Source organism: Streptomyces sp. NPDC088725, from assembly GCF_044751305.1.
Taxonomy (GTDB): Bacteria; Actinomycetota; Actinomycetes; order Streptomycetales; family Streptomycetaceae; genus Streptomyces.
In genome coordinates this window covers 1-57,671 of record NZ_JBIVLO010000011.1, presented here as the reverse complement: position 1 = coordinate 57,671, position 57,671 = coordinate 1, and the positions used below count along the sequence as shown (strand labels likewise).

45 protein-coding genes, 1 pseudogene and 1 riboswitch (1 of these 47 running past the window's edge) are annotated in these 57,671 nt (G+C 70.5%); of the genes and pseudogenes, 29 read left to right on the top strand and 17 right to left on the bottom strand.

From position 1 onward, the window contains the following. Both ACIP6N_RS24830 and ACIP6N_RS24825 read left to right on the top strand, forming a co-directional pair. Nucleotides 1-531: the 3' end of a UvrD-helicase domain-containing protein gene (locus ACIP6N_RS24830; RefSeq protein ID WP_401818931.1), read on the top strand. Its footprint begins 1,284 nt before the window's first position; 531 of the gene's 1,815 nt are visible here — the last part of the coding sequence; its start codon lies off the left edge, out of view; its stop codon occupies nt 529-531. 636 nt (nt 532-1,167) lie between these two features. Further along, the gene (locus ACIP6N_RS24825; protein ID WP_401818929.1) at nt 1,168-3,426 is read left to right on the top strand and encodes a serine/threonine-protein kinase; all 2,259 of its coding nucleotides are present in this window, start codon (nt 1,168-1,170) and stop codon (nt 3,424-3,426) included. Nucleotides 3,427-3,570: 144 nt separating this feature from the next. Here ACIP6N_RS24825 and ACIP6N_RS24820 read toward each other — a convergent pair whose 3' ends face one another. From ACIP6N_RS24820 to ACIP6N_RS24810, 3 genes are all read right to left on the bottom strand, one after another. Beyond that, a complete protein-coding gene (locus tag ACIP6N_RS24820) occupies nt 3,571-4,302 on the bottom strand; it encodes a Clp protease N-terminal domain-containing protein (RefSeq protein ID WP_401818928.1) in 732 nt (243 codons plus the stop codon). A 154-nt stretch (nt 4,303-4,456) separates the two neighbouring features. Next, on the bottom strand, nt 4,457-5,140 hold the full coding sequence (gntA, locus tag ACIP6N_RS24815) for a guanitoxin biosynthesis heme-dependent pre-guanitoxin N-hydroxylase GntA (RefSeq protein ID WP_401818926.1): 684 nt from the start codon (nt 5,138-5,140) through the stop codon (nt 4,457-4,459). Nucleotides 5,141-5,389: 249 nt separating this feature from the next. Next, on the bottom strand, nt 5,390-6,271 hold the full coding sequence (locus tag ACIP6N_RS24810; protein WP_401818925.1) for a peptidoglycan-binding protein: 882 nt from the start codon (nt 6,269-6,271) through the stop codon (nt 5,390-5,392). A 1,204-nt stretch (nt 6,272-7,475) separates the two neighbouring features. After that, nucleotides 7,476-7,661: riboswitch (cyclic di-AMP (ydaO/yuaA leader) on the top strand. Nucleotides 7,662-7,665: 4 nt separating this feature from the next. Here ACIP6N_RS24810 and ACIP6N_RS24805 point away from each other — a divergent pair. The 4 genes from ACIP6N_RS24805 to ACIP6N_RS24790 all read left to right on the top strand — a co-directional run bounded on the left by ACIP6N_RS24805 (nt 7,666) and on the right by ACIP6N_RS24790 (nt 11,142). After that, the gene (locus tag ACIP6N_RS24805) at nt 7,666-8,469 is read left to right on the top strand and encodes a transglycosylase SLT domain-containing protein (protein WP_401818922.1); all 804 of its coding nucleotides are present in this window, start codon (nt 7,666-7,668) and stop codon (nt 8,467-8,469) included. A 229-nt stretch (nt 8,470-8,698) separates the two neighbouring features. Beyond that, nucleotides 8,699-9,649, top strand: a complete 951-nt coding sequence (locus ACIP6N_RS24800; RefSeq protein WP_401818920.1) for a hypothetical protein — start codon at nt 8,699-8,701, stop codon at nt 9,647-9,649. A 19-nt stretch (nt 9,650-9,668) separates the two neighbouring features. After that, complete coding sequence (locus ACIP6N_RS24795; protein WP_401818918.1) at nt 9,669-10,328, top strand: hypothetical protein; 660 nt, start codon at nt 9,669-9,671, stop codon at nt 10,326-10,328. Continuing rightward, nucleotides 10,309-11,142 carry an inositol monophosphatase family protein gene (locus tag ACIP6N_RS24790; RefSeq protein ID WP_401818916.1) on the top strand — a complete coding sequence of 278 codons (834 nt, stop codon included), beginning with the start codon at nt 10,309-10,311 and terminating at the stop codon, nt 11,140-11,142. The genes ACIP6N_RS24795 and ACIP6N_RS24790 overlap by 20 nt, the downstream gene beginning before the upstream one ends. Nucleotides 11,143-11,202: 60 nt before the next feature. Here the strand turns inward: ACIP6N_RS24790 and ACIP6N_RS24785 are convergent, their stop codons facing one another. Next, complete coding sequence (locus ACIP6N_RS24785) at nt 11,203-12,396, bottom strand: SLC13 family permease (RefSeq protein ID WP_401818914.1); 1,194 nt, start codon at nt 12,394-12,396, stop codon at nt 11,203-11,205. A gap of 94 nt (nt 12,397-12,490) precedes the next feature. Here ACIP6N_RS24785 and ACIP6N_RS24780 point away from each other — a divergent pair, with 94 nt between their 5' ends. Next, entirely contained in the window at nt 12,491-18,328 is a 5,838-nt protein-coding gene (locus ACIP6N_RS24780) for a TIR domain-containing protein (protein ID WP_401818911.1), read from the top strand. Between the two features lie 81 nt (nt 18,329-18,409). On the opposite strand, the gene ACIP6N_RS24775 is transcribed toward ACIP6N_RS24780, so the two are convergent. Further along, entirely contained in the window at nt 18,410-19,720 is a 1,311-nt protein-coding gene (locus ACIP6N_RS24775) for a geranylgeranyl reductase family protein (RefSeq protein WP_401818908.1), read from the bottom strand. A 357-nt stretch (nt 19,721-20,077) separates the two neighbouring features. Between ACIP6N_RS24775 and malX the strand changes: the two genes are divergently transcribed. The 15 genes from malX to ACIP6N_RS24700 all read left to right on the top strand — a co-directional run bounded on the left by malX (nt 20,078) and on the right by ACIP6N_RS24700 (nt 38,878). Beyond that, nucleotides 20,078-21,733: a maltose/glucose-specific PTS transporter subunit IIBC gene (gene malX / locus ACIP6N_RS24770; protein ID WP_401818907.1), complete on the top strand. Its 1,656-nt coding sequence runs from the start codon at nt 20,078-20,080 to the stop codon at nt 21,731-21,733. Nucleotides 21,734-21,744: 11 nt separating this feature from the next. Further along, nucleotides 21,745-22,983: a MalY/PatB family protein gene (locus ACIP6N_RS24765; RefSeq protein ID WP_401818905.1), complete on the top strand. Its 1,239-nt coding sequence runs from the start codon at nt 21,745-21,747 to the stop codon at nt 22,981-22,983. A gap of 121 nt (nt 22,984-23,104) precedes the next feature. After that, a complete protein-coding gene (locus tag ACIP6N_RS24760) occupies nt 23,105-25,324 on the top strand; it encodes an NADP-dependent isocitrate dehydrogenase (protein WP_401818903.1) in 2,220 nt (739 codons plus the stop codon). A 188-nt stretch (nt 25,325-25,512) separates the two neighbouring features. Continuing rightward, the gene (locus ACIP6N_RS24755; protein ID WP_401818902.1) at nt 25,513-26,733 is read left to right on the top strand and encodes an EfeM/EfeO family lipoprotein; all 1,221 of its coding nucleotides are present in this window, start codon (nt 25,513-25,515) and stop codon (nt 26,731-26,733) included. Next, entirely contained in the window at nt 26,730-27,980 is a 1,251-nt protein-coding gene (gene efeB, locus ACIP6N_RS24750) for an iron uptake transporter deferrochelatase/peroxidase subunit (protein ID WP_401818900.1), read from the top strand. The genes ACIP6N_RS24755 and efeB overlap by 4 nt, the downstream gene beginning before the upstream one ends. A gap of 43 nt (nt 27,981-28,023) precedes the next feature. After that, nucleotides 28,024-29,889: a phospholipase C gene (locus ACIP6N_RS24745; protein WP_401818898.1), complete on the top strand. Its 1,866-nt coding sequence runs from the start codon at nt 28,024-28,026 to the stop codon at nt 29,887-29,889. Between the two features lie 148 nt (nt 29,890-30,037). Further along, on the top strand, nt 30,038-30,460 hold the full coding sequence (locus ACIP6N_RS24740; RefSeq protein ID WP_401818896.1) for an ATP-binding protein: 423 nt from the start codon (nt 30,038-30,040) through the stop codon (nt 30,458-30,460). A gap of 308 nt (nt 30,461-30,768) precedes the next feature. Next, on the top strand, nt 30,769-31,902 hold the full coding sequence (locus tag ACIP6N_RS24735; RefSeq protein WP_401818895.1) for a cytochrome P450: 1,134 nt from the start codon (nt 30,769-30,771) through the stop codon (nt 31,900-31,902). Between the two features lie 36 nt (nt 31,903-31,938). After that, the gene (locus ACIP6N_RS24730; protein ID WP_401818892.1) at nt 31,939-33,066 is read left to right on the top strand and encodes an acyl-CoA dehydrogenase family protein; all 1,128 of its coding nucleotides are present in this window, start codon (nt 31,939-31,941) and stop codon (nt 33,064-33,066) included. 12 nt (nt 33,067-33,078) lie between these two features. Beyond that, on the top strand, nt 33,079-34,404 hold the full coding sequence (locus ACIP6N_RS24725) for a GNAT family N-acetyltransferase (RefSeq protein ID WP_401818890.1): 1,326 nt from the start codon (nt 33,079-33,081) through the stop codon (nt 34,402-34,404). Further along, a complete protein-coding gene (locus tag ACIP6N_RS24720; RefSeq protein ID WP_401818889.1) occupies nt 34,391-34,855 on the top strand; it encodes a type II toxin-antitoxin system RatA family toxin in 465 nt (154 codons plus the stop codon). Before ACIP6N_RS24725 ends, ACIP6N_RS24720 begins: the two co-directional genes overlap by 14 nt. A gap of 72 nt (nt 34,856-34,927) precedes the next feature. Further along, nucleotides 34,928-36,295 (top strand): aspartate aminotransferase family protein, encoded by a 1,368-nt coding sequence (locus ACIP6N_RS24715; protein ID WP_401818888.1) that lies wholly within the window; start codon nt 34,928-34,930, stop codon nt 36,293-36,295. Nucleotides 36,296-36,330: 35 nt separating this feature from the next. Next, nucleotides 36,331-36,585: an acyl carrier protein gene (locus ACIP6N_RS24710; RefSeq protein WP_401818886.1), complete on the top strand. Its 255-nt coding sequence runs from the start codon at nt 36,331-36,333 to the stop codon at nt 36,583-36,585. Beyond that, the gene (locus ACIP6N_RS24705; RefSeq protein ID WP_401818885.1) at nt 36,582-37,856 is read left to right on the top strand and encodes a beta-ketoacyl-[acyl-carrier-protein] synthase family protein; all 1,275 of its coding nucleotides are present in this window, start codon (nt 36,582-36,584) and stop codon (nt 37,854-37,856) included. Before ACIP6N_RS24710 ends, ACIP6N_RS24705 begins: the two co-directional genes overlap by 4 nt. Continuing rightward, nucleotides 37,841-38,878, top strand: a complete 1,038-nt coding sequence (locus ACIP6N_RS24700) for an SDR family oxidoreductase (RefSeq protein ID WP_401818882.1) — start codon at nt 37,841-37,843, stop codon at nt 38,876-38,878. The genes ACIP6N_RS24705 and ACIP6N_RS24700 overlap by 16 nt, the downstream gene beginning before the upstream one ends. 42 nt (nt 38,879-38,920) lie before the next feature. Here the strand turns inward: ACIP6N_RS24700 and ACIP6N_RS24695 are convergent, their stop codons facing one another. Together ACIP6N_RS24695 and ACIP6N_RS24690 are read right to left on the bottom strand one after the other, a co-directional pair. Further along, entirely contained in the window at nt 38,921-40,753 is a 1,833-nt protein-coding gene (locus ACIP6N_RS24695; RefSeq protein WP_401818881.1) for a hypothetical protein, read from the bottom strand. A 159-nt stretch (nt 40,754-40,912) separates the two neighbouring features. Next, nucleotides 40,913-41,626 carry an HAD family hydrolase gene (locus ACIP6N_RS24690; protein ID WP_401818879.1) on the bottom strand — a complete coding sequence of 238 codons (714 nt, stop codon included), beginning with the start codon at nt 41,624-41,626 and terminating at the stop codon, nt 40,913-40,915. A 164-nt stretch (nt 41,627-41,790) separates the two neighbouring features. On the opposite strand from ACIP6N_RS24690, the gene ACIP6N_RS24685 reads away from it, so the two are divergent. Beyond that, nucleotides 41,791-42,915, top strand: coding sequence for a lactonase family protein (locus tag ACIP6N_RS24685; RefSeq protein ID WP_401818878.1), 1,125 nt, complete (start codon nt 41,791-41,793; stop codon nt 42,913-42,915). A 124-nt stretch (nt 42,916-43,039) separates the two neighbouring features. Here the strand turns inward: ACIP6N_RS24685 and ACIP6N_RS24680 are convergent, their stop codons facing one another. Continuing rightward, entirely contained in the window at nt 43,040-43,960 is a 921-nt protein-coding gene (locus ACIP6N_RS24680; RefSeq protein WP_401818877.1) for a sirohydrochlorin chelatase, read from the bottom strand. A 95-nt stretch (nt 43,961-44,055) separates the two neighbouring features. Then, the gene (locus ACIP6N_RS24675; protein ID WP_401818875.1) at nt 44,056-45,090 is read right to left on the bottom strand and encodes an N-acetylglucosamine kinase; all 1,035 of its coding nucleotides are present in this window, start codon (nt 45,088-45,090) and stop codon (nt 44,056-44,058) included. 243 nt (nt 45,091-45,333) lie between these two features. On the opposite strand from ACIP6N_RS24675, the gene ACIP6N_RS24670 reads away from it, so the two are divergent. Beyond that, on the top strand, nt 45,334-46,011 hold the full coding sequence (locus tag ACIP6N_RS24670) for a uracil-DNA glycosylase (RefSeq protein ID WP_401818873.1): 678 nt from the start codon (nt 45,334-45,336) through the stop codon (nt 46,009-46,011). A 63-nt stretch (nt 46,012-46,074) separates the two neighbouring features. Here the strand turns inward: ACIP6N_RS24670 and ACIP6N_RS24665 are convergent, their stop codons facing one another. Then, nucleotides 46,075-46,248 carry a chorismate-binding protein gene (locus ACIP6N_RS24665; protein WP_401818871.1) on the bottom strand — a complete coding sequence of 58 codons (174 nt, stop codon included), beginning with the start codon at nt 46,246-46,248 and terminating at the stop codon, nt 46,075-46,077. Between the two features lie 439 nt (nt 46,249-46,687). On the opposite strand from ACIP6N_RS24665, the gene ACIP6N_RS24660 reads away from it, so the two are divergent. After that, nucleotides 46,688-47,611 (top strand): CDP-diacylglycerol diphosphatase, encoded by a 924-nt coding sequence (locus ACIP6N_RS24660; RefSeq protein ID WP_401818869.1) that lies wholly within the window; start codon nt 46,688-46,690, stop codon nt 47,609-47,611. Between the two features lie 144 nt (nt 47,612-47,755). Here ACIP6N_RS24660 and ACIP6N_RS24655 read toward each other — a convergent pair whose 3' ends face one another. Beyond that, the gene (locus ACIP6N_RS24655) at nt 47,756-48,835 is read right to left on the bottom strand and encodes an NADH:flavin oxidoreductase/NADH oxidase (protein ID WP_401818868.1); all 1,080 of its coding nucleotides are present in this window, start codon (nt 48,833-48,835) and stop codon (nt 47,756-47,758) included. 143 nt (nt 48,836-48,978) lie between these two features. Here ACIP6N_RS24655 and ACIP6N_RS24650 point away from each other — a divergent pair, with 143 nt between their 5' ends. Together ACIP6N_RS24650 and ACIP6N_RS24645 are read left to right on the top strand one after the other, a co-directional pair. Next, on the top strand, nt 48,979-49,356 hold the full coding sequence (locus tag ACIP6N_RS24650; RefSeq protein ID WP_401818866.1) for an ArsR/SmtB family transcription factor: 378 nt from the start codon (nt 48,979-48,981) through the stop codon (nt 49,354-49,356). 53 nt (nt 49,357-49,409) lie between these two features. Then, nucleotides 49,410-50,228 carry a DUF6214 family protein gene (locus ACIP6N_RS24645; protein WP_401818864.1) on the top strand — a complete coding sequence of 273 codons (819 nt, stop codon included), beginning with the start codon at nt 49,410-49,412 and terminating at the stop codon, nt 50,226-50,228. Nucleotides 50,229-50,285: 57 nt separating this feature from the next. Here the strand turns inward: ACIP6N_RS24645 and ACIP6N_RS24640 are convergent, their stop codons facing one another. Then, nucleotides 50,286-50,945 carry a DUF305 domain-containing protein gene (locus ACIP6N_RS24640; protein ID WP_401818862.1) on the bottom strand — a complete coding sequence of 220 codons (660 nt, stop codon included), beginning with the start codon at nt 50,943-50,945 and terminating at the stop codon, nt 50,286-50,288. A gap of 182 nt (nt 50,946-51,127) precedes the next feature. On the opposite strand from ACIP6N_RS24640, the gene ACIP6N_RS24635 reads away from it, so the two are divergent. Continuing rightward, entirely contained in the window at nt 51,128-52,624 is a 1,497-nt protein-coding gene (locus ACIP6N_RS24635) for an LVIVD repeat-containing protein (protein ID WP_401818860.1), read from the top strand. Here ACIP6N_RS24635 and ACIP6N_RS24630 read toward each other — a convergent pair. From ACIP6N_RS24630 to ACIP6N_RS24610, 5 genes are all read right to left on the bottom strand, one after another. Then, entirely contained in the window at nt 52,600-53,256 is a 657-nt protein-coding gene (locus ACIP6N_RS24630; RefSeq protein ID WP_401818858.1) for a TetR/AcrR family transcriptional regulator, read from the bottom strand. The two genes, ACIP6N_RS24635 and ACIP6N_RS24630, sit on opposite strands and share 25 nt — an antisense overlap. 145 nt (nt 53,257-53,401) lie before the next feature. Continuing rightward, entirely contained in the window at nt 53,402-54,112 is a 711-nt protein-coding gene (locus ACIP6N_RS24625; RefSeq protein ID WP_401818855.1) for an HAD family hydrolase, read from the bottom strand. An 11-nt stretch (nt 54,113-54,123) separates the two neighbouring features. Continuing rightward, complete coding sequence (locus ACIP6N_RS24620; RefSeq protein ID WP_401818852.1) at nt 54,124-54,861, bottom strand: phosphatase PAP2 family protein; 738 nt, start codon at nt 54,859-54,861, stop codon at nt 54,124-54,126. Nucleotides 54,862-54,894: 33 nt separating this feature from the next. After that, nucleotides 54,895-55,830 carry a M56 family metallopeptidase gene (locus ACIP6N_RS24615; protein ID WP_401818850.1) on the bottom strand — a complete coding sequence of 312 codons (936 nt, stop codon included), beginning with the start codon at nt 55,828-55,830 and terminating at the stop codon, nt 54,895-54,897. 139 nt (nt 55,831-55,969) lie between these two features. Then, nucleotides 55,970-56,605, bottom strand: coding sequence for a DUF5134 domain-containing protein (locus ACIP6N_RS24610; protein WP_401818848.1), 636 nt, complete (start codon nt 56,603-56,605; stop codon nt 55,970-55,972). Nucleotides 56,606-57,024: 419 nt separating this feature from the next. Here ACIP6N_RS24610 and ACIP6N_RS24605 point away from each other — a divergent pair. Continuing rightward, nucleotides 57,025-57,671, top strand: a pseudogene (locus tag ACIP6N_RS24605) (xylosidase); the annotation flags it as partial.

The following is a 57,671-nucleotide window of genomic DNA, read 5'->3' as shown; positions in this document are numbered from 1 at the left end:
TGTCTTGAGCAACAGCTCTTCGACGGCCTGGGGAAGGTGCGCGAGCGCCATCGGAAGGCTGTATCACCATCCGACTCTGACCCGCAGGCTGTGAGTGACGGCAAGGCCGAAGCCCGGGCGGCGGCTCCGTCGAAGGAGTACCAACAACTGCGCCAGGTGCCGTACGCGGAGTTGCTCGCGTTGAACGAGCACCTCGGCGGCGGTACGCCTTTCGCCACACAACACGGAGTCAAGGGGCTGGAGTTCGACCGGGTCCTCGCCGTGGTTAGTAAGGGACACTCCCGCTTCCAGATCCCCGAGATGCTGGCCAACTTCTCCCGGCGCGACGAACTGATGGGCAAGGATCTGGAGGGGTTCATCAGGGCGCGCAACCTCTTTTACGTGGCATGCTCACGAGCCAGAGAGCATCTGGCCATCCTCTTCACCACGAAACTTGAGCCCGCGGCACTGGACACCCTCCGGGAGTGGGTCGGCGAGCAGCGGATCACGTCGCTGAGGTTCGACGGGGACGCGGTGGTGGGCAGCGAATGAGGGGACAAGGCAGACCGAGCGGATCCCCGACATCAAACCGCCAGCCCCTGACAAGCCACCCCTGAGGCGCGACGGTGACCGCAGCCCCCCGATATAGATGGCACACCAGGAGGCGCGAAGTACCTTGCGGTGAATGCCTTCCTCGTTATCCGAAATCTGGCGACGCAAGACGGAAGATTTCAAGTCCTCGAGACGGTCGTGAGGCTATGAGGTTGGTGGTGTGGGGACTGTGGCCGGGTCGTTGATCCAGGTTGTCTGGGGTATCTCGGGTGGTCTGGGACAGCGGCCGAAGCGTTCGGGGCGCCATGTCGTACTCCGCGACGATCCGCAGCTTGTACTCCGGGGTGAAAGTGCGGCACTTCGGCCGCGAAGCCGGGCCGGACCGTGCCGGTTCGGTGCTGGTTATAAGAGGGTGATTCTCCTGTTGCGCCCTCTCAGGCTAACCCGACAGAGCGGGATGTCTCGCCCAAGGCTGACAGAGAGGGACCGCACGACGTGTCCCGGCCACGGCAGTGCCGGGCTGCCGGTTCGTCACCCGTTTTTTCTCTGCCGTACCGCCCTGCGGCTAGTTTGTGTGCAGCACAGGTACGCAGACCCGTGGCGGCAGAGATGCGCGGGGGACGAGAGGCGGGAAGAGTGTCGCTGCGCGGAGGTGATCCGACCGAGATCGGCGGTTATCCGCTTGAGGCGAGGCTCGGTTCAGGAGGCATGGGCACGGTCTTCCTGGCCCGTACCAGCGCGGGGCGACCTGTCGCGGTCAAACTGATCCACCAGCACTTCGCGGGGGACGACGAATTCCGTATCCGGTTCCGTCAGGAGGTGGCGGCGGCAAGGCGGGTGAGCGGCGCGTTCACCGCTGCCGTGGTCGACGCCGCCCCCGAGGCCGAGCAGCCGTGGATGGCGACGACCTACATCGAGGGCGACACGCTCGCCCAGCGCATCGCGGCGAACGGCCCGCTGAACGGAGCGGAGCTGAGGAGACTCGCCATCGGGCTGGCGGAGGCGCTGCGCGACATCCACCGGGTGGGCGTCGTCCACCGTGACCTGAAGCCCTCGAACGTCGTGCTCTCGCCCGAGGGCCCGCGCGTCATCGACTTCGGCATTTCGCGCGCCGCGGACCAGCAGACGCTGACGATGACGGGGCGGGTCATCGGTACGCCGCCCTTCATGTCGCCGGAGCAGTTGCAGGCGCCGCGTGGCGTGGGGCCGCGGTCCGATGTCTTCTCGCTGGGGACACTGCTGGTGTACGCGTCGACCGGCCACGGGCCCTTCGACGCCGACAGCCCGTACATGACGGCCTATCAAGTGGTGCACGAGGAGCCGTCGCTGAGCGCCGTCCCGGCGGCTTTGCGTACGGTCGTCGAGTCGTGCCTGGACAAGGAGCCCGAGGGGCGCCCCTCGGCGGACGAACTCCTCGTACGGCTCCGGGACCTGCCGGCCGACCTCGGCGGAACCGACGCGAGTGGGGTCGGCGCGGGCCGCACCCGCGACATGATCACCGAGCATGACCTCGCGATGCGGGGCACTCCGGCGCCGATCGCTCCGGCCTCCGCCCTGGCCGGTCCCGGCACGGGGAGCACCGACACTGGGAGCAGCGACAGCCCCGTCGGCCGCCGTCCGCGCCGCCGGTGGCGGCCCGTGCTCGCGGTCGCGGTCGCGGTGGCGGCGATCGGCGGGGGAGTCGCCGCGCTGACGGCCGGCAGCTTCGGGGGCGACAGCGGCGCCGACAAGGGCGACAGCGTCGCGGCGCCGGGTGGAGTGCTTCCGGCCGGCTTCACACCGTGGCACCGGACTGTGCCGGGCGGCCGCGAGGACATCCCCGACGAACTGCGTTGCGTCGCGCACGGCGACGCGCTGTTCTGCGGGGGCGGCGGAGTCGTCGCGACCCGAATCAGGGCCTCGGACGGCTCGCGGGTGTGGACGGAGAAGAGCCCGGGGGTGCCCGTCCAGGGCATGCACCTGGTGGGAGCGACCGACGACACGGTGCTCGGTTACCGTTTCGCCGCCGAGGACGCCCCGCAGGGCCCCGCCGACGAGGTGGTGGCCATCGACGCGGACAGCGGCCGGGAGTTGTGGTCCGTGCCGTCAGGCGCGCAGTCGCAGGCGGTCACGGGTAGGTCCCAGGACGCCGTGGTGACCGGCTCCGCCGTCGTGACGGTCGACGCCTCCAACTCCCGCTTCGAGGCCCGGGACGCGCACAGCGGAAAGGTGGCCTGGACGACGCCGTTCCCGGCGGGCACGCTGTGCGCCCCCGTTCCGGTGGGCGCACAGCTCTACGCGATGTGCGCGACGGCGGTGGAGGTGGATGCCCTGGAGGTGCGCCATCCCGCCCTGCACCCGCTCGACCGCGCCTCGGGGGTGCTGGGCGGGCCCATCGCGGTCGAGGGGCCCGCCGTGCCCATGGGCGTCGCCGACGGCAGGCTCGTATTCCTGCGGGTGCACATGGAGGGACCGGCACTGGCCGGCTACGACGGGGTGGCGCGGCTCGACCCGGCATCGCGGAAGGTCACGTACTCGCGGCTGCCGGAGACGTACGCGGGGACGCCCGGGATGGCGGACGGCGTCGTCTACGTGAGTGGGCAGACCGGTCTCATCACGGCGCTCGACCCCGCGACCGGCCGGAAGAAGTGGTCGCGGCAGACGGGCGTGGAGGGCGCGTCGGGTCCCGCGACGGGAGCCGACGCGCTGTATTTCAGCTCGGCCACCGGCCGGGTGGTCGCGCTGTCGCCGAACGACGGCAAACCCCTGTGGGCAACGGACCCGCAGGCCGACGGTCTGACGGGCGAGCAGGGCGCGAGTCCGCGCGTGACCGTCGCTGGGCGAGCGGTGATCGTGGCCGCGGACAAGAACACCCTCTTCGCCTTCGACGCGCGGAAGCCGCCGAAGTCGAGCTGACCCCGGCGGCACCGGCCGTCTCGCTCGCCGTGCGGACATCTCAGCGGCTCACCCGGTCGCCCGCCCGGCGAGGTCGCGTCCGCTCGTCAGCGGCGGTGACACTTCGCGGAGGGAGGCGGACAATGGGTCCGGCGGTGCGTCCTGTCACCCCTCGAGCTTCGCCCGGATCGCCCGCAGGGCGGCCGACAGGTGCTCGTCCGTGCTCGTCTTGTCGAGTCCGAGTCCGCTGAGCACGCCCTCGCCGTTTTCCTGTTCCAGCAGTGCCAGCAACAGGTGCTCCGTTCCTACGTAGTTGTGGCCCAGTCGCAGCGCCTCGCGGAAGGCAAGTTCGAGGGCCTTCTTCGCCCGGGCGTCGAAGGGGACGAGGTCGGGTACGGGCTCGCCGGAGGGCTCGGACAGCGCATCGGTCACTGCCTCCCTGACCGTCTCCAGCTGCACGCCCTGCGCGATGATCACTTGGGCGGCCAGCCCTTCCGGGGCGTCGAGCAGTCCGAGCACGAGATGGCCTGTGCCGATCTGTGTGTGACCACCTTCGTGGGCCTTGTTCTGGGACGTGACGACGACGTTCTTGGCTCGCGGAGTGAACCTGCTGAAGTCCTGGTTCGCGTCGGGGGCCGGCTCGTCCTTCGTCACGAACCGCTTCTGGACGGCCTGCCGCGTGACGCCCATGGACGTCCCGATCTCGGTCCATGAGGCGCCTGAGCGGCGGGCCTGGTCCACGAAGTGGCCGATGAGGTGGTCGGCCACCTCACCGAGGTGGCCGGCGGCGGCGACAGCGCTCTGGAGCTGATCGAGGGCGTCGCCGTCCACCTGCTTGATCGCGTGGATGAGGTCGTCAAGACGGACGGGATTGCTTACCTGCGTCGGCTTCGTCATGAGGCAACCGTAGGTTGACGGTTGAACTGGCGTCAACCCTTGGTTGACACCCTGAGGAGGTGTCCGGGTCGTGTTTCAGAAGTGGCGTTGTCATCTCCGAAGGCGCCACGGGCGGACGGGACTTCTGAAACACGGCCCAACACCCTCGGGTGGCTCAGTTGGCGGACGTGCTCAGTTCGCGCTCGGTCTCGCGGGCGGCGAAGGGGCACTGCCATTCCGCCGGCTTCGGGCGGCCCGAGTAGCGGCGGGCTTCCGACAGTTGCTCGTACTCGTGCAGGTTGGGGTTGATGTTGCCCTGCAGCTTGATGTCCTGTTTGCGTATCTTCTCCGCCAGCCGGTCCCACATCCCGGCGCCCTTGATGTGGCCGAACTGTTCGTGGGAGTTGAAGGCGAGCATGGGGAAGGGAGGGCGCCTGCCGAGCCGGACGTGTGTCTCGTGCAGGCCGATCACGAAGAACGGGTGCCCGGCGACGCTGAAGGCGAACTCACCGGACCGGGCGTCCGAGGAGTATCCCTCGGCCCAGCGGTGGGACTCCGCGTCGTACTCGTGCAGCAACTGCAGCTGCTGCCAGAGCAGTCGCTCGAACTCCAGCTCGTCCACACCGCGCGGTTCCGCGAAGGTCGCGATGAAACTGGTGAAGGACCGGGCGCCCCAGTCCGCCGACCGTACGTACGCCTCAAGGTCTTGAGCCATGAGCCGGGCGGACCCGGCTTCGCCCAGCCTGTCGTAATGGCGGTGCATGATCCCGCCCTGGCGCCAGGCAGAACGGCCTGCCAGGCAGGAGAACGTGTCTCCCAGCAAGAACTTCTCGACCTCACCATGCGCATGCGCGGTCATGGCGGCTCCTTCCTTCTACGTCCCTCCCTGAGGGAGATCAGCTCCACACTCATCGCGGCGTCCGCTCCGGGCGCCCTGAACGCGCAGCCGCGCGACCTTCCTCGTCAGGCAAGTCGGAAGGCGGCAAGGCTGGTTGTACCGCAGGACGGAGGGAGGGCCGCCTTGGTGATTGTCGCGGTGCGAGGCCGATCAACGAAATCGGGCCTCCAGTCCCTTCCGTTTCACCGCGTTTCGTGGGGAAGCGCCCTGTCAGACGGCCGGCACCTTGAGCCTGTCCCAACTGGCCCGGCCCGGGATGCCGTCGGCGTCCGTCCCTGAGTAGCCGAGCTTCTTCTGCCAGGCGGCGTACGAGGTACGGTCGGCCTCCGACCAGTCAGGGCCGGGGCCCACCGCGTACTTTCCGCAGCCTTCGGCCACCAGCCGCTCGCCCATCGCCGTCACGACGGCGCTGTGTCGTCCCACCGTGAAGAACGCCGCTCCGGGGAACGGTTCGTACGTGGCCGGGGGCTGCTGCGGCGGGTTCCGGGGACCGTCCGGTTCGCCGGCCAGGCGCTCGCTGATCCGGTCGCGCATCGCGTCCATGGTGAACCCGCGCGGGTCGATCTTGCCCGGCTGCCACTCCTTGTGGCCGATCACGGAGCGGCTGCTCCAGCCATGCGCCCGGCAGAGCGCGGCGGCCGCCTTTTCGATCGCCTCCAACTGGGCTGCCGGCCACGGGTCCTCGCCGTCGCCGAGGTTGACGCACTCGAAGCCATAGAAGCGGGAATTTCCGTCGGTGTCGGCCTTGGCGACGGCGGGCAGCGCGGTTTCGCTGATCACCGCGCGCAGGACGTCGCCGTCGCCAAGGCCGGCGTGATTGGCGCGGCCCCAGCCGACCAGATGGATTGTGCCGTCCTTGGCGATCACGCCGTGGCACAGCGGGCCCGGTAAACCGTCGTAGCCGTCGTAGCACATGGTCACGGAGCTGTCGGTGCCTGACGTCACGGTGTGATGGATCATCACTCCGTTCATCGGCCCCCAGGCTCCCTGGGAGTTGCGGTTGTGCGTGCGCCAGCTCCCGTGTTCGACGACCTGCAGGCCCTCGTCGCGGAGGGCCGTGAGCAGTGTGGAGGCGGACAGTGGTGTTGCCATCGTGGGTGCTCCTTCGCGGGATGCGGTGTGCGGGTGTACGGGTAAGCGCGATGGTGTGTCGTGTGGGCCGGACGTCTGCCCGCCCCGGCTTGCGTGTCGGGTTTCCTCTTCGTGTCCTTGGTGTCGTCGGCCTCCCTGACGGCAGTCTTCGGCTTGTTGCCCTTCCGCGCGGCAGGGGCGGCCGGCGGCGTGAACCTCCGACGTGGATCTGCCACGGTTCCCTCTCTGTCTACCCGGGCCGGCGGGCGCGAAATGGGCCCGGATCCCGCCAGGGGAGCGTAGGAGCGGTCGGCCGGCGGCGTCCGTCAGCCGGGCCGGATCCTCCAGCGGCCCGGCTCCTTGGCGTGGACCTCGGGTATGGGGGCACTCGCCGTGCTGTTCGGTCGAGTTGAGCGTGACACAGGTTCTTCGGCGGCTCCCGCTCCGGCTGTCCGGACGCTCTGCGCGACGGCGCCGCCAATGCCGCGGAATTGATACCCCGCATAACTGACGGCGTATCGCGGGATGAACCGCCGAAGTGACTTCGAATTCCGCGAAACTGGTGACGCGCACCGGCCGGTTGGGCGGATCTCGGCGGTCGCGCCAGGCGCGCGCGGTCACCAAGGCGGTGACCGGGGCGACGCGGCTCCGCTGCTCCCTGCGGTGGCTCTGTTTATGGTGTTCGTTTTGCGGCGAGCCTTTGGAGTCAGCTTTCCGAGTGCGAGTGAATGCGTCACGCGGCCCGACCTCGCAGTACCGGTGCGAGCGCGCTGTGCGAAAGCGCGACGTGATGGCCTCCGAAGGGCGGCCGATGCTCCCTGCCCGTCGGCCTCGGGCTGCTCGGAGGCGTAAAGCCCCGGGGATGGCCAGGACCGTTGCCGCGCTGGGTTGACTGCCGTATCCGGCGGTTGTGAGGTGCCGGTGACCACTGCCACCCCACTACCCCTTATGGGCGTTTTGGGTGTCTTGCGCCCGAAGTTCCTGCGCGTGGCTTTCATGTCATTTATTGGGCTTTATTGCGCCTTGTGACGTGGATGGTTCCCTTGCGGCCGTGGTGTGCGTCACGTCGACGGTGTGTCCCTGGTTCTCGTCGCGTCCGTCCACTTCCCCGGCGGAGAGGGAAAGTTGAGTAAGCGGATCTTTCTCCGAAGCATTCAGGGACGGCGTAAAGATCAGAATTCGGAACTTGTTTTCTCCGGACGCTTTCGCTTACGTTCTCGTCAATCCGGATGAAGCGCCGAATCCTGCCGTCATCCGGAAACCGAACCTACTCACGTACGGCAGGAGCGGGGGACCCAGGTAAGTCGCCGATCCGAGACCCGGATCGGCTCGGGGTGAAGCCGCATTCCTTGCGGCCGGGCATCTCCAGCCCGAACCCGACAGCTCACCTCGCAGGCGACGGAGAGGAATTCTTCATGCCCACAAAGGGTAAGCACCGTCGTTCCAGAACCAGCCGTATCGCCCGGCGTCTCGTCGCCGTCGGCACGGGTGGTGCCGCGCTCGCCCTTCCGCTGGTGGTCTCGACGACCGCCAACGCGGCGCCTTCGGTACAGAGTGTCGCCGCAGCCACTCAGCCGGAGACCTCCGCGACGCAGCCGGAGACCTCTGCGACCACCTACTCCGTGGTCGCGGGTGACTCCCTTTCCAGGATCGCGGGCGCCCATTCCCTGGGCGGCGGCTGGAAGCAGCTCTACCAGGACAACCGGCAGGCCGTCGGCGACAACCCGTCGCTCATTCACCCCGGCCTCAAGCTGACCATCGGCGAGAAGGCCGAGGTGCCGGCCGCGGCCAAGTCCGCCGCCAAGCCTGCCGCCGCGTCGGAGGCTGTCCAGGTCACCCCCGCGAGCGCGTCCGCCGGTACGAGCACCCCCGCCATCCAGGCGACCGCGAAGACGTACGCGAACAACCTCGACGGCTGGATCCAGGAGTCGCTGGACATCATGGCCGAGCACGGCATCCCCGGCACCTACGACGGGATCCACCGCAACGTCATGCGCGAGTCCTCGGGCAACCCGATGGCCATCAACAACTGGGACTCCAACGCCGTGGCCGGAACGCCGTCCAAGGGTCTGCTCCAGGTCATCGACCCGACCTTCCAGGCCTACCACGTGCCCGGTACGTCCATGGACAGCTACGACCCGGTCGCCAACATCACCGCCGCCTGCAACTACGCGGCCCACAGGTACGGCTCGATCGACAACGTGAACGGTCCCTACTGACCGGTCCGCCGACCCCGATCGCACCACCCCACCGCCCCGGCCCCAGGAGATCCGCCTCCTGGGGCCGGGGCGCGTGCGTGCGCCGAGGCGACGGGCCGGCGCGCCCGCGTCCGCGGAAGTACCGGCGCGCCCCCGGACCCGCGCGCCCGCGTCCGCCGTGTCCGGGATCGTCCTGGCGGGCGGCAGAGCCTCCCCCTACCATTCAGGTCTCACGGGGGAAGGCGAAGACATGGCGCAGCGGGTAGGACGCCTGGAGAACGGCGTCGCGTGGGTGCTCAAGAACCTGGACGTGGTCATCGCCGTCGGGCTGGGGCTGACCATCGGCTTCCTGGACGTCTTCGGCGATGTCATCAGCGACGACGTCTCCTCCGGCGCGACGCTGCTGGTGCTGGGCACTCTGGCGGTCGGCTCGATGACCGAGCGGATCCGGCGCAAGTCCGACTTTCGCGAGGCATCCGCCGAGACCCGCAGAGCCCTGGAGGATCTCGCCATGGTCCGCTCCCTCTCGGGCGACCAGGTCGGCGAGGCGCTGGAGCGGGCGCGGCAGCAGACGAACCGCTGGTTCTTCAAAGGCGGTACGGGAACCTACCTGCGCGCCGTGACACTTCCCCGGTGCGTGGAGGCCGCCACCCGGCAGCGCGCACAGCTCAGCGTCAAGGTCGACATCATCAACCCCGGTGACGAAAAAGCCTGTTCGGCCTACGCGCGGTTCCGTCAGACGTTCGCTCCGCAGCGCAACCCGGCCGCCGCCGAGGCCTGGACCACCGACAGGACCCGCAAGGAGGCGTACGCCACCGTGCTGGCCGCGTGCTGGTTCCGCCAGCGGCTGGACACCCTGGAGATCAGTGTGCACCTCTCCTCCGCGGTGCCGACCCTCCGCTTCGACCTGTCCGAGACATGCCTGATCATCACCCAGGACGACCCCAGCCGCGTCAACCTCCTGGTCTCTCGGGACCAGCCGCTCTACGACTATTACGTCACCGAACTGCACCAGAGCAGGGAGCAGGCGGTCAGGCTCGATCTGCGCGACATCACGCCGCTGAGCGACGAGCCCACCGTCGACGAGGTACGCGCGGTCTTCGGAGACGTGGAACTTCCGCTCCCGGCGGTCTTCACCGACGGAGATGTCGGGGAGATTATAGAAAAGGCACTGCACGCTCAGGATCCCTACCGGAGGTGAGACGCCCCGGGCGCGGCCCATGGACTACGACTCGCTCGACCGGCTGCTCCGGCCCGGCGCGACACCGGACGCCGCCCGCGACAGCGCCGCCGGGGCACTGGCGGACATCGCCTCCGGCACAAGGGAGTTACGCGCCGTGCGGCATCCGCTCGGCTTCCTCTGCCTGCCACTGGTACGCGACGGCACACGCGGCGTCTGCGTCCACCTCTTCGAGAGCGGCGTCCCCGCCGAACCCACCGCGGCCCCGATGCACGCCCACAGTTGGGAACTGCGCAGCCTGGTCCTGTACGGACAGGTGATCAACCTTCCTGTGTGCGTGCGGGATCGGGCGCCGGAACCGACCCACCGGGTCTACGAGGTCCACAGCGAACAGTCCGGTGTGGACGAACTGCGGCCCACCTCCCGCCTGGTGCGTACCGAACCCGGGCCCGTGCACACGAGTTCCAGCGGCGACACCTACTCGGTCAGGGCCGGGGAGTTCCACGCCACCGTGGTCGCCCGCGGCGAGCCCGCCGCGACGCTGGTCCTGGGCAGATCGCTGCCGGGCCGCACCGACCTCTCCCTCGGACCGCTGCACGGCGGCGGCCACCGCACGGTGCGCAGGCTGTGCGATGCGGAGCACACCGAACGGACCGTCCGTACCGCCCTCAGGAGGGTTCATGACGAGCAGCGCGGCTGACCCGGGCGCGCGGCCGTACGCCCGTGAGCAGCAGGTGGCCGTCGAGGCGGCCGAGGAGGCGGGAGCGATGCTGCGGGCCCGTTTCCAGGGCGCGTACGCGGTGCGGACGAAGGGCGGGGACGGCGATGTCGTCACGGACCTCGACCTGGCCGCGGAGAAGCTGATCCTCGCCCGGCTCCAGACGCATTTCCCGCACGAACGGATCCTGTCCGAGGAAGCCGGACTCCTCGACGCGGCGGGTCACCGTACGTGGCTGGTGGACCCGCTGGACGGCAGCAACAACGTCGCGATCGGGCTGACCGCCTACGCGGTGGGGATCGGGCTGTGTGTCGACGGCGCGCCCGTGGTCGGGGTGGTGCACGAGCCCGTCACCGGCTCCACCTGGCGTGCCGCGCTCGGCCAGGGCGCGTACTGCGCGTCGGGCAGGCTCCACGGCCCCGCGGGGCCCGTGCCGCAGGCCGGTCCCGTCGTGGCCTGGACACAGGGTCACGCGGTGAGCCGGGACGACGAGGTCGCGGCGGAGCTGCGGCGCTCACTGGAGAGGCGTTCGCGGCGCGTGCTTCAGCTGTGGGCGCCGCTGCTGGGATGGACGATGCTGGCGCGGGGCACCATCGACGGCTTCGTCGGGTACCGCGCGGAAGGCATCGACTTCCCGCCCGGCGCGCTGCTGGCCTCCGAGACGGGTGTGGAGTTCCGGACGCTGGACGGCGGCCCCTTCCGGGTGAGCTTCGGCGGACCGGACACGGGGCGCAGCTTCGTCGCGGCGCGCGCCGAGACCCTCGGGTATCTGCTGGACGTCGTGGGGACGGCGTAACCCCCGCGGGCGCATGCGACACGGCCCACCGCACGCCTCTCCGCGCCGACCCGGCCCGGCCTACGGAAGAAGGATCAGGGCCCCCGTGGCCCCCAGCGTCGCCGTCACCGCCAGGACCAGACCGGTGAGCATGAAGCGTCCGAGCGGGATCCGCGTACCGTGCCCCCGGCAGCGTTCGAACCACAGCAGGGTCGCCAGCGAGGCCCAGGGCGTCACCAGCGGGCCCGCGTTGGTGCCGATGAGCAGCGCCAGCAACTGGTCCCGGTTCCCGGCGGGAACGGCCGCCTCACCGGCCAGGTACACGGGCAGGTTGTTGAGTACGTTGGAGAGCCCGGCACCGACCCCCGCCGAGCGGAGCATGCCGACGGCGCCGCCGTCCCGCCCCATCGCCGACGTGAGCAGCTCGTGCAGGCCGTGGGCGTTCACCGTCTCCACGACCAGGAACATGCCGGGCACCAGCACCAGCAGCCGCCAGGGGACGAGCGACAGCCGCAGCTCCGCGGACCGGCCCCGCAGGGCGAAGGCCGCCACGACGACCAGCATCGTGGTCAGCGACGCCGTCCACAGAGGTACGTCGGCGACCAGGATCGCCAGCAGGAAGCCCGCGCAGGCGAGAGCGCAGATGCGGAACAGCACCGGGTCGGCGGGCTTCAGCGGCGGCGGCGGGACGTAGACGTCGGCGCCCCGGCGGCCCCGGCGCCAGTAGAACCCCCACAGACAGGCCATCGTCGCCAGAATGGCCGCCAGCTGGGGCGCCCACATGGTGGCGGCCATCCCGCTGGGGGAGAGGCCGACCCGGTTCGCGGCCAGCAGATTCGTCAGGTTGGACACGGGAAGCAGCAGACTCGCCGTGTTGGCCAGCCAGACGGTCGTCATGGCCAGCGGCACGGCGGCGATCCCCACCCGGGTGGCCAGCGCCAGCATGACCGGAGTCAGCAGCACCGCCGTGGTGTCGAGATTCAGCGCGATGGAGGTGAGGGAGGCGAAGGCCACGCACAGCAGGAACAGACGCGCGTAGCTCCCCTTGGCCGTACGGGAGATCCAGGAGGCCACCGCGTCGAACACCTCGGCCTTCCCGGTGAGTTCGGCCATGACGATCACCGTGGCGAGGAAGGCGAGCAGCGGCGCGATACGCGTCATCGCGTCCCCGGCGGGACGGGTCGGCAGCAGGCCCGTGGCCAGGAAGACGAGCCCGCACAGGAGCAGCCCGGCGGCCAGCCAGTCCAGCGGATGCAGGCGTTTGAGGATTCGCACGCCTGACAGGGTCGCACACGGCCTCGGGGAGGCAGCGGGGTGTGAGGGGCCCGTTTGCCGTGTCCGTCAGGGACAACGCTCCTACGATGGAGCCATGAGGACAGACGGGGAACTCGGCGGCCGTGCGGACGACTTGAATTTCTTCATCAGCTACTCCCCGGCCGACGAGCAATGGGCCTCCTGGATCGCCTGGACCCTGGAAGAAGCCGGCTACCGCACGGTGATCCAGGCCTGGGACTTCGTCGCGGGCACCAACTTCATCGACTTCATGGACCGCGGTGTCAGCGAGTCCACCGCCGTCGTCGCCGTCCTCTCCCAGCACTACGGGCGCTCCACGTACGGCCGGATGGAATGGCAGGCCGCGCTGCGCGCCGAGCCCGAGGAGCCGGAGCGCAAGCTGCTCACGGTGCGCGTCGAGGACACCCCCCTCGAAGGTCTGCTCGCCACCATCACCTACGTCGACCTCGTCGGAGTCACGGACGCCGACGCGGCGCGCGACCTGCTGCTCACCCGCGTGGGGCAGGCCGTCGACGGCCACGCCCGCCCCGGCCGCCGCCCCGGCTACCCCGGCGGCGCGCCCCTGCCGGTCCACGGCGAATCCCCGTCCCCGCACGGGTTTCCGGACGAACAGCAGCGCCGGCTCGGCCGTACCGGATGGCCGGGCCGCCGCCGGCCCTCCACGGCGCCGCGATACCCGCGGGCATCGGGAGGCGCGCGCCCGCAGGGCGACATGACCGTGCTCCACCTCGCGGGGCCCGACTTCGGCCGTGGCCGCGAACCCGACGCGCTGCGCCGGGAGATCCGCAGTGACCTCATCGAACTGAAAGACGCCGGAGCCCCGGCCCCCGACCTGCTCGTCGTCACCGGTGACCTCACGGCCTCCGGCAGCCCCCGCGCCTGCGACCAGGCGCTCTCCTTCCTCACCGGCCTGCGTTCCCAACTCGACCTCCCGCCGCAGCGGGTCGTCGTCGTTCCGGGCAACCAGGACGTCAACCAGGCGGCCTGCCTGGGCTACTTCCACACGTGCGAGGCCGACGAGGTCCCGCCCCAGCCGCCGTACTGGCCCAAGTGGCGCCATTACACACGGCTGTTCCGCGGCCTCTACCAGGGGCTCGACACGGTCTTCGAGAGCGACCAGCCCTGGACGCTCTTCCCCGTGCCCGAACTGCACACCGTGGTGGCCGGGTTCAACTCGTCCATGGCGTGCAGCCACCGCCCCGAGGACCAGTACGGATACCTGGGGCGCGACCAGGCCGCCTGGTTCGCGGAGGCGCTGCGCATGTACGAGGACGAGGGCTGGCTGCGCATCGGCGCGCTCCGCCATCCGCTCACCGGACGCGGCCGTCCCGGCGACGCGCCCGGCGGGCCGGGACCGCTGCGGGACGCCGACACCTTCACCCGGCTCGTCGCACCCCGGCTGCACTTCGTACTGCACGGCCCGAGCGGCGGCCCCCGCACCACGACCGCGGCGCCCGCGTACGCCCAACTGCCTTGTTCGACCGGAGAATTACCGCTGTTCGGCTCAGCGGCGCCGGCCCGGTGCGAACTGCTGCGGATCAGCGCCGACGGCGTCACCCGCTGGCGGGGCGAGGGCGCCGCGCGGCCTTCGGTGTTCCCCGTCGCCTGGCGGGGCGCCCACCGGATCTTCTCCGCGCCCGGCGAATCCGCCGAGCCCCTGCCCACCGCGGAGCCCGCGGACAACCGCCCCGTGACCGGCCCCGCCGACTCCCTCGCCGAACGCGTCAAGGAAGTCTGCCGGGCGCGCCAGGAAGGCGTACGGCTGCGCGACGTACAGCGCACCGCTCCCGGAGACATGGTCCAGATCATGGCAACCTGGCGGGAGGAAGGAGTCGTACGGCAGCAGCGGATCGCCGTACATCCCGGCACTCCCACGGACGCCGAACTCGACCGCTTCCTCGCCCAGGCCCACGCCGGAGACGTCGGCGGCGAGGCCGAACTGGTCTACGGAGGCCCGTCGCCGGACAGCGCCCTGCGGGAGCGCGCCGGCCGCCGGGGCGTCCGGGTCCGCAGCTTCCTCCAATTCCAGGGGCTGCTGGACCTGCGGGGATACGTCGAGGCGCAGAACGTGCGGCTCGGCGCCGACGACCGGTACGCGCCCGGCCTCTACCTCTCCCAGCGATACCGCGACGCGGAACGGCCGGACGGCGGGGAACGCGCGAATCTCGTCGAGGCGATGCTCCGGCTCCTGGAGACCGACCAGGGCCGTTTCGTGCTGCTGCTCGGCGACTTCGGACACGGCAAGACCTTCGCGCTGCGCGAACTGGCCCGCCGCATCCCCGAACGGCTCCCGCACCTCACCCCGCTGCTCATCCCGCTCAACACCCTCGACCGTGCGCACAGCCTCGAAGGGCTGGTCGCCGCGCACCTCGCGGGCCACGGCGTCGACGTCATCGACCTGCGCGCGCTGCGCTACATGCTCGGACAGGGCCGTGTCGTCCTGCTCTTCGACGGCTTCGACGAACTGGTCAACCGGGTCAGCTACGACCGCGCCGCCGACCACCTCCAAGTGCTGTTGAACGCGGCCGTCGACCACGCCAAGATCGTGGTGAGCAGCCGCACCCAGCACTTCAAGTCCCAGGACCAGGTCCTCACCGCGCTCGGCGAGCGCGTCGGTCTGCTGCCCCAGCGCCGGGTGCTCTCCGTGGAAGGGTTCGTCCCCGACCAGATCCGCGCCTACCTCGTCAACCGCTTCGCCGACGAAGAAGTGGCCGACCGGCGCTTCCGGTTGCTGCGGAACATCCCCGACCTGCTCGCGCTCTGCGGCAACCCCCGGCTGCTCAGCTTCGTCGCCGACCTCGACCACGACCAGCTGCGCGCCGTCGCGGGAGCCGGCCGCGCCCTGAGCCCCGCCCGGCTCTACGAGGACGTGTTCACCGCCTGGCTCACCCACGAGGAACGCCGTGGCCAGGGAGGTCCCGGCGCCGCGCCGGGGCTGAGCCTCGACCACCTCTGGACGGCGGTGGCCGCTCTCGCGCGACGGCTGTGGGAGAGCGGCCAGAGCGGGCTGCGGCTCGACGAGCTGACCGACACGGTGGCCGGCGCCCTGAGCGAACTGGCGGGCAGCACCCTCTCCACCCAGGAGAAGGCGCAGGCGGTCGGGGCGGGCACGCTGCTGGTGCGCAGTGACGACGGGATCTTCCAGTTCATCCACGGCTCGGTCGTCGAATGGCTGATCGCGCGCGAGTCGGCGGCCCAACTGACCCGTGCGGACGACAGCTTGCTGTCCCTGCGTCCGCTCACTCCACTCGCGGTCGAATTCTTCTGCGACCTCGCCGACCGCGAGCTGTGCACCGCGTGGGTCCGCCGCGTCCTCGGCAGTCCGGGCCCCGCCACGACCGAGGCCGCCCGCGCCAACGCCGTACGGATCCTCGACCGGCTGCGGGTGCCCGCGGACGCGGACCTGCGCGGAGCCCGGCTGGCCGGTGAGGACCTTTCCGGACGCGACTTCTCCGGGGTGGACCTCACCGGCGCCGACCTCACGGACGCCCGACTGATCGGCGTCAACCTGTCGGGAGCCGTCCTCAGGGACGCCAAGCTGGCCGGCGCGCGCCTCGACCACGCCGACCTGAAGGGCGCCGACCTGACCGGGGCGGACCTGCGCAGGGCCAGGCTCACCAGAGCCGATCTGCGCGGCGCCCGCGTCACCGGAAGCAGGTGGCACCGCGCCGCGCTCATCGACCCGGTCGTCGATCCGCGGGTGCGCTCGGCGCCGGAGCTGGCCACCGCCGCCCTCGCGCCCGGCATGCCGGTGGAGGCCGGTTTCCGGCCGGCGGCCGTCGGAGTCCCGTACGGCTTCGACATGCGGACCAGCCGGCTGCCCGAGCCCGTCTCGTACAGCCCGGAGGGCGAACTGCTCGCGGTCGGCAGTGAGGACGGCGGGGTGCTGGTCTGCGCCGCCGACAGCGGACAGGCGCTGCGTACGCTGCACGGGCACGAAGGGCGTGTCTACGCGGTCAAGTTCCGCCCGAATGTGCTCGCGACGGGCGGGGCCGACGGCACCGTACGGCTGTGGGACCTCGTCTCCGGCCGCTGCCTGCGCCGTCTCGACGTGCACCCCGGCGGGGTCTGGCCGGTCGTCCTGGACGGGACGGGCAGCCTCGTCGCCACAGGCGACTCCGACGGTCTGGTGACCCTCTGGGACGTGGCCACGGGCGAACCGCTGCAACGGCTGCCCGGTCACACCGCCCCCGTCTACGCGGCCGTGTTCAGCCCGGACGGCCGTCTCCTGGTCACCGGCGACGCGGCGGCTGACCTGCGGATCTGGGACACCCGTACGGGCCAGTGCACCGGCACGCTCGACGGCCACGAAGGGGCCGTCTACCGCGCCCGGTTCAGCCCCGACGGCACGCTGCTGGTCACCGGTGACCACGGTCCGGAGGGCAACGGCACGGTCCGCGTCTGGAGTCCTCAGGACGCGCGGCTGCTGCACGAATTCACCGGCCACACCGGACGCGTGTACACCCTCGACTTCCACCCCGACGGCAATCTGCTGGTCAGCGGTGACACCAGCGGCCAGGTGCGGCTGTGGGACCCGGTCGTCGGCGCGCCGGCCGGAGTGCTGGAGCGCTGCACCGGCGCGGTCTACCAGGTGATGTTCGGCGACGGAGGCCGGCTGCTCGCCGCCTGCGACAGCGACGGCACGGTCCGGCTGTGGCGGGTGGCGCCCGCCGGGAGCCACCACGCGGTCACCCTGCTGGACCGGCAGCCCGACGAGCACCGCGGCTCTGCCTGGGCCTGCTGCTTCCGCCCGCTGGACAGCCAGCTCGTCACCGTCGGCAACGACGGCGGCGCGCGGATCTGGGACGCGGCCGCCGGCCTGGGCAAGCGGATCCTGCGCGGCCACGGCCGCCGGGTCAACACCGTCGCCTTCAACGCCGACGGCAGCCGCCTCGCCACCTGCGGCAACGACGGGATCGTCCGGCTGTGGGACGCGCGTACGGGCCGGCGCACGGCCGAACTCACCGGCCGCGGCGACCGGTTGATCTCCGCCGTCTTCAGCCCGGCGGGATCCGTCCTCGGCACGGCCAGCAACGACGGCGACGTCTATCTGTGGAACGCGACGACCGGCGAGTACCTGCGGGAGATCGACGTGGAGACCGACCACACGTGGGCCGAGGTCTTCAGTGTGGACGGCGAACTCCTCGCCACGGCCAACGACGACGACACCGTCCGGCTGTGGTGGCGCAGTACGGGCGCCCATGTGACCACCCTGACCGGTCACCGGGGGCGCGTGCGCTCCATCGCCTTCCGCGCCGACGGCGAACTGCTCGCGACCGGCTGCGACGACGGCGGCGTCCGCCTGTGGAACCCGTACGACGGCCACCTCGTCAGTGAACGCGTCGGACACACCGACCGGGTGTACGCCGTCACCTTCGGCTCCGACAGCGACTGGACCGGCAGCGCGTCCTGGGACGGCACGGCCGTCATCTGGCGTGACGGAGAGCCCCGCCACGTGCTCGGCGGACACCGCGGCCGGCTGTGGACCGCCGCGGCCCACCCGAGCCGTCCGCTTCTCGCGACCGCCGGCGACGACCGCGCGATCTGCCTCTGGGACGCGGACACCGGCCTCCTGACAGCCCGGCTGACGGGTCACACCGGACGTATCTTCTCGCTCGCCTTCAGCCCGGACGGCACCCGGCTCGCCAGCGGCGGCGAGGACGGCACGGTCAGGCTCTGGAGCCTCCCGGCGGGCGAGGACGCGGACACCGGGAGCGGGACGCCGACGCTCCGCGCCACGCTCATAGGAGTACCGGGCGGCTGGGCGGCCCTGACGCCGGAGGGCGGCTACAAGTACGAGGGAGATGTGGCGGGCGAGTTCTGGCATGTCGTCGGGATGGCCCGGTTCACCCCGGGAGAACTGGACGACTATCTCCCCGGCGTCCACCAGCTCTCCCTGGACGCGAGCCTCTGACCGTACGGCCCTGACCAGCCGGTCCGGTGCGAGAACGGCCGGAGGACCGGGCCGAAACGCCTGTCCCTCCGGCGGCGGTTGTCAGCTTCGGCGCGGCGCCGGGACGAGGCGGACGGCCGTATTGAGCAGATGATCGATCAGGTCGTGCGACGGATTGTCCGTGAGATTGGCGAGCAGCCGGGCCAGTGTGCTGAGCAGGAAAGGCGAGTTCATCACGTAGCGGTTGAGGACCGGCTGGAAGCCCGACCGGCTGAAGACGAGGTCGGCGGCCGCGTTGCCGAGCCGGTAGTAGCTCCCCCAACGGCGGTTCATCTCCACCGGGTAGCTGTGCAGCACCCGCTCCCGCCGCGGCCCCCGCGGAGCGGCCAGCGCGAGCGCGGCCGTCTCGGCCGCGACCTCGCCGGCCTCCATGGCCTGGCCGATGCCCTCGCCGTTCCAGGGGCTGATCATGCCTCCCGAGTCACCGACCAGCAGGAGCCCCTTGGCGTACAGCGGACGGCGGTTGAAGCCCAGCGGCAGCGCCGCGCCGCGCACCGGACCCTCGGCGTTCTCCTCGCGCAGTCCCCACTCGGGCGGTGTACGGGCCAGCCACTGGTCCAGAGCCGCCCGCAGCTCCGCTTTCCCGTGCCGCCGGTGAGGCAGGGCGCCGAGGCCGACGTTGACGCGGCCGTCGCCCATCGGGAAGATCCAGCCGTAGCCGGGCAGGTAATGATCGCTCCCCGGGAAACGGAGATCGGCCCACAGCTCCAGGTACTCCTCCTGCGAACGCTCGGGGCTGCGGTAGTAACGGCGTGCGGCCGTCGCGATCTGCCTGCGCGCGTCGCGCCGGACCCCCATCGCGAGAGCGAGCCGTGCGGAGGCGCCGTCGGCGGCGATGACGACCGGCGCGCGGAACTCCAGCGGTTCCTTGCCGTCGGTCCCGGCCGTGACTCCGGTGATACGGCCGGCGCGGTCGGTCACCGGCGCGGTCACCTTCACGCCCGTACGCAGCCGGGCCCCGGCCGCGACCGCGTGGCGGGCCAGGATGTCGTCGAAGTCCTCCCGGCCGCGCGCCAGACCGAAGTCCGGGTAGCGTCCCAGGCTCGGCCAGTCGATGTGGACCTGGTGCTTCCCGGCCACCCATCGCATCCCCTTCGAACGCATCCAGCCCGGGGCCGTGATGTCGACGCCCATCCGGATCAGCTGGTGCACCGCGCGCGGGGTCAGGCCGTCTCCGCACACCTTTTCCCTGGGGAAGTGCGTTTTCTCCAACAGCAGTACGTCGACGCCCGCTTGAGCCAGATGGAAGGCGGCGGACGAGCCCGCGGGTCCGGCCCCGACCACGATCACCCCGGCTTCCGTGCCCGTGTCCGGGTCAGCGGTGTCCTGCCCGTCTGATGTCGTTTCCCGCATGGAGAACCCTCCTTGGGACAGCCGGCGAGTGCGCGGCGGACAACTGCAGAGCGCCGTCCGGTAATTTACCGCCGTCTTCAGGGGGCTGCCATCGGCTCGTCGGAGTGAGAGCGGCCCCGCCCGGGGCGAAGGCCGGCGGACGCGCCTGACCTGCTCGTCCTGCCGATGCGGCGGCGATCCGGTGTCCGGACACGGCCAGTTGTGACCGAAAAAGGAGACTTACGGGCTTTTGGTGCTGTGATCTTTCTGACCTGGTCTGGCTTTCGCCGTCAGAGGCACGTATGACGTTCCGGGTAAGAAACGGTGTGACCGGCGGCGAACGGCGGCGCACCACCTCCGTACGAAAGAGCCACTGTTTTGAAGAACACCAAAGCCGCACTCTGGGAATTCCTCCAGGGCCTGGGCAAGACGTTCATGCTGCCGGTGGCCCTTCTGGCCTTCTGCGGAATCATGCTGGGGCTCGGCTCCTCGCTCTCCAGCGACGCCGTCGTGCAGAACCTCTCATTCCTCGACAACGAGGTCTGCCACCTCGTGTTCACCTGGATGGCGAACACCGGTCTGGTCGCCTTCACCTTCCTTCCGGTCCTCTTCGCCATGGCGATTCCGCTCGGACTCGCCCGCCAGGACAAGGGAGTTGCGGCTTTCTCGGGCTTCGTCGGCTTCGCGGCGATGAACCTCGCCGTCAATTTCTTCCTCACCGCCAAGGGCGTCACCTCGGATGCCGACAAAGAGCATTACGGCGTGGCCCAGGTACTCGGCATCGAGTCCATCGACACCGGGCTGCTCGGCGCGGTCGCGGTCGGCATCATCGTCGCGGTCCTGCACAACCGGTACCGCACCCAGCAGATGCCGGACGCGCTGGCCTTCTTCGGCGGACTGCGCTTCGTCCCCATCGTCTCCGCGCTGGTGATGAGCTTCGCCGGACTGCTCGTCCCCCTGGTGTGGCCCACGCTGAACGGCTGGATCGCCGACATCGGCACCGGCATCTCGCACACCGGCGTCTTCGGCCCGTTCTTCTTCGGCATGGGTGAAGTCCTGCTGCGCCCGATCGGCCTGCACCACATCCTCGTCGCGCTCTTCCGCTTCACCGACGCGGGCGGTTCCGGCGTGGTCTGCGGCAAGGAGGTCAGCGGCGCGCTCAACCTCTTCTACGCCCAGCTCTCCTGCGCCACCCCGTCGAACGCCGCACACACCGCCACCGAGTTCCTGTCCCAGGGCAAGATGGCCGCCTACCTCGGCGGGCTCCCCGGCGCGGCGCTCGCGATGTACCACACCGCGAACCGGCGGATGCGTCCCGAGATCAAGGCGCTGCTGATCTCCGGTGTCGTCGCGTGTGTCGTCGGCGGTGTCACCGAGCCGCTGGAGTTCCTGTTCCTCTTCATCGCGCCGTGGCTGTACCTCCTGCACGCGGTCCTCGTCGGCCTCGGCTTCCTGACCGCTGCCGTGCTGGGCGTGTACATCGGCAACACCGACGGCAACGTCATCGACCTCTTCGTCTTCGGCGTCCTTCAGGGCACCAGCACGAAGTGGTACCTGATCCCGGTCATCGCCGCCGTCTGGTTCGCGGTCTACTACTTCCTCTTCCGCTTCGCGATCACCCGCTTCAACCTCAAGACGCCGGGACGCGAGGACCCCGACGCCGACAGTGCCGCGGGGCAGAGCGCCGCGGACGAGAGCGCCGAAGGCCAGGGAGCCGCGGACCAGGACACGGCCGGCGCCGCCCGGGAGCCGGACGCCGCCGCGCCCAAGCCGGTGCTGGTCGCGGGCAAGTACGACCCGGTCGCGATCCTCGAAGCGCTCGGCGGGGCCGGAAACATCCGTGCGCTCGACAACTGCATCACCCGCCTGCGGATGTCCGTCGAGGACGCCGGCCTGCTGGACGAACCCCGGCTCAAGAAGCTCGGCGCGGTCGGTGTCATCAAGCTCGACCAGCACAACGTCCAGGTGATCATCGGTCCGCAGGTGCAGTCCGTGAAGGACGCCATCTCCGAACTCACCCCCACGACCGGCTGACGGAGCGCACGGTGCACACAAGCGATTCCGGGCCCGATTTCGACACGCCGGTGGACCGGCGCGGCACCTGGTGCACGCAGTGGGACTACATCGAGGACCGCTTCGGCGCCCCCGACCTGCTGCCCTTCACCATCTCCGACATGGACTTCGAGACCGCGCCGCCGGTCCTCGAAGCCCTGCGCGGACGGCTCGATCACGGTGTCCTCGGCTACAGCCGCTGGCGGCACGAGGACTTCCTCTCCGCTGTCACGCACTGGTTCGCCACCCGGTACGGAACGGAGACCGACCCGGAGCAGGTCGTCTACGCGCCGTCCGTGATCTACCAGATCTCCCAGCTGGTCCGTCTCTGGTCGCGGCCGGGCGACGGAGTCGTCGTGCACACCCCCTCCTACGACGCCTTCGCCAAACTCCTGGCCGCGCACGGCAGGGAACTGCGCGGCTGCCCGCTGCGACGCGACGCGGCCGGACAGTGGGCGTACGACACCGACGAGCTGGAGGCGCTGCTCGCCCGGCCCGACACCTCGATCCTGCTGCTCTGCTCACCGCACAATCCGACCGGCCGGGTCTGGACGGAGGACGAGCTGACGCGGATGGCGGAGCTGTGCGCGCGCCACGGAGTGGCGGTCATCAGCGACGAGATCCACGCCGACCTGACCCGCGATCCGTACCGCCACCTGCCCTGGTCGCGCTTCGGCGCCGTCCAGGAGCAGGCGGCGCGGGAGCGGGGCGGCGCGGCGCGCTGGGCAGTGGTCACCTCCGCGTCCAAGGCGTTCAACATTCCGGCGCTGACCGGCTCGTACGGCCTCATCGGTGACGACGAGAGCCGCGACGCCTATCTGCGGCAGCTCAAGGAGGCCGACGGGCTGTCCTCGCCGGCGGTCCTGTCGATCGTCGGCCACATCGCCGCGTACCGGCGGGGCGCGCCGTGGCTCGACGCGTTGCGCGGCTATCTGGACGGCAACCTGCGCATGGTCGCCGACCGGCTGAACAGCGCGTTCCCGCAGCTGAACGTGGGTCTGCCGGAAGCCGGCTACCTCGCCTGGATCGACCTGCGCCCGCTCGGCGCGGACGACGCCGAACTCCAGCGGCTGCTCATCGAGCGGGAGAAGGTCGCGATCATGCCGGGGACGACGTACGGACCGGACGGCGCGGGATTCGTACGCCTCAACGTGGGCTGCCCGCGCGGCAAGGCGGAAGCGGGCGCCGACGCGCTCGTGCGCGCGCTGACCACCCTGACCGGCGGCGCGTAGCACTCGGCGGGTGCTCGACCGGGCACGGCGCGCGACCGAGAGCGGGGGCCCTTTCGGAAGAGGGCCGGTCTCGGGATATCTTGATATCGAGAATTGTTGCAGACGTGGAGCGGAGCACCCGGTGACTGACTCAACCATCATCTATACGCACACGGACGAGGCGCCGGCGCTGGCGACGTACTCGTTCCTGCCCGTGATCGAGGCCTACGCCTCGACGGCCGGGGTCACCGTGGAGAGCCGTGACATCTCTCTGTCGGGGCGGATCATCGCCGGCTTCCCCGAGCGTCTCGAGGAGGGCCAGCGCGTCGCCGACGCACTCGCCGAACTCGGCGAGCTGGCCAAGACCCCCGGCGCGAACATCATCAAGCTGCCGAACATCTCGGCGTCGATCCCGCAGCTCAAGGCCGCCATCGCCGAGCTCCAGCAGCAGGGCTACGCGCTGCCGGACTACCCGGACGACCCGAAGACCGACGAGGACAGGGATGTCCGCGCCCGGTACGACAAGGTCAAGGGCAGCGCCGTCAACCCGGTGCTGCGCGAGGGCAACTCGGACCGCCGCGCGCCCGCCTCGGTGAAGAACTACGCCAAGGCCCACCCGCACCGCATGGGTGTCTGGAGCGCCGACTCCAAGACGAACGTCTCGCACATGGACGCCGACGACTTCCGCTCCACCGAGAAGTCCGCGGTCATCACGCAGGCCGGCTCGCTCCGTATCGAGCTCGCGGGCGACGACGGCAACACCACCGTCCTGCGCGAGTCGGTCCCCGTCCTGGCGGACGAGGTCGTGGACGCGTCCGTGATCCGGGTGGCGCCGCTGCGCGAGTTCCTCACGGCGCAGATCGCGCGCGCCAAGGCCGAGGGCGTGCTGTTCTCGGTCCACCTCAAGGCCACGATGATGAAGGTCTCCGACCCGATCATCTTCGGCCACGTGGTGCGTGCCTTCTTCCCGAAGACGTTCGCCGCGCACGGCGAGGCGCTCGCCGCGGCCGGCCTGAGCCCGAACGACGGTCTCGGCGGCATCCTCAAGGGCCTGGAGTCGCTGTCCGAGGGCGCGCAGATCAAGGCGTCCTTCGAGGCCGAACTCGCCGAGGGCCCCGCGCTGGCCATGGTCGACTCCGACCGGGGCATCACCAACCTGCACGTACCGAGCGACGTCATCGTCGACGCCTCCATGCCGGCCATGATCCGCACCTCCGGCCACATGTGGGGCCCGGACGGCGAGGAGGCCGACACCCTCGCGGTCATCCCGGACAGCAGCTACGCCGGTATCTACCAGGTCGTCATCGACGACTGCCGCGCGAACGGCGCGTACGACCCGGCGACGATGGGCTCCGTGTCCAACGTCGGCCTCATGGCGCAGGCGGCCGAGGAGTACGGCAGCCACGACAAGACCTTCGAGATCCCCGCGACCGGTACGGTGCGCGTCCTCGACGCCGACGGCAACGCGGTGCTCGAACAGGCCGTGAGCGCCGGTGACGTGTTCCGCATGTGCCAGACCAAGGACGTGCCGATCCGCGACTGGGTCAAGCTCGCCGTCACCCGCGCCCGCGCGGCCGGCGTCCCGGCCGTGTTCTGGCTGGACGAGAACCGCGCCCACGACGCGAACCTCATCCAGAAGGTCAAGGCGTACCTGCCCGAGCACGACACCGAGGGTCTGCGGATCGAGATCATGACGCCCGCCGAGGCGATCGCGTTCTCGCTCGAGCGCATCCGCAAGGGCGAGGACACCATCTCGGTCACCGGGAACGTGCTGCGTGACTACCTGACCGACCTGTTCCCGATCCTGGAGCTGGGCACGAGCGCCAAGATGCTCTCGGTCGTCCCGCTGATCAACGGTGGCGGACTGTTCGAGACCGGCGCGGGCGGCTCCGCGCCCAAGCACGTCCAGCAGCTCGTCAAGGAGAACTACCTGCGCTGGGACAGCCTGGGCGAGTTCCTGGCGCTGGCGGTCAGCTTCGAGCACCTCGCGCAGACGACGGGCAACGCGAGGGCCCAGGTGCTCGCCGACACGCTCGACCGCGCCACCGGCACGTTCCTCAACGAGGACAAGTCGCCGAGCCGCAAGCTCGGCGGCATCGACAACCGCGGCAGCCACTTCTACCTGGCGCTCTACTGGGCCCAGGAACTGGCACGGCAGACCGAGGACGCGCAGCTCGCCGAGGCCTTCGCGGCGCTCGCCAAGACGCTCTCCGACCAGGAGCAGACGATCGTGGACGAGCTGATCGCGGTGCAGGGTTCGCCGGCCGACATCGGCTCGTACTACCGGCCCGACGCGGCCAAGGCGGCGTCGGTCATGCGTCCGTCGAGCACCTTCAACGAGGCGATCGCGACGCTCTCGTGAGTGTGTGATCACGTGAGCGCTTGACGCAGCGGCGCCCCGGCAGGCGGACCTCCCACTTGCCGGGGCGTTGTCATGTGATGGGACGGTTTTTCCGGACGTGATGTGTGCCTCGACGGCGCCTGCCCGGCCGGGAGGGGCACTAGCATGAGCGTCGCTTCGTGCCGCCGTGTGGTTGTCTGGAGGTCGGTTTGTCAGGTCCGGGCACCCCGCACCTTCCTCGCCGCGTACTGCTCGCCGCGAGCGCGGTGCTCGTCGTCGCGGCCGTCGTGTGCGCGGTGTGGGCGGCGGGCTCCACGGACCGGACCCGGCACAGGACCGGCCCGTCCGCCGACGGCCTGCCGCACACCGGCGTCCAGATCCTGTCCGGCAGCTGCGGACACGGCTGGGACGATCCACGTGCCGGTGTACAGGTCTTCGACGTGCGCAACCTCTCCGGAGCGCCGGTCGAGGTGTATCTCAAGGACACACGCACCGGAGCCGTGCACGGTGAGCTGGAAGGCCTCGGGCCCGGCACCACCCGCTCACTGCGGGTCGACCTCGCGGGCGGCTCGTACGCCTTCGCCTGTTATCCGGACGACGCCGTGCCCGTCAGGGGACCCGCCGTCCGAGTGCCGGACGGCCAGGGCGGAAACGGCGGCCCCGCGGCCGTACCCGTCAGCCAACACGACCTGATTCCACCGACGTTGAGCTATCAGCGCTGGGTCGCCGACCGGATGGACGACCTCGTCGCGGTCACCGGGAGACTCCGCGCGGCGATCAGGGACGGTGACCCGGCACGGGCCCGCGCGGCCTGGCTGCCCGCCCACCTCGTGTACGAGCGGATGGGCGCGGCGTACGGCGCCTTCGGCGACGCGGACCAGGCGGTCAACGGAACCGCCACCCGCCTGCCCGGCGGCCTCCACGACAAGGACTTCACCGGCTTCCACCGCATCGAGTACGGCCTGTGGCACCACGAGCCCACGGCCGCGCTGCTCCCGGTCGCAGACCAACTGGCCGACGACGTCGGCACGTTGCGTACGGACTGGACGCAAGCGCGCATGGATCCGCAGGACCTCGGTCTGCGCGCGCACGAAATCCTGGAGAACACCGTGCAGTTCGAGCTGACCGGACGCACCGACTACGGCAGCGGCAGCAATCTCGCCACCGCACGCGCCAACCTCGACGGCACCCGCGTCGTCCTCTCCCGGCTGCGCCCGCTGCTGGTCACCCGCTATCCGCGACTGGGAGACCTGGAGCGTCAACTCGACCGTACCCAGAGTGCTTTGGACCGCCAGCACCGCGACGGACACTGGACGCCCCTCGGTGAACTCGACCGTACGAGCCGCGAGTCGGTGAACGCGGCGGCGGGCGACCTGGTCGAACGGCTGGCGGACATCGCGGCCCTCTGCGACGTACGGAGGGCCTCATGACGGGCGACGGACACGACATGCGGCGGCGCGGCTTCCTGCGCCACGCGGCCGCGGGCGTCGGCGGAGCCGTCGCGGGCGCGGGCCTGATCGGCGCGGACCTCGCCGCCCGTCCGGCCGCCCCGGTGGTGAACGGGAGCGCCGCACCGCCCTTCCACGGCGCGCACCAGGCGGGCATCCTCACCGAGCCCCGGCGCAGCACCGCCTTCGTCTCCTTCGACGTCACCGCGGCCGACCGGGCGGGCCTGGCCGAGCTGCTGCGTACGGTCACCGACCGCGCGCGGTTCCTCGTCCAGGGCGGTACACCCCCGCCGGCGGGCATCACCGCGCCGCCCACCGACTCCGGAATCCTCGGACCCCGGGTGCCGACCGGTGACCTCTCCGTCATCGCGGCTGTCGGCGCCTCGCTCTTCGACGAACGCTTCGGCCTCACCGGCGCCATCCCGCGCCACCTGCGCGCCATGCCGGCCTTCCCGGACGACGACCTGGACGACGCCTGGTGTCACGGTGACCTGAGCCTTCAGTTCTGCGCCGACAGCACGGACACGGTGCTGCACGCGCTGCGCGACATCGCCCGGCACACCAGGGGCGCCATGCAGATCCGCTGGCGCCTCGACGGCTTCAGCAACCCGCCCCGCCCGTCGGGAGCCGCCCGCAATCTCATGGGCTTCAAGGACGGCACCGCCAATCCGGACGCCCGGGACACCCGCCGGATGGACGAGCTGGTGTGGACGGGAGCGTCGTCGGGGGAGCCCGGCTGGGCGGCCGGCGGAAGCTATCAGGTGGTACGGGTGATCAGGATGCTGGTCGAGTTCTGGGACCGGGTCTCGCTCACCGAGCAGGAGCGGATGATCGGCCGCAACCGCGAGACGGGAGCGCCGCTCGACGGTGACCTGGAGAGCGACGTACCGCGTTACGCCCACGACCCCAAGGGGGACGTGATCCCCCTCGACAGCCATATCCGTACGGCCGATCCGCGCACCCCGGGGACCGAGGACCAGCGGCTGCTGCGCCGCTCGTACAACTTCGACCGGGGCGTGGACACGAACGGCAATCTCGACATGGGGCTGCTCTTCTGCTGCTACCAGCAGGATCTGTCGCGGCAGTTCGAAACCGTCCAGAAGCGGCTGGAGGGCGAGCCGCTGGTCGACTACATCGTCCCGACCGGCGGCGGGTACTTCTACGTGCTGCCGGGTGTCAGGGACGGCTCGGACTGGCTGGGGCGGGGCCTGCTGGACCAGGGCAGGTAAGCACCGCCGGTCACATTCGGTCGCTAGCGAAGGGGAGAACCGTATGGGCAGCACAGGAAGCAGCAGGGCAGGGAACAGGACACGCGTACACCGCTGGGGAGCGCTGGCGGGAGCCGCCGCGCTCACCGTTCTCGGCGGGGCAGCGCCGTCCTGGGGCGCGGCCCCGACCGCGGAATCCGGGGGTGGCACGGCCACGCCCGTCAAGCACCTGGTGGTCATCTTCGACGAGAACATCTCTTTCGACCACTACTTCGCGACCTACCCGCAGGCCGCGAACACCGACGGCACCCGGTTCACCCCGTCCCCGCACACGCCCCGGGACGTGGACAACCTGCGCACCGCCGGGCTGCTCAAGAAGAACCCCAACCAGTACCTGCCCAAGCGCCTGACGCACGAGCAGGCCATGACCTGCGACCAGAACCACTCCTACGGGCCCGAGCAGTACGCGTACAACGGCGGCAAGGCCGACAAGTTCGTGGAGAACACCGACTCCGGCAAGTGCTCGGGCAGCCTCTTCGGCGAGCCGGGGCTGGGGATGGACTACTACGACGGCAACACCGTTACCGCGCAGTGGAATTACGCCCAGCACTACGCCCTCAACGACAACTCCTTCGGCTCCGTCTACGGGCCCTCGACGCCCGGTGTGATCGAGCTGGTGTCGGGCCAGACGCACGGCGTGGTCTCCACCGACCCCACCTCGTCCACGGAACACCCGGAGCGGACCGCCACCCCCGACCCGGCGGCCGTCGCCTCGCCGGACGCCGACGGGGTCGGCACGATGATCACCGACCCCGACCCCGCCTACGACGACTGTTCCGGCAACGACCACACCAGCAAGGACTCCTTCGCCGAACTGCGCGGCAAGAACATCGGTGACCGGCTCAACGAGAAGAAGGTGACCTGGGGCTGGTTCCAGGGAGGCTTCCGGCCGAGCACACCGTGGGACGGCGAACAGGGGCACTTCGCCAAGTGCGGCGGCACCACGCACGCCAACGTGGGCGGCGCGCAGGTCGTGGACTACAGCCCGCACCACAGCCCGTTCCAGTACTACCGCTCGACCGCCAACCCGCACCACGTGGCCCCGAAGTCCGTCGCCGAGATCGGCCACCCGGGCCCGGCCAACCACAACTACGACCTGACGGACTTCGACGCGGCCCTCAAGGCCGGCCGGCTCCCCTCGGTGAGCTTCCTGAAGGCCCCGGCCTACCAGGACGGGCACGCGGGCTACTCCGACCCGCTCGACGAACAGGACTTCCTGACCGGCCAGATCAACAAGATCCAGCAGTCGCCCCAGTGGAAGGACACCGCCATCGTCCTCGCCTACGACGACTCGGACGGTTGGTACGACCATGTGTACGCCAAGCCCCTCAACGGCTCGAAGGACACGGCCAAGGACAGCAGTGGCAAGGCCGTCGACTCGCCGGCCTGCCAGAACGGGCCCGCGGCCGCGGGCGGTTACCAGGACCGGTGCGGGCCGGGCACCCGCCAGCCGCTGATGGTGATCTCGCCGTACAGCAAGGTCAACATGATCGACCACACCAGGACCGAGCAGACCTCCGTCCTGAAGTTCATCGAGGACAACTGGCACACCGCCCGTATCGGGGACCACTCCTTCGACACCCGCGCCGGCTCGCTGGAGAACATGTTCGACTTCGCTCACCCCAACGGTGACCAGGTGCTGCTGAACAAGGACGGCTCGGTCAAGTCCGTCGGCCGTATCCAGGACGTGGCGCCCGTCGCGATGGAGATCTCGCGGCCGCAGACCGGCGAAGCCGGGGCGCGCGCGCTCGCCGGTGACACGTCCGGTACGCCGGTGCTGCCGATCGGGATCGGCGTGGGCGTGGTGCTGGTCGCTGGAGCGGGCGCGGTTCTGGCCTTCCGCCGCCGCGCCGGCCGGCAGAGCGTCTGAAGCGTCCGGCGGGGGCGGATCAGAACCGGGTACCGCCCCCGCCGACTGAGGCGCCGGATGGGGCGCCCGGGGCGGGGCTGAGCACCCCCGATATCGGGCATAAGTATCAAGGAGGAAGGAATCGGAAGATTGGACGGTCGGTGACCTGATGGATACGACACGTGAGCGGACCGGCGTCGACCTGCGGATGCCCGTCTTCTTCCACTCCACCCCGTCGGCGGTGGGAGAGGCCCGCGGGATCGCCCGTGCGTTCCTCGGGCGGTTCGCGGCGGGAATCGACGCCGCGCCGGCCGACGCGGTGGTCGTCGTCGTGTCGGAGCTGGTGGCCAACGCGGTACGGCATGCGGGCGGGGCGGGGTGCTCGCTGTGGTTGAGCGCGCGTCCGGGCAGTATCACCGTCGAGGTGTCGGACTCCAGCCCCGTGACGCCCCGCGAGCGGGTCCCCGATCTGACCGGTCGGACCGGCGGGTACGGCTGGCCCACCGTGCGCCGCCTCGCCCGTTCCGTCTCGGTCATCCCCGCCACCGGCGGGAAGACCGGGAAGACCGTGCGGGCTGTCATATCGCGCTGAAAAGCTGCCAGTGGCCGCGCATCGGTGGCAAATAAAGAAGAAATCATAAACGGATTTAAATAGCACGGTCTCGCACATATGTGTTTCATGGTGTGTGCGGCTCCCGTCGGATAGAGTTCCAGTTGGTCGAAAGCTAACCGACACGCCGAATGTCTGCCTCGCAATATCCCGCGACGCGGAATTCGGTGGGAAAAACTGGCGCGACGGAAGTCGAGGCGGCCCGAATGGATCCAGAGGCGGTATTATTTTCGATCTTCACTCCGGAGGGCAGGGAAAATCCCTACCCCTCGCTGGCGGAACTCAGGCGAATGAGGTCAGTTTATTATAATGACAGTCTCGACACCTATTTCCTGACTCGATTCGCCGACTGCCAGGCCGTTCTGGTCGATCCCGACTTCCTGGTCCCCGATCTCGACTGGTGTGCCCGTGAGGTGCCCGCGTGGCGGGAACATCCCGCCGCGGGCCTTTTCTACTCCTCGATGCTCCGCCGCAACGGCTCGGAGCACGAACGGCTGCGCCGCCTGGTCGGCAGGGGATTCAGCGCCCGGAGAGCGGCCGCGCTGCGCACGTCCGTCGAAGGCGTCACCGACACGCTGCTGGACCGGTTCGCCGACGCGACTGCGGACGGCGGCGCGGCCGACTTCCAGGAGCTGGTGGGCTATCCGCTCCCGGTCGCGGTGATGGGTGAGCTGATCGGCGTATCACCGGAGGACCACGAGCGGTTCCACGGTCTCGGCCGGGACGCGAGCCGGCTGCTGGAGCCGGTACGCACGCCGGAGGACTGGGGCCGTGCCGACGAGGCCGTCGCGGCGCTGCGTGAGTACTTCACCGCCCTCGTGGACCGGCGGCGCTCGCGTCCCGCCGACGACCTCACCTCGACGCTGCTCGCCGTACGGGACGCGGGCGACGGGCGGCTGACCGAACGCGAGCTGGTCGACACGCTGGTGCTGGTGCTGGTCGCCGGATTCGAGACCACGGCGAGCCTGCTCGGTCTGGCGGTGTTCGCCCTGCTCAGCCACCCCGGCCAACTGGCGCTGGTCCAGGAGAGGCCCGAACTGGTTCCCGCCGCCGTCGAAGAGGTCCTGCGCTGGGACACCCCGGTCCAGATGACGGAGCGCATCGCCGCCAGGGACGTGAAAGTGGGCGGTGTGACGATCCCCGAGGGCGGCAACGTCACCACGGTGCTCGCGGCGGCCAACCGCGACCCCGACCAGCACACCGACCCCGACACCTTCTCGGTCCTGCGCCGGGACAGCAAGGTCCTGAGCTTCAGCGCGGGACCCCATTACTGCCTCGGGGCCGCTCTGGCCCGCATGGAAGGCGCCGTGCTGGTCGGCCGGATCTTCTCCCGGTTCAGGAAACTCGCGCCGGCCGGGCCTCCCGTGCGGCGCGCCTCCATCAGCCTCCGTTCGTTCGACTACCTGCCGCTGGTCACGACCTGAGAGCGCACAGCCCGCCGCTCCCGGAAGGGAATGTCCATGTTCCTGAACGCAGAACGCTCGGCCCTCGAAACCCTCCTCCCCGGATTGGACGGCGCGCTTTCCCTCTGCCCGCTGGAGGAGTTGGAGAGCACGCCGAGCCCGGCCGTCCAGGCGTTCCGCCGCGCGGGCGGACCGGGATTACTGGTGCCGGCGGAGCACGCAGGATCGGGCGCGACCCCGCTCCAGGCGGTACGGGTGCAGCGCGCGGTCGGGGCCCGCTGTCCGTCGCTCGCGGTGGCCACGACCATGCACCACTTCTCGGTCGCCGGCCTGGTGCACAGCGCCCGGCAGGGGACCGGCCTGGAGGGCCTGCTGCTGGAAGCCGTCGCCAAGGACCGGCTGCTGCTGGCCTCCGGCTTCGCGGAGGGCAACACCGGCCAGAACATCCTCAGGCCGCACATCACCGCGGAGCGCCGCGACGGCCGTTACGTCCTGAACGGCAGCAAGAAGCCCTGCAGCCTGTCGCGTTCGATGGACCTGCTGACGGCATCCGTCGTGACCACCGACGACCAGGGCGCGGAGCGGCTCGCCATCGCGATCATCCCGGCCGCCACCCCCGGCCTCGAAGTACGGCGGTTCTGGCGGACACCGATCCTGGCGGGCGCCGAGAGCGACGAGGTCGTTCTCACGGACGTGGAGCTGGACCCCCAGATGGTGTTCGTCACCGAGGTCACCGCGGACGGCGTACCCGACTCCCTGAACGTGGCGGGGTTCCTCTGGTTCGAACTCCTGCTGACCGCGGGCTACCTCGGGATGGCCAGCGCGCTCGTCGAACGCGCCCTGAACCGGCCGGGCGGCGCCGACGACGACCCGACGCCCTTCATGGTGGACGTGGAGGCGGCGATGCTCTCGGTCGAGGCGGTGGCCCGCGCCATGGAGGACGAGGAGTGGACCGACACACTCCTCGTCAGCGCGCTCACCGCCCGGTACGCGGCGCAGGACGCCATCGCCCGCACCACCGGAACGTGTCTCGCCGCGCTGGGCGGCATGGCCTTCATCGGCTCGCCCGACGGTTCCTACCTGGCGTCAGCCGCCGCGGGGCTCACCTTCCACCCGCCGTCCCGCACCAGGATGGCCCGCCCGCTGCGGGACGTCCTGGGCGGGTTGCCGCTGCGCATCGGCTGAGGGGAGCGTCCCGTGCCCGCCACCGACCCGCGGCCCGCCACCACCCACCGCACCACCGACACCGACCGTGAGCAGGTGACCGCTATGGAACGATCCGGTGCCGTCCCGCCTCCGCAGCACGGCGGGGAGACGCCCGGCACCGCCTCCGGATACCACGTCGAGGTGCTGCCGGGCGTCGATTCCCTTCCGCGTTCGGTGTGGACGGATCTTGCTCCGGCCGACGACCCCATGTGGTCCCGTGACCTCTTCACCGCGATGGAACGCGGCAGCATCGGCCCCGACGGATACGCCTGCCTGGTGGTCCGCCGAGGTCCGGACGTGGCGGCCGTCCTCCCTCTGGTCCTCTTCCGAGAGTTGCGCCTCGACCACATCGTGGGCGCGCGCGAGCGGCGATTCCTGACACCGGTGCGCCGGTTGTTCCCCCGCCTCCTGCGCGTGCCGACACTGTTGTGCGGGAACCTCCTGGGGCAGGGGCATGTCCTGACCGCGAGTCCTCTGCGGGACGACGTCAGCCGCCTCCTGGTCGGCGCCGTGCTGGACTTCGCGCGCCGGGAGCGGCTGGGCACCGTGGTGTTCAAGGACTTCACGGACAGGGACCTCGCCCCGCTGCACACCGCACTGCGACACTTCGGGTTCTTCCGCGTACCGAGCATGCCCGACACCGAACTCCGCCTGGAAAGAGGCTCGTTCGAGGACTACCTCGCTGCCCTGCCCGCGAAGCCCCGGCGCAACGCCCGCAGCAAGATCCGTAAGTTCGAGGCACTACCCGGGCTGCGCACCGAAGTCGTCCACGACTTCTCGCACCTGCTGCCGGAGATGCTCACCCTGTACCGGCAGGTCATGGACCGCGCCGACCAGACCCTCGACGTTCTCGACGCACCCTTCTTCGCCGCCGTACACGAGAGCACCACCCTGGACCGGCGTCTTGTGGCCTGCTTCGAGGGCGAACGGCTGGTGGCGTTCCTGCTGTGTTTCTTCGCGGGCTCCGGAGCGGTCGGAGCCCGGATCGGTCTGGACTACCGACTCGCCCACGACGCCCGGCTCTACCACACCGTGCACTACGCGGCGATCCGCCTGGCCCTCGCCGAGGGCTGCCACCACATCCGGTTCGCCCAGACCGCGTACGAACCCAAGACCGAGCTGGGATGCGAGCTGATCGAGCAGGCGTACGCGGTGACCCACCTCAGCCCCCTGCCCCGCGCGGTGCTGCGCCGGCTGCTGCCACCCGCCCTGGCGGCCGCCACGGCCAGGGCCCTCGGCTCGCACGCTCCGGTGCGGGGCGCGGAAGGTTCACCCCGAAGCCATGACGACGGAAGGCCCCCTCATGCCACGCGTTGAAGTGGAGCTGCGCATCGCGGTACCGCCCGAGGCCGCCTGGGCCGCGGTGGTGGACGTGGAAAGCTACGCGCGCTGCATGGAGAACGTCGACTCGGTCACGATCATCGACCGGACGGACGAAGTGCACCGCACCACCGCGTGGTCGGTCCGCCTCAAGGGATCGGTCCTCCGGTGGACGGAGGCCGAGGTGATCGACACGGTCGCGCGCCGCTTCGACTTCCGCCAAGTGAGCGGCGATCTGGGGGATTTCGTGGGTCACTGGGCGGTCGATCCCGCGCCCGACGGATGCAGCACCGTCGGCCTGCACGTCCGGTTCGACATCGGCATCCCGCTCCTCGCGGAGATGCTCAACTCCGTTGCCGCGGACGCGCTGAGAGAGAACGCGGCCCAGATGCTCGCCGCCCTCGAACAACGGCTGCTGACCGCCGACGACCGGCCGAGCGGGCCATGACCCGCGCCCGACTTCACACCGGCAGCGGTCGCCGTCGCGGCCGTACCGCCCCGCGACCAGGGAGAAGGAAACGTGACCGCTGAGCAGTCGGCGTCGTCGGTGAGCGCACCCGAGGCAGTCGACCGGACCAACGAGGCAGCGCACCGGATCCATGGGGAGACGGAGGGCGGAGCCGTGCACCAGGCCCATGAGGTATTCGACCGCATCCGCCGTCACCTCTCCCCGAAGCTGGCGCTCACCGGCTCGTTCGCCGGTCACGGAGCGGTGGAGCAGTCCGCCGAAGGGTGCCGTGTGACGCTGTCCGACGGGCGGACGGCGCTGGACTTCGGCTCGTACGCCGTCACCCTGCTCGGCCACCGCCACCCCGCCGTGCTGGCGGCCGTCCGCCGGCAGCTCGACACACTGCCGACCTCCACCCGGAGTCTGGCCAACCCGGTCGCCGCGCGGGCCGCCGCCTGTCTCGCCGGCTACTTCGGCGACGTCCTGCCGAAAGTCCACTTCGGGCTGAACGGCGCCGACGCGGTGGAGGTGGCCGTCAAACTGGCCCGGGTCGCCACCGGCCGGGGACGGATCGTCGCGGTGAGAGGCGGTTTTCACGGCAAATCCCTGGGCGCGCTGGCGCTGACCCACAGCCCGCTCTACCGCGTGGGTCTGCTCGGCTGTTCCGTGGACGTGGTCCATGTGGACCCGGCCGACCCCGACGCGGTACGCCGCGAAGTCGAGGGCTCTGAGGTGGCGGCCCTCGTCTTCGAACCGGTGCAGGGGGAGAACGGCGCCGTCCCCCTGCCTCCCGACGTACTCGCCCGCTGGTGCGAAGACGCCGCCAGGCACGGCACGTTCGTGATCGCCGACGAGATCCAGTGCGGTCTGCACCGGTGCGGAGAGCGCTCGGTCGCCCTCGCCCAGGGGCTGCCGATCGACGCGCTGCTCGTCGGCAAACCACTGGGCGGCGGTGTCATGCCCCTCTCGGCGGTGCTCTGTTCGGAGGCGATGTACGCCCCACTGGCCGCCGATCCCTTCCTGCATTCCGCCACCTTCGGCGGACATCCCCTGAGTTGCGCCGCGCTGCCCGCCGCGCTCGAAGCGATCGAAGAACTGGCCGCGCACGGAGAGGAACTGGCCACCATCCTGAGCGCCGCACTGGAGGACCTGCGACGCCGGCACCCGCGCCTGGTCCGCGGAGTGCGCGGACGGGGACTGCTCCGGGGGATCGACTTCACCACACCGGGCGCCGCCGGGGCCGTCGTGATGGAACTGGCCGGGGCCGGGCTGCTGGTCTCGCCCTGCCTGAGCAGTCCGGCCACCGTACGGCTGCTTCCCCCACTTGTCAGCACCGAGCAGGACATCGCGGAGGCGGTCGGCATCCTCGGCTCCGCGATGGCGTCGGCGGAGCGGAGCGTCCCTCTCGCGGAAGCCTCCGACGCCGAGGCCACGGTGTGAACACCGTTCTTCCCGCGCTGAAAGGAACAGCCGACATGCTCACCCGCGAGGAACTGGCTCTCGTGCTCAGGACCGCCGTCTCGGACGTCCTCGGGACGGACATCGACGACGTGCGTGAACAGACCAGCCTGCTGGCCGACTTCGGGATCGACAGTCTGGAACTGATGGAAATCGGAGCCCGGTTGGAGCGGGCCCTCGCCCTCCGGGTCGAGATCGAGGACCTGACCGGGGCACACAATGTCGGGCAGGCGATCGACCTGCTCCACCAGCGTGTGGGCGGGCGCGTATGACCGGGGACCACCGCCCCGGCGGACAACCGCGGGTGGTCGTCACGGGCATCGGCGTGAAATCGCCCGCGGGCAACGGGATCGAAGAGGTCTACGCGGCGCTGCTCGCGGCCAGATCCACCGCGGCGGTGGTACCGAGGCTGGTAGAGCAGGGTGTTCCCGTGCAATTCGCCTGCCTGGTACCGCCGTTCGACACCACCGCCTACATCAGCCGCCGCGAGGCGCGCCAGATCGACCGTACGACCGAACTGGTGCTGTGCGCGGCCGTGGACGCGCTGCGCGAGGCCGCGCTGCCGGACGGCCTGCCGCCCGACCGGGTGGGCGTGCAGATCGGCACGGGGGTCGGGGGCCTGCCGAGCATGGAGGCGACGGCGCTGGACCACGGCGCGAAGCCGATGGGCATGCCGGTGCACACCGTCCCCCGCACCATGGCCAACTCACCGGCCTGCCGCATCGCGATGCGGTACGGATTCCAGGGCACCTGCATGACGTACTCCACGGCCTGCGCCAGCGGCACCACCGCCATCGGGGAAGCCGCCCGCAGGATCAGACACGGGGAACTCGACGTGGCGGTGGCCGGCGGTGTCGACGCGCCCGTCACCACGATCATCGTGTCGTCCTTCGCCCGCCTGCGGGCCCTGTCCACCAGGCACAGCGCCCCCGGACTGGCCAGCCGCCCCTTCGACGCGGACCGGGACGGTTTCGTGATGGGCGAGGGCGCGGCCGTCCTGGTCCTCGAACGGATGGACGCCGCCCGCGCCCGCGGCGCCAGGATCTACGGAGAGGTCACCGGATACGCCGCCACCTGCGACGCCTTCCACATCGTCGCCCCGCACGCCGACGGAGAGGCCGCGAGCCGGTGCATGACGCTCGCCGTCGCCGACGCGGGGCTCTCGCCCGCCGACATCGGCCACATCAACGCGCACGGGACGTCCACCGTGCTCAACGACCGCGCGGAGGCCACGGCCATCGACCGGTGCTTCGGCGGCCAGTCACCCCCCGTCACCGCGGTCAAGGGCGTCACCGGCCACCTCGTCGGCGGCTCAGGAGCCCTGGAGGCGGCGCTCGCCCTGGTCTGCGCCGCCCGGGGAGTGGTGCCGCCGGTCGCCAACCTCGCCGGAGGGCCGGAAGCCGCGCTGGTGGACGCGGTCATCGGCGAGCCGCGTGCCGTCGCACACACCCATGTGCTGTCCAACTCCTTCGGATTCGGCGGGCAGAACGCCTGTCTCGTCCTCACTCCGACCAGAGACGAACTCCCATGCGAACCCTGGTAACCGGCGCGACCGGCGTGGTCGGCACCGAAGTCGTCAACCGGCTGGCCACCGACGGCCGAGCCGCCGACCTCACCGTCGTCAGGACCGCCCGGCGGCCCGCCGGCGACACACTCGTACGCTGGCAGATGGGCGCCGAGCCGCCCCCGGCCGAACTGGCGGGACCCTGGGACATCATCGTGCACACCGCGGCATCCACGCGCTGGACCCTCGGCCGCGAGGACGCGGTCGACGCCAACATCCGCCCGCTGCGGGCCGCACTGGACCTGGCGGGACCCGATACGCACGTCGTGCATGTATCGACCGCGTACGTCGGCGGTGTGCGCAACCCCGAAGACCTCAGAGGCGCCGAGTTCGAGGGCTACCGCAACGGCTACGAATGGTCCAAAGCGGTGTGCGAGGAGGTGGTACGCGAAGAACACCGCGGACCTCTCACACTGGTCAGACCGCCGCTGATCGTCGGCCGCCGGGGCGGCGGTGAGATCTCCCGCTTCTCCGGCCCCTACACGATCCTCCAGGCTCTGGTCTCCGGACTGGCCGCGGTCGTGGTCGGCGACCCGGAGGGATACGCCGAGATCAGCCCCGTGGACGAGGTCGCCGCGGCCGTCACCGACGCCGTGCTGTCCGCGCCGCCCGACTCCCCGCGTACGGAAGTGATCGCGGCGGGCCGGGAGAGCCTGCGGCTCGGTACGCTGCTCGACATCATCTGCCGGACCCTCAACGAGTGCAGGGCCGAGCACGGCGTGGCCCCGATCGAGAAACCACCGATCGTCTCCGGCGACACCTGGAACCGCTTCTTCCTGCCGCTCGCCGAGCAGTACCTCTCGCCCTTCCAGCACCAGGCCGTGAAGCTGCTCGCGATGTTCCAGAGTTACACCAGCATGAGTGAACCGTTCGAACCCACCAGGCCCGTCGTTGACCCGGGAGGCGTCATGGCGGCATCCGTCCGCCACTGGGCCGCGCGCAAACCCCGGCTGGCTCTCGGCCGGCCGGTCCCGTGGACCCTGATCGCCACCTCGGCGTGAGGGCTCACGGCCGACGCGTACGGTCTCACCGGCCCGGTCCTGTCACCGGCCGCTCCCCGTGAGCGGGATGCGGACCGAGGTGATGGTCATGGGCTTGTCGGTGACCGCGATCAGGTAGATGCGCGGATGCTTGCCGCCGGGCAACCCGCGGAAGTCACCCGGCGGCTTCACGACGTACTCCGCCGAGGCGTGCGGGGCGAGGGCCGCCGGCCCCGAGCCGACGGTCCACCAGGCGGACGCGCCTTCGGAGACACGGCAGGCGAAGTGGGGGACGAGCGTGTGGCCGGTGGTGTTCACCGCCCGTACCACGACCGAGGTGATTCCCCGGCGCGGCCAGTCGGTCAACCGGGGCGTCAGGCTCATCCGCAGCGGCGGCGGGCTCGCGGCGGCCACACCGGCGCACGCGAGGGCGGGGGCGAGCAGCCCGAGGGCCAGCGCGGCCCTGACCCGGCGGCTGCCCGCCAGCCGGGGTATCACCGGCTGCCACGCGTTGGCCAGAGCTGATCCCGGCACGGTGGCGGCAGCAGCCAGCCACAGCGGTGTCATCAGCAGGAAGTAGCCGTCCTGGGAACGGGTGGCGAGGTAGAAGGGCAGCCAGGGCAGGACGGTGAGGGCGGGACCCAGCCGCCGTACCAACAGGGCCAGAGCGGCGACCAGGCCGAACAGCAGCAGGACACTGGAGTAGGAGTAGAAGTCCAGCCGGCTGCTGCCGCCGGTGAAGTAGTACGAGATACCGATCGCTCCCTGCCCGCGCAGGATCGCCCCCTGGGTCATCGGCAGCAGCGTCCCGGCCATCCACGCCCCGAAGTCCTGGACGGCGAAGTACGCGTTGATCAGCACCCAGGCCAGCGCGGCGAGGCCGCAGTAGCGGGCGACGACGCCGAGGGCCGCCCGGCCTCCCAGCTCGCCGCGCCGCACGGCATGGATACCGACGAGCAGGAACGGCAACAGAAACCAGGCGAGTTGCTGGGACGCGCAGGCCGCGCCGAGGCAGACGGCCCGCAGCGCCCCGTACCGCCCGAGGCGTCCGCCCGCGCCGGTGGACGGCCACCTGACCACGACCGGTACGAGGAGGGCGAAGGCGACGAGAGCGGGATAGCCCGAACGCGCGTATCCGGGCAGCAGACCGAAGCCCAGGCAGACGGCGGTGACCGCCGGGCGCCACGGTGCGGGGACAAGCCGCCACAGCACGACCGTGCCCACCAGCAGGGCGGCGGTGGTCACCAGCGTGGCCGCGGACGCGGAGTGCACGAAGAGGCTCACCGGAGCGGTGAGCAGCGCGGCGAGCGGTGGATACGCGTAGGTGAAGTCGCCGCCGCCGGACATGGTCTTGGTGATGCCGATGCCCGTGTCCTCGAAGAGCCAGGGCCAGGGCCGGCCGTAGACGGGGTGTCCCCGCAGGATCTCCCGCGCGGCCTGCGCGGTGAACACGCCCTCGTCGCCCGCACTGCTGTCCAGCCGGTAGTGGAGGACCAGCAGCGCGATCGCCACGGCCAGGACGCCGGCGTCCACGCGGGCCAGGGCCCTGCGGCCGCGTACGGACAGCGCGAGGACTCCGCAGATCAGGATCCCCGCGTAGCAGACGGAAATGGCTCCCGCGACGGGCGGGTTGACCACGATGCCGTGTGACCAGGCCTTCCGGGTGCCGATGAAGAGACTGATGGTGGCGAGCAGCGTCATCCCGCGGTGCCACTGGGGCGGGGCGGTGTCCGGCGGCCTGTCGTGCTGGTCCTGGCGGTCGTGCCGGTCCCGTTCGTGCCGGTGCGGCCGGGACCGCCGCTGCCGCCGCCGTCCCAGCCGCGCCGGACGGACGGTCACGACCCCGGGCGGGCGGGTTTCCGGGTCTCCGGCATGGGCGGGCAGGGTGTCGTCCACGGCGGCTTCCTTCTCGGTCCGAGCAACCCGGAAAGCGACTGTTCGATCTGCTCCCATGAGAAGTGACACGGCCGGGGACCGCATCCCGGTGGCCGCCACCGGTTCGGCCGGACGGCGCAACGCCCGCGACCCGGTCGGCACGGACCGAGGGACACCAGGTCAGTCCCGTACGCCGCCGGGGCGCGGCTCAGGCGTACCGGAGATCCAGTCGAGCGCGGCCCGCGCCGTGAACTCGGCCTGGCCGCCGGGAAAGAGCAGACCGGCCGTGCGGTAGGCGGGCTGCGAGGCCGTGCCCCGTACGTAGGGAATCGCGATGCAGGGCATACCGGCGGCGTGCGCCGCCGCCACGCCGGGCTCGGCGTCCTCCAGGACCAGGCACCGCGCCGGATCGGCCCCGAGGCGGCGCGCGGCCTCCAGGAAGACGTCCGGTTCCGGCTTGCCGCGGGGTACCTCCTCCGCGGAGACGGTCGTCGTGAAGTACGCCGCCAGACCTGTGCGTTCCAGCGCCACGTCGATGGCCTCCCCGGATGAACCGGAGGCGACCGCCATCGGTACGCCCGAGCCGTGCAGCTGTTCCACGAATGTCCGCATCTCGGGGAAGACCTCGGTGGAGGCGCGTACCAGCTCCAGATAGAGCCGGTTCTTCTCGGCGAGCAGGGTCTCGAGCGGTACGTCGATCGCGTACTCCGCGCGCAGCGCCTCCAGGGTCTCCAGGGTGCTGATCCCGATGAAGCGGCTGTGGTGTTCCCAGCTGAAGTCCTGGACACCGTAATGGGCGAGAAGCCGGCGCCCGGCTTCGTAGTAGTTCGGTTCGCTGTCAACGAGCGTTCCGTCGAGATCGAAGATGACCGCTTGGATGTGCGAAGTGCTCATATCTCCCAGCATGCCAAGTCGGAGGCCGGACGTCAGAGCCGAGGAACCGGACCGGTCCCCCTGCTACCGTCTGCCGCACGGCGGCGGATCGGCCGTCGCGGACCGGCGGTGGCCGGCGCCGGCCTTGCGCCGGAGCGGTTTCAGAAGCGGCAGAGGGGACACGCATGGTGCGTGACAGAGGCAACGGACAGGCGTTCATCGGGTCGTTCACCTCGTCAGGGGGCCACGGCATCATCGCCGCCGAGGTGGACGACGAGACCGGCGCGCTGACGGTACAGGGCACGACCGACGTCGTCGCCGATCCGTCGTATCTCGCACTCGCACCGGACGGCTCCGTCCTCTACACCGTCTCGGAGACGGAAGAGGGCGCCGCGGCCGCCTTCCGGATACCGGCTCCCGGCGCTCCTGACCAGGCCCTCCTGCTGATGGGGCGGCCCGTGGCGGTGTCCGGGTCGAGCCCCACCCATCTGGCGCTCGCCTCCGGCCATCTGCTGACGGCCAACTACGGCTCGGGCAGCGTCACAGCGCTGCCGCTGCGCTCCGACGGCGGGCTCGACGCCCCCGCCAGGGTGTTCCGGCACCAGGGCTCGGGTCCGCATCCCGACCGGCAGTGCGGGCCGCACGCCCACCAGGTGCTGACCGACCCGAGCGGGCGGTGGATCGTCAGCGTGGACCTCGGGACGGACTCCGTACGGGTCTGCGCCCTCGACGCGGCGTCAGGAACGCTCACGGCGCACTCGGAGACGGCACTGCGCGCCGGTTCGGGGCCGCGCCACCTCGCGTTCCACCCGGCGGGCAGCCACGCCTATGTGCTGAACGAACTCGAACCGACGCTCACGATCTGCCGGTGGGACGCACGGCAGGGCGTCCTGGAGGCGGTCGCGGAGACCCCCGTACTCCCGGCGGACGCAGGGACCGACAGCTACGCCTCCGAAGTGGTCGTCTCGCACGACGGACGGTACGTCTGGACGGCCAACCGGGGGCACGACAGCATCTCCGTGCTCTCTCTCGACGGGACACGCGAGAAGGCCGAGCTGATCACCACGGTCGGATGCGGCGGCCGCTGGCCCCGGGACCTCGCGCTCGACCCGGCGGGCCGGCGCCTCTACGCCGCGAATGAGCACTCCGGTGACGTCACGTGGTTCGACATCGATCCGCGGACGGGGATCCCGGCGCCGGCAGGGGCCATCGAGGTCCCTGCGGCCTCCTGCGTGATCTTCGGCCGGCCGGCGGCCCCCTCGTCCGGCATCCGTGCCCCGGAGGCCGTCACGGAGCCGTACGGGGCCTGAGGGCCCGCGCAGGGCCCGGCCGCTCCCCGCAGCGGAAGGCCCGCGCCGAATCGATTCGTGAGGTGATCCGGTGCGGGCCTTTTCCACGCGTACACGCGTACGTGCTTCCCGTACGCGAGCGGTGTCAGTGCGTCGGCGTCCCCTGCGGCTCCGGCACGATGCCCAGCGCCGTCGTGTACTTCGCCAGGACGAGCTTGCCGATCGCCGGGTAGGCACCCAGCGGCTCGGCGGCCCCGCAGTCGGCCTCCTTGAGAGCGGCGTCGAGAAGCCCCTCGGGCGCCTCGGGGCCGACCAGATACGGCGCGAGCGCGAGCTGGGCGGAACCGGAGCCGCGCAGTTCCGCGGCGATCGCGGCGACCGAACCCTCGACGTCGAGCGCCGCGGCCATGACCGGTACGGCGAGACGCGCGGCCAGCAGCATCCCGGTGATGCCGGCGGTCTGGAGCGCCTCTTCGCCGCCCACCGTGGCCAGGATGATGCCGTCGGCGGCCGTGGCCACCGTGAACAGCCTGGCGCGGTCGGCGCGGGCGAGACCGGCTTCCGACAGACGTACGTGCAGCGCCTCGGCGAGCAGCGGGTGCGGACCGAGGACGTCCGTCAGCTCCGCTTCCGAGCCACTGTCCGTGACGGCCTGACCTATCCGGCCGACCAGGGAGTTGTCGGGACCCGCGAGCAGCGGTACCACGACGGCCACCGGGCCCTGGGGCTCCGCGGCCTCGCGGCCGGAGGCCACAGCCAGCTCGTAGCGCTCCGTACGCAGCGCGGCAGTTCCCGCCAGGACGTTCTGCAGTGTCGGGAACTCGGCGTCGTCGCCCTCCAGATAGCCGATCGAGGCGTCGAGCCCGGGCAGCTCGGAGCGCGCGATGCTCATGACCTCTTCGGCGAGACCGCGGACAGCGTCCGAGGGGGTGCCGGGGACGGCGAGAACCAGTGCGGGCGCGCCTTCTGGAGCCGCCACAGGCTCGGGACGGCGGTGGCGCCCCGACTGACGGGGGCGCGGCATTCGTACTGGCAGGCCGGGTGCGGGCCCAGTGGGGGTGCTCATGGCGTCGCATGCTACTGGTTTTGTGGGCGCGGCTGTTCGGGGAGGGGCCATTCACGCTCCCTTTGTCCCTATCTATCCGATAGGTGTTTTTCTGCTCATCCGTCCCTATGTGTCGGAACGTGCAACAGGCGCGGATCGAGGGGCAGTCGGAGGGATTTCGTGGAGAGGGCCGCCGCGACGAACAGTGAACCCGTGAGCGGATCGCCTGCCGCTGTGACGGTCCTGACGCGTGGCAGTAGCCGGGACAGCTCGGTGCGCAGGGGAGCGAGCAGCGGTTCACCGAGTTTGAACAGCCCACCGGTCAGAGCGACTTGAGCGTCGCCGTCCGGTGGGCAGGCTGCTGCGGCGGCCTCTGCGATATGCCGCGCGGCCGTCGCGAGAATCCCCTCGGCGACCGGATCGCCGTCCGCGCAGGCGGCCACTTCCGGAGCGAACGAGGCGAGCACGGCAGGCCGGTCGGCGCGCGGATAGAGCGACGCGGGCAGGCCGGAGGGCGCCCCGAAAACCGCTTCCATTCTGGACAGCAGTGCGGGTGAACCTCCGTGACGCCCGTCGTACGCGCGCAGGGCCGCCTCCAGGCCGGCCCGGCCGATCCAGGCACCGCCGCCGCTGTCGCCCAGCAGATGCCCCCAGCCGTCCGCGCGGTGCCAGCCCGTCAGATCCGTACCCAGCGCGATCATGCCCGTGCCCGCCGCGACGACCGCGCCCGGCCGCTGGCCGAGCGCTCCCGCGTACGCCGTGACCGCGTCCGCGGCGAGCGCCAGCCGGCTGACGCCCAGGGCGCGTTCCAGCGCGGCGGGCAGTTCGGCGCGGAGCCCGTCGCCGAGCGTCGCCATGCCGGCCGCGCCGATCGCGACGGCCGAGAGCGGTCCGCCGCCGGCCCGCGCGAGCAGCGTGCGTGCCGCGGGCAGCAGTTGGGCGAGCAGATGCGCGGTGTCGAGACCGGCAGGACCGGTGCGCACGGGCTCGTCGGAGGCCGTGACGGCGACGGTCGTGACGTCCGCCGCCGGGATTCCCGCCGGGTCGGGGGATGCCGCGGTGGCGGTTGTCGTGGCGGAGCGCGCCCCGGTGAAGCCGAGCGCGATCCGCAGGCCGGAGCCGCCCGAGTCCACCCCCAGCACCCAGCTCATGGGAGCCGCCGTTCCGTGGGCCGCGTTCCCGGGCGGGCGGGGAGACGGAAGCCGGTCGACGCGATCACGGGACGCGACGGACGCCGTCGCTCACCGGCACGTGCCCGCGTGACCTCATGAACCGTCTCCAGGAAGAAAAAGAAGGGGGAGTGACGGCGGCAGCGTACCCCCGTTCCCCGTGGAACACCGAGCCGCCGGACCGGCCCTGGGTACCCGCGCCGCGGGTAAGTAGAGTGACGTCCCGTGACAGCAAGACCGTTGAGTGAAGTCGTTGAGCCGGGATGGGCGCAGGCGCTGAGCCCCGTCGCCGGGCGTATCGCCGCGATGGGTGACTTCCTGCGCGCGGAGGTCGCGGCCGGCCGCACCTATCTGCCGGCCGGCGCCAACGTCCTTCGCGCCTTCCAGCAGCCCTTCGACGAGGTGCGTGTCCTGATCGTCGGTCAGGATCCCTATCCCACGCCGGGAATGGCCATCGGGCTGAGTTTCTCGGTGGCGCCCGAGGTGCGGCAGCTGCCCGGCAGCCTGGAGAACATCTTCCGTGAGCTGCACGGCGACCTGGGGCTGCCGCGCCCTTCGAACGGTGATCTGACGCCGTGGACGCGACAGGGCGTACTCCTGCTGAACAGAGCACTCACCACAGCGCCCCGCAAGCCCGCCGCCCACCGGGGCAAAGGCTGGGAAGAGGTGACGGAGCAGGCCATCCGTGCGCTGGCCGCCCGTGGCAAGCCACTCGTCTCCATCCTCTGGGGCCGCGACGCCAGGAACGCCCGTCCGCTCCTCGGCGACTACCCGGCGATCGAGTCCGCCCACCCCTCTCCGATGTCAGCCGACCGCGGCTTCTTCGGCTCCCGGCCCTTCAGCAGAGCCAACGACCTGCTGATCGGCCAGGGAGCCCAGCCGGTGGAGTGGCGGCTGCCGTAGCTGTACTGCCCGGTGAGGCCGGTGGCGCGTCCTGCGGGCCGTTCGCCCGGTCGTCGGCGCCGATCATGTGAGGGTCTGGCCGGACGGTTTCCCGCGGGTCTCCTCGAACTCCCGGGCCGGATGCGAGTCCCCGACGATCCCGGCGCCGGCGCGCGGCCAGGCGTGACCGTCCCGCTCGCAGAGGGCGCGCAGGACGAGCGCCGCGTCCGTGGAACCGTCGCTCGACGCGGTGAGCACGGCGCCGGAGTGCCGAGCTGAACGTCCCGTTCGGCGCCGAGCCCGTACGCCCGTGTGCCGGCCGGCCGCTGTGTGGAGAACGCCCCGCCGGTATCGGGAGAACCGCACGCGACAGGCCGAGCGGTCCGCACTCGTCAGTGCGGTCGAGGACCGCCCCGTGCGGCGGATCGCTCTCGATGTGAGCCGCGGGAGTGGACCGGCCGAGCGATGACATCCCGGTCGGCATCCCTGCCGACCGGGATGTCATCGGTGCTCTGCCGGCTTCCACCAGGTCTCAATGGTGGAAAAAGCGACGCTCGCTCATCCAGTCGACAGGGCGAATTACGAGCCACCGCTACCCTGTGTGCGAATCGGTGAGGAGTGGAAACCGGGCGAGATCGCGCTACCCCGCCCATGGTCGGTAATTCCAAGCAGCGGTCATCACCAGAGGAGATCACGCATGGATGATCACAAGAATTCGAACGAGGTTTCTCGGCGTCAATTCGTTGCGTTCTCCGGAGCCGTGGGCGCGGCGACGCTCCTGGCCGGTGCGGGAGCAATCGGCAGCGCGGCTGCGGCAGCCGGCCCGGTGCACGGAGAGCCCTCGGCCGGCTCATGCCCCACTCCCCCTCCCGGTGCAGGCCAGAGCCCCTGTCCCCCTGCACAGCTTCAGTCCGTCTGCGGCAGTCCCACCGACAATGATCCGCTGTGGAATGACGTCCAGTACTGCACTCACGGGACGCCCCCGCCGCCCCCGCAGACCAGGCCCAACTGCCTGAAGAAAAGCCCGGATTATGTGGTGCTGCATGGCAAGCCCGAGACCCGGCACAATTACCTCCTGGCTCCCAGTTGCCGGATCACGGGTATCGAATGCCCGTTTCTCGTGACCTCCGGCGCGGCGAACTACTGGAATGACGCATGGGAGAACGCGAGGAGCGGGGGAAGCGTCCCTGTGCAATACCCTAATATCGGACTGGGGATCAACTCGCAGCACGCCCGGCGCTTCAACCAGCTGCACATTCACATGGCCGGAGTCCGGCCGGGCACGCAGAGACGGCTGCAGGAACTCGACACGATGGGCCGCATCGCCACTCAACCCGCACAATGGGGTGCCGTGCCCTACCAGGCATCGATCTCGGGCCCCCAGGGTTCAGGAGATCGGACCTACCGGCTCCTCAGGCTGCCCAACCTCGGGCAGAACCTTTTCATGCTGTTGTACCGGTATGTGGTCATGCCGGCCGGGCTGGACATGGCAAACCAGACACTGATCGTGGTGCCGAAGATGACAGCCGCCGGGTTCGCAGGGACTTTCTATGTCCTCAACAGCGACAATTCGCTCCACGACGGTACGAGCACGTGTGACTACTTGCTTGTGTACGGCTGACTGCTGTCGGTTCGGATCGTCATCGGCCGGGGCCGGGCGATCAGCGACCGCGCGCGGACATCTGAGAGCCGTTGCCGTGGCGGATGGGCGAGAGTGCGCCCATCCGCCGGCAACGGCTTTTCCTGCGTCACGCGCCCGCGCGGATCAGACGGCGCGGAGGTACTGCGGCGGGGTGTGTACGGTGCCGCCCAGCTCCGCGGCGGCGTGGCGCGCCCAGGACGGGTTGCGGAGCAGTTCGCGGCCCAGCAGTACGGCGTCGGCCTCGCCGTTGGCGAGGATCTTCTCGGCCTGCACAGGGTCGGTGATCAGACCGACGGCCGCCACCGGGAGCTTCGTCGCGGCCTTGACCTGGGCCGCGAAGGGCACCTGGTAGCCGGGACCGAGCGGGATGCGCACGCCGGCCGCGTTGCCGCCGGTGGACACGTCGAGCAAGTCCACACCGTGGGCGAGCAGTTCGTCCGCGAGGCGTACCGTGTCGTCGGCGGTCCAGCCGCCCTCGTCGAGCCAGTCGGTGGCGGAAACCCGGAAGAAGACCGGGAGTTCGTCGGGCCACACCGCGCGCACGGCGTCAACCACCTCGAGGGCGAACCTCGCACGGTTCTCGAAGGAGCCGCCGTACTCGTCCGTACGGTGGTTGCTGTGCGGTGAGAGGAACTGGGCGATCAAGTAGCCGTGCGCGCCGTGCACTTCGGCGACCTGGAATCCGGCGTCCAGCGCGCGCCGGGCCGCCGCCGCGAACTGTCCGACGATCTCCTTGATCTCGTCCACCGTCAGTTCGGCGGGCAGTTTGTGGCCCTCCGTGAACGGCAGCGGGCTCGGTGCCACCACGTCCCAGCCGCCGTTCTCGGAGGCGACGGGGCCGCCGCCCTCCCACGGCCTGCCGTTCGACGCCTTCCGTCCGGCGTGGGCCAGTTGGATGCCGCTAATTGTCCCCTGGGATGCGAGGAAGCCGGTGATCCTGCGGAAGGCCTCGACCTGGGTGTCGTTCCAGATGCCGAGGTCCTGCGGGCTGATCCGGCCCTCGGGGCTGACGGACGTGGCCTCGGTGAGTATCAGCCCGGTGCCACCGGTGGCACGGGCGGCGAGGTGGGAGAAGTGCCAGTCGTTCGGCGCACCGGCGTCAGGACCCGTCGCGTCCGCGGAGTACTGGCACATCGGCGCCAACCAGACACGGTTGGGGATGGTCAGCGACCGCAGGGTGTACGGCTCGAACAGTGCGCTCACGGGGGCTCCAATTCAGGCGGCATAGGGCGGTGACCTGCGCCGAACAGGCGCGAGGCCTACTCGTACGGTACCCGTCGTAGTAAGGCGCATGTCAAACTACGGCGGCGCTCGTACAATGAGGGCCCCGATGAAGTGGAGCCGTCGTGTCCGTCGCCCCCAGCACTCGCGAACTCGCTCACCCGCTGTGCGACGAGATCCGGCTGGAGAGCGTCCTGCACGCGCTCTCCGATCCTCTGCGGCTGCGCGTCGTCCGCGATCTCGCCCTCGCCGAGCAAGAATTAACCTGTTCGCACTTCGGTCTGCCCATCACGAAATCGACGCTCACGCACCACTTCCGGGTGCTCCGCGAGAGCGGTGTGATCCGGCAGATCTACCGGGGCACGGCCAAGATGAACGGTCTGCGCAGGGCGGATCTGGACGCCCTTTTCCCCGGCTTGCTCGACGGTGTGCTGGGTGCCGCCGCGGCGCAGGAGGCGCGGCTCGGGCGGACCCGGATGCGCCGACAGGGTGCCGTGCGGTGACGGCCGTGCGTGCCCCGGCAGGGGAGGGCGGATTGCCCTATTAAGTTCAGAGTGTGTCGGAACATAAACTGATCTCCGCCCAGAGCCCTGATGAGACCCTCGCCCCCGCGCCGCCGAGGTGGGAGGTGCAGGGGTACGGCACCGTCACGGGAGCGGGCGAGGAGCAGGACGGTGTCACGCGGTGCGAGGTGCGCCCGCCCTGGCTCGATGTCCGGCTGACCTTCGCCGACGGCGCCAGGCTCGACGTACTCGCGGTGGTCCGTGAGGGGCGGATCGCCATCGAGGACGCCCAGGCGGACCCGCCCCTGGCCCTCGACGGCCTCGCGGCTCTGGCCGAGGTGATCCGGGAGGCGCTGGAGGATGCCTGTCAGGCGTTCATCGGGCCGCCCCGGGGACTCGAAACGGAGCGGGGGGAGCCGGTCATTCCCGTTGCGCTGGCGGAGCCGGTCGTTCCGGTCGTCCCTTTCGTCCCGACGGAGCTGCTGGACCTGCCGGAACCGGCCGAAACGCACCTCGCAGGGCCCGCGAAACCGGCCGAATCGGCTCCGGAGCCGACCCTGGCGGACGCACCGGTCCTGTGCGAGGCGGCCTCCGCCGACGAAGCGACCGGCTTCGGAACGCCCGGCGGTGGCGAGGCGCGGACCGGCGGGGGAGCGGAGCTGCCCGGCAGGCACCGGGCCCGCCCGTCCGCGCCGCGCGGTTCCGCGGGACGGCGCGGCGCCGCGGATGTCTACCGCACGGCGCAACGGGAAGGCGGGGATCCGGTTCTCGCCGTGATGGCCGCCACCGGCCTCAGCCGCCGCAGAGCGCTCAGACTGATCGCGGGCGCCCGGGACGAAGGGCTGCTGACGCCCCGTCACCAGCGGCGCTGACGCGCCGGGCGTCGTATCGCGTCGCCTTCCATGCCGCCTCGCCCTGCTCGCCCCGCGTCACATCGAGCGCATGCGGCTCATCTCAGCGGTCTGCTGTGCGATGACGTCGGTCGCCATCTCCTCGATCTGCACGTTGTTGCCCTCGGAGAGCACGTCCGTGGCCATCGTGATCGCTCCCTGGTGGTGGGCGATCATCAGCTCGAGGAAGAGCGCGTCGAAGTCGGCGCCCTTCGCGGCGCGCAGGTGCGCGAGTTCGCCGGCCGTGGCCATGCCGGGCATCATGCCGTGGTCATGACCTTGCTGGTTCTTGGGACTGCCATTGCTTTTCAGCCAGGCTTCCATTGCCCCGATCTCCGGCTTCTGCGTGGCGGTGATGCGCTCGGCGAGCCGCTTCACCGCCTCCGAAGCGGCCCGGTCGGGGGCCAGCGCGGTGAGTTCCAGCGCCTGGCCGTGATGCGTGATCATCATCTGCGCGTAGGTGATGTCAGCGGAATTGGGCGTGTTGTCGGGGGCGGCCTTCACGGCCTCCTCGGGCGAGAGCGTACGGGCGGGTTCCCCCGGCTTACCCGGTGCCACCACGCCTGATACGCCGCCGCTCGTCGTCCGCACCGCACCCGCGTCTCCCGACTCGCAGGCTCCCAGGGCGAGTACGGCGGCCACCGTCGCTGTCGCGACGACGGCCCTGAGGGCGCGCGGGGTCCCGCGGCGGATCAACACAGTTGCCTCCAGAGGTGCATGACGGGTGGGTGGGTCAGGACCGTCTTAACACGCTTCGTCGTTCGGGCGATCGAACACTTTCATTACGTCTCTGTTGCCATCTGTTGAGATGTACATGAGGTGGAGCATACTTCCAGGTCAGCGAACCGTTCTATCGCGAACGGACAACAAGGGAGGACGCTTTGACCTCGTTGCGCATCACCGGCGTGCGGCGCAGACGCCTGGGCGTGGCGGCAGCCGCCACCGGACTCTTCGTCACGCTGCTGACCGCCGGACCCGCTTCCGCCACGCCGGACCCGGGTGACACCGCGGCCCGCCGGCAGATCTCCGCGGGGCAGGCCGCCGAAGCGACAGCGGCCATCAAAAAGGGCGAGATACCCGGCGTGGACGAGATCGTCCACAGCGACAACATCACGCACCTGGCCAATGTCCCCAAGGACGCGCTCACCGATCTCAACTCGGACCTGACCTTCCAGGGCAAGTACGCCTTCGCGGGCAACTACTCCGGTTTCCGTATCTTCGATCTGAGCAACCCGAAGTCCCCGAAGACGGTTGCGCAGGTGCTCTGTCCCGGATCGCAGAACGACATCACCGTCGACGGTGACCTGCTCTTCCTGTCGACCGACTCCTCGCGCAGCGACAACTCCTGCAACAGCACCACGCAGCCGGCGACGGAGAAGTCCTCCTGGGAGGGCATGAAGATCTTCGACATCAGCGACAAGCGGAACCCGAAGTACGTCGCCGCCGTGGAGACCGCGTGCGGCTCGCACACGCACACGCTGGTCCCGGAGCGCAAGGACGTGTACATCTACGTCTCGTCGTACTCGCCCAGCGAGACCTTCCCGGACTGCCAGCCGCCGCACGACGGGATCTCCGTCATCAAGGTGCCGCGCAAGGCCCCTCAGAAGGCCGCGGTCGTGAACTTCCCGGTGCTCTTCCCGGACGGCGGCAACCCGGGCGCTCCCACCAACCCGGGCGTCTCGGCGACCACGGGCTGCCACGACATCACCGTGCTGCCCTCCAAGGACCTGGCCGCCGGTGCCTGCATGGGTGACGGCATCCTGTTCGACATCAAGAACCCGGAGCGCCCGAAGGTCATCGACCGGGTCCAGGACAACACCAACTTCGCCTTCTGGCACTCGGCGACGTTCAACCAGACCGCCGACAAGGTCGTCTTCACCGATGAGCTGGGCGGCGGTGGCGCCGCGACCTGCAACGCGGAGATCGGCCCGAACCGCGGCGCCGACGGCATCTACGACATCGTCGGCAAGGGCGACCACCGCAAGCTGGTCTTCCGCAACTACTACAAGATCCCCCGCTACCAGGCGGACACCGAGAACTGCGTCGCGCACAACGGCTCGCTGATCCCGGTCAAGGGCCGCGACATCATGGTCCAGGCCTGGTACCAGGGCGGCGTCTCGGTCTGGGACTTCACCAACTCCGCGAAGCCGAAGGAGATCGCGTACTTCGAGCGCGGTCCGCTCTCCACCGACACGATGCAGACCGGCGGTTCGTGGTCGGCGTACTACTACAACGGCTACATCTACTCGAACGACATCGCCAAGGGCTTCGACGTCCTGAAGCTCGACGACGCGAGGACGGACTCCGCGAAGCGGGTGCGGATGGACGCGCTCAACGTCCAGACGCAGCCTGACTACTTCAAGGACTTCGCCCACTGAAGAGGGCTGTCTTCCTGACCCGTTCCGCCGGACGGCTCGCCGTCCGGCGGAACGCCGTACTCCCACGCGAGTCCGTAGCGCTGGAACAGCTCGGCCCGCAGCCGCCGCGCCGGCATCGGCGCGCCTGGCATCAGCACCGCGAAGACCGCGCCCATCAACAAGGCGCGCAGCAGCGGATAGTCGGCCTCCACGTCCGGTGATCCGTACCGTGTCACCGTCTCGCTCAGCAGCACGCTGAGCCGCTGCTGCTCGGGGCACTGCACGAAGCCCTCGGCCTGCAGCACGCCGGCCATGTGCGCGCGCATCACGACGGGACTGTCCGCCGCGAGCCCCAGGACGGCGTCGATCGCACGTGCCATCAACTCCTGCCCGTCCTCCGTGCGCGGTTCACGCGTCAGAGCGGCTTCCAGCGTCTGGTGCATCAGCCGGTGCACGGCCGACTGGAACAACTGCCGCTTTCCCGGGAAGTAGTACGACACGAGACCGCGGGCGGAACCGGCCCGGTCGGCGATGTCGGTCAGCGTCGTGGCCTCGTAGCCGCGCTCGGCGACCAGGTCCACCGTCGCCTGCAACAGCCGTTCCCGGGAACGTCGACGACGTTCTTCATTGACCGACGCGCTTCGCGGGGACATGCTGGACTCCTGCGTTGACTGGTTCTCAGCCAGTATACTCAGCGTGTTCCGTGCCAGGGCCTTTCCTGCCTGGTCGGCGGGGCTGTCGCCTGCCTTGGGCGACGCGGGGGATCGCCCAAGGCAGACGGGATTTCTCGCAGGTTGCTCAGGACCGGGGACCCTGGCCCGCCAGGTCGAGTACGGGGCGCAATCCGGCCGGCCGTTCCTCCACCGGCAGGTGGTCCACGAAGTGCACGGTACAGCCGAGTTGGACCGCACCGCCGTCGGCCCTGCGGTCGTCCCCGACCATCAGTACATCGTGCGGATCCTGCCCCAGTTCCTCACAGGCCGTCTCAAAGAGCCGCGCGTCGGGCTTCTGAATACCGTGCTCGTACGACAGCACGTATGCGTCCACGAACGCGTCGAGGCCGTGCGCGCGGAAGACGGGCCGCAGATCCCAGCCGATGTTGCTGACCACCGCGATACCGAGTCCGCCGCGCCGCAGAGCGCCGAGCACCTCGGCCGCGTCGGCGTACGGGCGCCATGCCGCCGGTGTCATATGGCGCTCGTAGAGCGCGTCGTACAGGGTCGGGAGGGGCAGCGGCACCTGCCTGGCGAGGCCGGTGTAAGCGGCGCGATGCTGCTGGGCGCTCGCGTCGCGTGCGGCCCAAACGTCCGCCAGATCCGGCGGTACCTGCTGCGGCGAAGGCCCGCCGGGCAGCGCTCCCGCGACGGCCAGCCGCATCGCGTACCGCCGCACCTCGTCCGGGGGCACGCTGTGGCCCGCTTCGTCGAGTACGGCCTGTAGCCAGGATCCTGCGGATTCGATGCGGAAGAGGGTTCCGGAGAAGTCGAAGAGCACAGCCTTGAACGTCATGAGCCCGATCCTTACCGGGCGACGGTGTCCTGGACAAGGCCGGGAGTGTGTACGCGGCGGTCATATGCGGTGAGCGACAGCGCGACGACGCAGCCGCCGAGCGACCAGCCGGCCAGCACGTCCGAACTCCAGTGCACTCCGAGCCACAGCCTGGTCAGGCCCACCCCCACGACCGACAGAGCCGCCGCCGCCACCGCCGTACACCACACCCAACGGGCGGTTGTCCGGCGCCGCAGCAGCCAGAGCAGCAGCCCGCACGTCACGGCGGCCGTCAGCGCGTGACCTGAGGGGAACGACGAGAAATGGGCAGAGCCGACCGGGTCGTGCCAGCGCGGCCGGTCCCGGTCCACCGCTGCCTTGAGGATCTGCAGGCAGGCCGTACCGCAGGCGCTTGTGACCGTGACCCAGAGTGCGAACAGCCGCTCGCCGCGCAGAAACAGCAGAATCACGGCAACCGCCGTCACGGCGCGCATCGTCAGGGGATCCCACATCCAGTCGCTCAGCACCCGGACCGCCCGGGTGAGGGCCGGATCGGCGACCGCCCGCCGGTGCAGTCCGACAGCGGCCGCACGGTCGAAGGAGAGCAGCGGATCCCACTGGGCGACCACCAGCGCCGTCAGCAGGGCCGAACAGAGCGCGAAGGCGACGGCCGCGCGGAGCGGCGTGATGAGCGGGGGACGCGCAGGCGGGGCCGGGGGAGCAGAGGGGGACGGGAAGGAAGCCGGAGAAGGAATCGGGGGCGGACGCATGGGGTGAGCCTTACCGAAGAGGCGCCCCGCAAGCTATCCGAGGGCACGCAGTCCCGGCACCAGAGCGACGACCAGCGGAACCACCGGCACCAGTGCGGCCGCCGCGGTCAGCCGCAACCGGCGCCCCGCGGTGAGCCGGGGAACCGGTGAGAGCAGCCGGTTGACCCGCTGCGGCAACTGCGCGTCCGGGGCCGGACCGGGGCCGAACACCCCGCGTTCCTCGTTGAGTTCGACGAGGGCCAGCGCGATCGTCCGCCGTCCGAAGCGCCGCGAGGCGACATCGTCGGCGGCCAGCTCGACCAGCCGGTGCATCTCGTCGCGGAAGGCGGCGAACACCGGCACCTGCGGAAATCCGTTCGCCAGCGCGCCCGAGCAGTGCAGCAGCCAGTCGTGCCTGGCGCGCGCGTGGCCCTGCTCATGGGCGAGCACGGCATCGAGCTGACGGCCCTTCAGCCGGCGCAGCGCCGCCGTCGTGATGACCAGTTGAGGCGCGGCGCCCGGCAGCCACCACGCGTCGGGCCGGTCCGCCTCCAGCACGACCAGCGGCGCCTCCCCCGGTTCCTCGCCGGGCAGGACGGGGGAACGCACGAGCAGGTCGTCGCGGCTCTGCCGGCGCCGCCTTCGGGCCCGGTGAATCTCGCGCGTGAGCATCGTGGCCGTCCACAGACCGCCGCTCGCCAGGACCACCGCCAGCACGGCCGACCACGGGCGGTGCGCACCCAGGGCGTAGGCCTCCACCACCCCGTGCGGGGCGGGCGCGAACACATGCCCGCGTACGGCGGTCCAGGCCGCGGCGGCGCTGAAGGTCATGGACAGCGCGAAACTCAGCAGCACGGCCGCCACCACGCACTGCCATACCCAGAGGGCCACGACGGGCTCCCGCTCCGGCCATTCGGCGCGCGCCAGCAACCGCGGTGTGACGACAGCGGCCACCACACCGAGCAGCAACAGCGCCAGGGAGACCATCATGGTCACCAGCCTATGAGGCGCGCCCTCCCAAGGGGAGGAACCCGCACGGCAAGTGAGCTACGCCACGTGTGCCCACCGGAGCGGGTGGCGCGCGAGTGGCGAGCGAACCGCGTGGCACCGGCGCGGACACCGCGTCGGTTCAGAGCGTGAGAAGCATCGCCAGCATGGCTATGCCCATGGTGAGCCGGCAGGCCGTCGCCAGCTCGGGCCGGTCGCCCCAGGGCACCGTGAGCCCACCGCCCCCGCTGCCCGCAGCCGTGGGCACGGGAAGCAGACGCCCGCCCGCCCACAGCACGTATCCGGCGAAGTAGACGAGCAGCGCGCCGGTGGCCAGGGGCGCTCCACCGCCGGAATGCATGCTGTGCGCCCCGCCGGGCGCCGCGGCCATCGCACCCGCCATGTAGACCATGGCGAGCATGCCCAGCAGGTGGTGCAGGTGATGCGCGGTCCCGCGATCCCTCCCGCCCCTCCCGCGGACGGGAGCCGGCGGACGCGGCGCCGTGACACCGAACACCGCCGTCACACCGAACACCGCTGTCGCGGCGAACACCGCAGCGACGCCGAACAGCGCCGCGTATCCGAGCCACACCCACCGGGGCGGCTCCAGCACCGCCGCGGGGACGGCCATGGCAGCCATCCCGAACCCCATCAGGGCCTCGCTCCCCGCCGTACCGCGCTGCCCGCCCGCCCCGCCACGCCACCGGAGCAGACAGTAGCTCCCGGCCGCCGCGCAGAGCGCGACAAGCAGCCAGCCGGCCGTTGCCGGTCCATGCACCTCGCACCTCCCCCGTCGAGCGCTGTCGAGAGGGAAGCTGCCCCGTGGAATCGGGGCACATACGGGCGCAAGGGGGCGCTTGGTGGTCAAAGGGGGCACGTGGGGAGTCATTGGGGGAGCGCGCGGGGGCTCACGCGCCGACCGGCAGCAGGGTGGGCAGGACCCGGCGTCCGCCTCCGAGATCCGCGCCGCAATTCGCATTTCTCCGGAAAGGGAAAGCGTAAAGAAAATCAGCTGACACGCCGATTCAATTCTTGGCCGAATGCGTCATGTCCGCAGCCTTGTGGTCGGCCGCACGCCCCGACTACCTTTCACAGGCGTGCTCTTGGGAGCCTGGTGGACTGCCGCCACCTGTTGAACCCCCCATTCCCAAGGACCTTGCGCATTTCTGGCAGATAACTACTGGGAGGAAATCCTCCATGAGTATGTCACGACGCTCGGTCATCGCTTCCGCGCTGGCTGCCACGGCCGCGATCGGCGGTGTCACCGCTGCCTCGCAGGCCGGAGCGGCCGAGCCGAGACGCCGTAGCGCCTTCGGACCCGCCGCGAGCCCCGCCGGTGATGTGGTCGGCAAGATCACCGTGGGCTATCAGGGCTGGTTCGCCTGCAAGGGCGACGGCGCGCCCATCAACAGCTGGTGGCACTGGAGCCAGAACGCCGGCCAGCCCCCGTCGCCCGACAACACGACGCTCGTCTCGTGGCCCGACATGCGTGAGTACGACCACAGCTATGTCACGGCGTACGGCGATCTCGGCAGTGGTCAGCCTGCCGCGCTGTTCTCGTCCTGGGATCAGCAGACGGTGGACACGCACTTCCGCTGGATGCGGGAGAACGACTGCGACACCGCCGCCCTCCAGCGCTTCAACCCGTTCGGCGACGAAGGCCCGACCCGCGACGCGATGACGCAGAAGGTGCGTCAGGCGGCGGAGGCGAACGGCCGGAAGTTCTACATCATGTACGACGTCAGCGGATGGACGTCGATGCAGCAGCAGATCAAGGACGACTGGACGTCCAAGATGAAGGCGTACACCGCCTCCAGCGCCTACGCGCGGCAGAACGGCAAGCC

Bases quoted from the DNA above. Each gene is read 5' to 3' on its own strand.
- ACIP6N_RS24795 (WP_401818918.1), top strand. From the start codon at position 9,669: ATGGACTACGACTCGCTCGACCGGCTGCTCCGGCCCGGCGCGACACCG.
- ACIP6N_RS24740 (WP_401818896.1), top strand. From the start codon at position 30,038: ATGGATACGACACGTGAGCGGACCGGCGTCGACCTGCGGATGCCCGTC.
- ACIP6N_RS24805 (WP_401818922.1), top strand. From the start codon at position 7,666: ATGCCCACAAAGGGTAAGCACCGTCGTTCCAGAACCAGCCGTATCGCC.
- ACIP6N_RS24660 (WP_401818869.1), top strand. From the start codon at position 46,688: ATGGATGATCACAAGAATTCGAACGAGGTTTCTCGGCGTCAATTCGTT.
- ACIP6N_RS24710 (WP_401818886.1), top strand. From the start codon at position 36,331: ATGCTCACCCGCGAGGAACTGGCTCTCGTGCTCAGGACCGCCGTCTCG.
- ACIP6N_RS24775 (WP_401818908.1), bottom strand. From the start codon at position 19,720: ATGCGGGAAACGACATCAGACGGGCAGGACACCGCTGACCCGGACACG.
- ACIP6N_RS24625 (WP_401818855.1), bottom strand. From the start codon at position 54,112: ATGACGTTCAAGGCTGTGCTCTTCGACTTCTCCGGAACCCTCTTCCGC.
- ACIP6N_RS24810 (WP_401818925.1), bottom strand. From the start codon at position 6,271: ATGGCAACACCACTGTCCGCCTCCACACTGCTCACGGCCCTCCGCGAC.
- ACIP6N_RS24700 (WP_401818882.1), top strand. From the start codon at position 37,841: ATGCGAACCCTGGTAACCGGCGCGACCGGCGTGGTCGGCACCGAAGTC.
- efeB (WP_401818900.1), top strand. From the start codon at position 26,730: ATGACGGGCGACGGACACGACATGCGGCGGCGCGGCTTCCTGCGCCAC.
- ACIP6N_RS24800 (WP_401818920.1), top strand. From the start codon at position 8,699: ATGGCGCAGCGGGTAGGACGCCTGGAGAACGGCGTCGCGTGGGTGCTC.
- ACIP6N_RS24705 (WP_401818885.1), top strand. From the start codon at position 36,582: ATGACCGGGGACCACCGCCCCGGCGGACAACCGCGGGTGGTCGTCACG.
- ACIP6N_RS24620 (WP_401818852.1), bottom strand. From the start codon at position 54,861: ATGCGTCCGCCCCCGATTCCTTCTCCGGCTTCCTTCCCGTCCCCCTCT.
- ACIP6N_RS24730 (WP_401818892.1), top strand. From the start codon at position 31,939: ATGTTCCTGAACGCAGAACGCTCGGCCCTCGAAACCCTCCTCCCCGGA.
- ACIP6N_RS24735 (WP_401818895.1), top strand. From the start codon at position 30,769: ATGAGGTCAGTTTATTATAATGACAGTCTCGACACCTATTTCCTGACT.
- ACIP6N_RS24685 (WP_401818878.1), top strand. From the start codon at position 41,791: ATGGTGCGTGACAGAGGCAACGGACAGGCGTTCATCGGGTCGTTCACC.
- gntA (WP_401818926.1), bottom strand. From the start codon at position 5,140: ATGACCGCGCATGCGCATGGTGAGGTCGAGAAGTTCTTGCTGGGAGAC.
- ACIP6N_RS24675 (WP_401818875.1), bottom strand. From the start codon at position 45,090: ATGAGCTGGGTGCTGGGGGTGGACTCGGGCGGCTCCGGCCTGCGGATC.
- ACIP6N_RS24780 (WP_401818911.1), top strand. From the start codon at position 12,491: ATGAGGACAGACGGGGAACTCGGCGGCCGTGCGGACGACTTGAATTTC.
- ACIP6N_RS24690 (WP_401818879.1), bottom strand. From the start codon at position 41,626: ATGAGCACTTCGCACATCCAAGCGGTCATCTTCGATCTCGACGGAACG.
- ACIP6N_RS24790 (WP_401818916.1), top strand. From the start codon at position 10,309: ATGACGAGCAGCGCGGCTGACCCGGGCGCGCGGCCGTACGCCCGTGAG.
- ACIP6N_RS24745 (WP_401818898.1), top strand. From the start codon at position 28,024: ATGGGCAGCACAGGAAGCAGCAGGGCAGGGAACAGGACACGCGTACAC.
- ACIP6N_RS24630 (WP_401818858.1), bottom strand. From the start codon at position 53,256: ATGTCCCCGCGAAGCGCGTCGGTCAATGAAGAACGTCGTCGACGTTCC.
- ACIP6N_RS24680 (WP_401818877.1), bottom strand. From the start codon at position 43,960: ATGAGCACCCCCACTGGGCCCGCACCCGGCCTGCCAGTACGAATGCCG.
- ACIP6N_RS24720 (WP_401818889.1), top strand. From the start codon at position 34,391: ATGCCACGCGTTGAAGTGGAGCTGCGCATCGCGGTACCGCCCGAGGCC.
- ACIP6N_RS24820 (WP_401818928.1), bottom strand. From the start codon at position 4,302: ATGACGAAGCCGACGCAGGTAAGCAATCCCGTCCGTCTTGACGACCTC.
- ACIP6N_RS24615 (WP_401818850.1), bottom strand. From the start codon at position 55,830: ATGATGGTCTCCCTGGCGCTGTTGCTGCTCGGTGTGGTGGCCGCTGTC.